Here is a 55757-nt window from a genome sequence, read left to right as displayed (position 1 = left end):
AGCAAGCTCGCTCCCACAGGGATCTTTGTCAGGCTTCAGGCCGGAGGCTTTCAGCAACGCCTGGGTATACGCATGCTGCGGCGCCGCAAAAATCTGGCGCGACGCTCCCTGTTCCACCACCTTGCCGTCCTTGATCACCATCAAGTCGTGCGCCAGCGCATGCACCACCGCCAGGTCATGGCTGATGAACAGGTACGTCAAGCCGTGACGGATCTGCAATTGCCGCAACAATTCCACCACCTGTTTCTGCACCGTGCGATCCAGCGCCGAGGTCGGTTCGTCGAGCAGAATCAGCGCCGGTTCCAGCACCAGTGCCCGGGCGATGGAAATGCGCTGGCGCTGGCCGCCGGAGAATTCGTGGGGATAGCGATGGCGGCTCTGCGGGTCGAGGCCGACTTCCTCCAGCACGCGGATCACCGCCGCCTCACGTTCCTCCGCCGTGCCGATGCCGTGGGTCAGCAGGCCTTCGGCGATGATCTGCTGCACCGACATCCGTGGGCTGAGGCTGCCGAACGGGTCCTGGAACACCACCTGGATCTGTCGCCGCAACGGGCGCATCAAGCGCTGATTGAACAGGCTCAATTGCTTGTTGCCGAACCGAATGTCGCCCTCGGATTCCACCAGCCGCAGAATCGCCTGGCCCAGCGTCGACTTGCCCGAGCCGGACTCGCCGACAATGCCCAGGGTCTTGCCCCGTTGCAGCCGGAAACTCACGCCGTCCACGGCCTTGATGTATTCCTGGGTGCGGCTGAACAACGTCTTGGGCAGCGGGAACCAGACTTTCAGATCGTCCACTTCCAGCAGGTTGTGATCGTAGCGACTCGGCACCGGTGCCCCCGACGGTTCCGCCTCGATCAGCAGGCGGCTGTAGGGATGCTGCGGGGTGCGGAACAGTGTTGCGCAGTCGGCCTGTTCGACGATTTCCCCGTGGCGCATTACGCACACCCGCTGGGCGATGCGCCGCACCAGATTGAGGTCGTGACTGATCAGCAGCAGCGACATGCCGAGGCGTTGCTGCAACTCGATCAGCAGTTCGAGAATCTTCTGTTGCACGGTTACGTCCAGCGCGGTGGTCGGCTCATCGGCGATCAGCAATTGCGGCTCGTTGGCCAGCGCCATGGCGATCATCACCCGTTGCCGCTGGCCGCCGGAGAGCTGGTGCGGATAGGCCTTCAAGCGCTGCAACGGCTGGCGAATGCCGACCAGTTCCAGCAGCTCCAGCGTGCGCTGGCGCGCGGCGCGGCCCTTGAGCCCCTTGTGGATCTCCAGCACTTCGCTGATCTGTTTTTCCACCGTGTGCAACGGGTTCAGCGAAGTCATCGGCTCCTGGAAAATCATCGCGATGCGGTTGCCGCGCAAGCCGCGCAGTTGCTGTTCGCTGGCGTGCAGCAAGTCCACGCCGTTGTAGCGGATGCTGCCCGTGCTGCTGACGGTTTTGCCTGGCAGCAAACGCAGGATCGAGTGCGCCGTCACCGACTTGCCCGAGCCGGATTCGCCGACCAGTGCCAGGCACTCGCCACGGCGGATGTCGAGATTCACACCGTGCACCACTTCGTGCCCGGCGAAGGCGACGCGCAGGTCGCGGATTTCAATCAGGTTGTCGGTCATTTCAGCTCCGGGGATCAGGATCGCGGATCGAACGCGTCACGGCAGGCTTCGCCGATGAACACCAGCAGGGACAGAATCAGCGCCAGGGCAAAAAACGCCGTCAGCCCCAGCCACGGCGCTTGCAGATTGCGCTTGGCCTGGCCGATCAGTTCACCCAGCGACGCGGTGCCGGCGGGCATGCCGAAACCGAGAAAGTCCAGCGCGGTGAGGGTGGCGATGGCGCCGGTCAGAATGAACGGCAGGTACGTGAGGGTTGAGGTCATGGCGTTGGGCAGAATGTGCCGGCGCATCAACTCGCTGTCCGTCAGGCCCAGGGCCCGCGCGGCCTTGACGTATTCCAGGCTGCGCCCGCGCAGGAACTCGGCGCGCACCACGTCCACCAGTGCCAGCCAGGAAAACAGCGCCATGATCCCCAGCAGCCACCAGAAACCGGGCGAAACGAACCCCGACAAAATAATCAGCAGGTACAGCACCGGCAGCCCCGACCAGATCTCCAGCACCCGCTGCCCGAGCAAGTCGACCCAGCCGCCGTAGTAACCCTGCAACGCCCCGGCCACGATGCCGACCAGCGCACTGACGGCGGTGAGGATCAGTGCAAACAGAATCGAAATCCGCGTGCCGAAAATCACCCGCGCCAACACGTCCCGCGCCTGATCGTCGGTGCCCAGCCAGTTGCTGGAGGACGGCGGGCTCGGCGCCGGTTCCGTGAGGTCGTAATTGACCGTGTCGTAGCTGAACGGAATCGGCGGGAACAGCATCCAGCCGCCCTGATCCTCGATCAGTTGGTGCACGTAATTGCTGGCGTAATCCGGCTGGAAGGGCAATTCGCCGCCGAAATCGGTTTCCTGATAATCGCTGAGGATCGGGAAGTAAAAAGCGTCGTGGTAGCGGATCACCAGCGGTTTGTCATTGGCGATCAGTTCGCCGCCGAGGCAGATCAGGCACAGCCCGACGAACAGCCACAGCGACCAGCGCCCGCGACGGTTGGCCTTGAATTGCGCGAGGCGCCGCCGGCCCAGAGGGGAGAGTGTGAACATCAGGCAGTCCTCGCCGAGAAGTCGATGCGCGGGTCGAGCAGGGTGTAGCAGAGGTCGCCGATCAGCTTGATCAACAGGCCGAACAGGGTGAACAGGAACAGCGTGCCGAACACCACCGGGTAGTCCCGTGACACCGCCGCTTCGTAGCTCATGCGCCCGAGGCCATCGAGGTTGAAGATGGTTTCGATCAGCAGCGAGCCGGCGAAAAACACCTCGATCAATGCCGACGGCACACCGGCCACCACCAGCAGCATCGCGTTGCGAAACACATGGCCGTAGAGCACGCGTCGTTCGGTCAGGCCCTTGGCGCGTGCGGTGATCACGTACTGACGGCTGATCTCGTTGAGGAAGCTGTTTTTGGTCAGGATCGTCAGCGTCGCAAAACCGCCGATCACCAGCGCCGTCACCGGTAATACCAGGTGCCACAGGTAGTCGCCGACCTTGCCCCACAGGCTCAGGCTGTCGAAATTGTCCGAGACCAGCCCCTGCACCGGAAACCAGTTGACGTAGCTGCCCCCGGCGAACACCACGATCAACAGGATCGCGAACAGAAACGCCGGCATCGCGTAACCGACGATGATCGCCGTGCTGCTCCAGACATCGAACGCGCTGCCGTTTTTGATCGCTTTACGGATCCCCAGCGGGATCGAAATCAGGTAGGTGATCAAGGTTGCCCACAGGCCGAGGGACAGCGACACCGGCAGCTTCTGCACGATCAGATCGGTCACCTTCGCACCGCGAAAGAAGCTGCTGCCCAGCTCCAGTTGCGCGTAGTTCTTGAGCATCAGCCACAGGCGTTCGTGCATCGGTTTGTCGAAACCGTAGTGCTGCTTGATCTCTTCGATCAGCGCCGGGTCCAGGCCGCGGCTGCTGCGTCCGGCCCCGCCGATCGCGGTCACTTCGCTGGCGCCGCCCATGCTGTGTCCGCCGAAGCCTTGCAGGCGAGCGATGGCCTGCTCCACCGGGCCGCCGGGCGCCGCCTGCACGATGACGAAGTTGACCACCAGAATGCACAGCAGCGTCGGGATGATCAGCAACAGACGTCGACTCAGATAACGCCACATGTCACTGGCCCCCCGCGAGGTGGTGCAGGGCACTCATCTGCTGGTTGGTCAGCGGCTTGGCCGAGACCTCCCACCAGGTGTCGAGGCCTTCGCTGTAAATCGGTTGCACCGACGGCCTGCCGAAGCGGTTCTGATACACCGTCGGCGTGCCTTTGGAGTAGTAGTTGGGAATCATGTAGTCACCCCATTGCAGCACTCGGTCGAGGGCGCGGGCGTAACGCACCATGGCGTCGCGGGTATTGGCCTGGACCAGGCCGTCGATCAGCCGGTCTACCGCCGGGTCCGCCAGCACCATCGAATTGGAGCTGCCGACTTGTGTGGCGCTCTGCGAGGCATACAGGCTGTACAGCTCGCGGCCCGGCGAGACGATCGGATCGCCGCTGCGGGGGAAACTGGTGACGATCATGTCGTAATCCCGGGCGTTAAGCCGGTTGATGTACTGCGCCGAATCGATGCGCCGCAGATTCAGGGTGATGCCGATCTGCGCCAGGTTGCGTTTGTAGGGCAGCAGCATGCGGTCGAAGCCGCCCTGGCCGTCGAGGAAGGTGAATTCGAAGGGCTCGCCGGCGGCGTTTACCAGGCGGTTGTTTTTCGGCGTCCATCCGGCCTCCGCCAGCAGTTTCAGGGCCTGCAACTGCTTGTCGCGGATGTAGCCGCTGCCATCGGTTTTCGGCGCCTGATAGACCCGGTTGAAAACCTCGTCCGGAATCTGTCCGCGCAGCGGTTCGAGGATCGCCAGTTCGCCAGCGTCGGGCAGGGCGGTGGCGGCCATTTCACTCTTCGGCCAGTAGCTGTTCTGGCGCACGTAGAAGCCGCGCATCATTTGCTTGTTGGTCCACTCGAAATCCCACAGCAGGCTCAGCGCCTTGCGCACCCGGTGATCCTTGAACAACGGGTTCTGCAGGTTGAACACAAACCCTTGGGCGCTGGTCGGTTTGTCCGGGGCGAGAATCGCCTGTTGCAGGCGTCCGTCACGCAGGGCCGGGCTGTCGTAGCCGACCACGTAGCCGGATGAAGAAAACTCGCGGTTGTAGTCGAACGCCCCGGCCTGCAGCAGTTGCCGGGCGACGTCGGTGTCGCCGTAGAAGTTCACGGTCAGGCTGTCGAAGTTGTACATCCCGCGACTGACCGGCAAGTCCTTGCCCCACCAATCCGGATCGCGCTGGAAACCGATGCTGCGCCCCGCATCGACCTTGCTCACCCGGTACGGGCCACTGCCCAGTGGTGGTTCGAAGCCGCCGCCGTTGGCGAAGTCGCGGGTTTTCCACCAGTGCTCGGGCACCGGTCGCAGCGATGCCAGATCCAGCGCCAGGGTGCGGTTGAGGTTGTTCTTGAAGGTGAAGCGAATCTGTCGCGGGCCTTCGACCAGTACGTCCTGCACATCGGCGTATTGCTGGCGATAACTCAGGCTGCCCTTGGTCATCAGCAACTCGAAGGTGTAGCGCACGTCCTCGGCGGTGATCGGCGTGCCGTCGGCGAAACGCGCCTCGGGATTCAGGTTGAAGCGCACCCACAGACCGCCGGGATCGCGCTCCATGGATTGCGCCACCAGGCCGTAGACGGTGTAGGGCTCGTCCAGCGAACGGAACGCCAGCGGCGAGTACACCCAGTCGTTGACCTGCACCACGGAAATGCCCTGATCGGCATACGGGGTGATGTAGTTGTACTGACCGATCTCCATTGAAGCGCGGCTGAGCGAGCCGCCCTTCGGTGCGTCGGGATTGACGAAGTCGAAGTGCTGGAAACCGGCGGGGTATTTCGGCGCCTCGCCGTACACCGTCATCGCGTAACTGTCGCCGGCCAGCGCAGATGTCGCGTTGCACAGCAGCGCACTGCCGAGCAGCAGGCCGGCCATGTTGCGCAAAAAGTTCATGAGATCACTCCTCAAACCTCTGAAAGAACAAGGAACCCCTGTGGGAGCTGGCAAGTCGGCTCCCACAGGGTTATGCAGTGCTCGATCCTTAGAAGTGGTACGTCATGCGCGCAAACAGCGTGCGACCCAGCGGATCGGTGTAGCGCGGGTCATAACCGCTCTGGAAGTTGTAGGCCTGGTTGGAGAACGGTGGATCGCGGTCGAACAGGTTCTTCACCCCGGCATCGACGTCCAGCACTTTGTCGAAGGTGTAGCCGGCCGACAGGTCCCACACCGAGTACGACGCGACCCGCGCGTTGGTCTCGCGGTCGTAGTCGTTGTAGCCGGTGGTGAAGCGGTTGGTCAGCGCCGCGCGGGCGGCGCCGAAGGTCCAGGAGCCGGTCAGGTTGTGTTTCCAGCGGGCAATCACCCCGTCACCCCTGAAGTCGCCGACCTTGTCGGTGAACGGGCCCTTGATGGTGCTCTGGAAGTCGTACTCGTCGACGTAAGTGCCTTGCAGGCCCAGACCGAACTGACCGTACGGCGTGTTCGGGAAGCGATAGTCCAGCGACACATCGACGCCATTGGTTTCGACGATGCCGAGGTTGGCGTTGCCGGTGACGATGTAGTTGAGCGTGCCGTCGGCGTTGCGCACGAAGCGGTCAGGGTAGCTGCCGGCCTGATCGAACACGGTGGATTCCGGGAACGGCTGGATCTGGTTGGAGATGTGAATCCACCAGAAATCCAGGCCCACGGACAGATTGTTGACCGGCTGATAAACGAAGCCCAAGGTCACGTTGCGAGCTTTCTCCGGTGCCAGGTCTTCGTTGCCGCCGATCTGGTTGAGGAACTGCTGACCGCAATCGCGCCCGCCGTTGCCGCCCGGTTGCACCACGCCGCCGGTACACAGCACCGGGTCGTTGTAGTAGCCCTGGGTGTAGGTGATGCTGCGCGGCGAATACAACTCATACAGCGACGGCGCGCGGAAGCCTTCACTGTAGGCGCCGCGCACCACCAGTTCCTTGAGCGGCTGATAACGGAACGAATATTTCGGGTTGGTGGTGCTGCCGAAGTCGCTGTATTTGTCGTGACGCACCGCGGCGGACAATTCCAGGCTGTCGAGCACCGGCACGTTGATTTCCGCGTAGGCGGCTTTCACGCTGCGGTCGCCCTCGACACTGCCGGCCGGGTCGATGCCCAGGCTCTGGATGTCGCCGGCAAAGGCTTCGAAATCCTGGTGGAATTTCTCTTTGCGGTACTCGCCGCCCAGCGCCAGACCCGACGGGCCGGCACCGAACCAGTCACCGATCTCGCGGCTGATCCGCCCGTCGAAACCGGCGACCCGGCCGACCGCCGTGGAATAGGCGCCGTGGTAAGCGGCCTGATCGATGTATTGCTGACCGGCGCTGGTCTGCGGGCCGAACGGGTTGAGCAGGCCGCTGGCCAGACCGTCGATCATCGCCTGATCGCTGACGTAGCCGCTGGTGACGCTGGAGACGATCTTGTTCTGGTTGTACGAGGCGCCGACGTTGTAGTCCCAGCCGCCGACCAGGCCGTCGAAGCTCAGCAAAAAGCGCTGGCTGGTGTTCTGGTCTTTCGATTCGCGCGGGCCGGCGGCGGTTTCGCGCCAGTTCACGTCCACCGGTTGCGTCGGGTCGAGGGCGAAACCGGTGGGTGCCGGGGTGATGCCGTTGCCGGGGTAGTAGGGCGAGGACGAATCCAGGCTCAGGCCGGTCAATGGTGCAGGTCCCACGGCGGTGGCGTTGTTGTTGCGCGACCAGAAGTATTCGAGGTTGACGTTGTGGTCGTCGGCCAGTTTGCCGGTGGTCTTGCCGAAGAACGAAGTCTTCTCGGTCTCTGGCACCAGGTCGATGTACTCGCGGGTGCTGAAGCGGCAGAGGCCATCGCGGGCCACCAGGTTGGGGCCGTTGCAATTGCTGTTGGCCAGCGGGTTGGTGGCGTTGCCGTTCTGGCTGTAGTTGCCGGGGAACGCGGTGCCGGAGGTCTGGTCCAGGCCACGGCCGGGCACGTAGTCGCGGGCGAACGAACGGTCGTTGGCGTCGAGGTTCTGCTGCTTGTTGTAGTTGAACACGCCGAGCACGTTGAAGCGGTCCTGCTCCAGGTCGCCGTAGCCCCAGCTGGCGCTCATGTCCTTGGTCGCACCGCCGCCGCTGTGGGTCGGGGTTTCGCCGCCGAGGGTGAGCTGGCCGTCGGTCATGGATTTTTTGGTGATGAAGTTGATCACGCCGCCGATGGCGTCGGTGCCGTACAGGGCCGAGGCGCCGTCGCGCAGCACTTCCACGCGCTCGATCGCGGCAAACGGGATCATGTTCAGATCCACCGCGCCGCCGGCCGAGTTGGTGCCCGACAGGGCGTTGTTGGCCAGCCGGCGACCGTTGAGCAGCACCAGTGTCTTGTTCGCGCCGATGCCGCGCATGTCGGCGAACGAGGCGCCGCCGGTGGCCGAGCCGACCGAGCCAGCGCTGTTGTTGATCGACTGGCTGCCGGTGATGCGCTGCACCAGTTCGGCGGTGGTGGTCACGCCCTGTTTGCGCAGCTCATCGGCCTTGAGCACGGTGATCGGCACCGCCGTTTCCGCGTCGACCCGACGGATCGCCGAACCGGTGACTTCGACCCGTTGCAGTTGCGTGGTCGGTGCGACCACCGCAGCGGCGGCCGGGGCGTTGTTGTCGTCCTCGGCCGCCTGAACCCCGGCGCCCATCCCCATGGCCACCAGGTACAACGGAACGAAACGGTGGCGGGAAATCGTCGCCACCAGAGGTTTGAGCGTGAAGCGTGGAGTGTTCATCAGCATGGTTGTTTCCGACTTTGTTAGACGTTTATCGAAATGGCCTTGTGAGCCCTCTTTGCGCGGAGCACGGTGGTGCCGCGCCGCGAAAACCACTTTCTTCAAGCAAGCCGATCCCCTCCGAAGACGCGCTGCGTTTTTCGGTCGGCCGATTGCGACGGGATTCAACGAGCGGTGCCGGGCGCGTCCCTCACTGCGCGCCCGGCACCGCCGTCAGCGGGTGGTCATCACCGATATCTTGGTAATGCCCGAGCGCTCGATGGACGCCATGGCTTTGGCCACCTGGCCGTAATTCACGGCGGAGTCGGCCTGCAGCTGCACGCGCACTTCGGCGTCCCTGGCCTTGACCTCCTTGAGGCTGGCCTCCAGTGATTCCGGCGCCAGCTCGGTCTTGGCCAGGAAGAACTTGCCGTCCTGATCCACGCTGACCACCACCGGATCTTTCTTTTCGGCGGGGGCGACGGCGTCGGTTTTCGGCAGGTTGACCTTGATCGCGTTAGTCATCAGCGGCGCGGTGACGATGAACACCACCAGCAGCACGAGCATCACGTCCACCAGCGGCGTGACGTTCATTTCGCTGAGCACTTCATCGCTGTCTTGAGTGGAAAAGGACATCAGCTGGCCTCCCGCACGGCGGCCGTGGATTTGGCGATAGCCTGGCGGCTGATGGAAAACGCGCTGCGCGAGGCGAGGGCGTCGAAGTCGTGGGCGAAGTCATCCATGTCTGCCGAGGCCAGCTTCAGGCGTCGCAGGAAGAAGTTGTAAATCAGCACCGCCGGCACCGCGACGGCAATCCCCACACCGGTGGCGATCAGCGCGTGGCCGATCGGCCCGGCCACGGTTTCCAGGCTGGCCGAACCGCTGGCGCCGATGCTTTGCAGGGCTTCCATGATTCCCCACACGGTGCCGAACAGGCCAATGAACGGCGCGGTGCTGCCGATACTGGCGAGGATCGCCTGGCCGTTTTCCAGCGAGCGGCGTTCCTTCTGGATCTGTTGGCGCAGATTGCGTTCCAGTCGGTCGGAACGGTTGATGGTGTGCGCCAGTTGCTGGGTGGTGCGCGGGGATTCTTCTACCAGCAGGGCTTCGAACCCGCTGCTGGCGATCCGCGCGAGCGAGCCCGGATATTGGCTGGCGTGTTCGGCGGCGGTGAGCAAATCCGGCGCGCCCCAGAAGGCTTTGCTGAACTGCCGGTTCTGGGTTTTCTGGCGCAGGTATTGCGCCGACTTGACCAGCAGGATCGCCCAGCTGACCACGGAAAACAGCACCAGCCCCCAGAGCACGCCGGGGACAATCATCGAAGACAGAGAATCGTTCATGGCTACACCTCGCTTGCGTTAATCGGTTGTGAGTTCGGTTGTCGCGCCGTCATTGCGGCAATTTGAAATCGATGGTCTGGGTGGCGAAGCCGTCGATCGGTGTGTCACCGCGTTTGGCCGGAATGAACTTCCAGGCCTTCACCGCCGCGACCGCCGCGTCATCCAGTTGCGGCTTGCCGCTGGACTTGGTCACCGTCACCGAGCCTGCGCGACCGTTGGCCAGCACCTGAATCCGCAGCACCACGCTGCCTTCCCAGTTGCGCCGCAGGGCCAGCGACGGGTATTCCGGCGGCGGGTTGCCGAGGCTGGCGAGGCCGGATATCGCCGCCGTCTCTTTCACCGGGCCCGGTGCCGCCGCAGGTGCCGGTGGCGCGCTCGGAGTGGCCGGGGCGGCAGGCGCAGCCGGTTGCGCAGGGGCGGGCGGCGCTTTCGGCGGCTCGACCTTTTTCACCGGTTTGGGTTTCTCGACCGGTTTCGGTTTTTCGATCGGCTTGGGTTTCTCCACCGGTTTGGGCGGCGGCTTGACCGCGTCCTCGTCTTCCACCGGTTGTTCCGGCTCGGGCGGGGGCGGTGGTGGGGGCGGCGGCTCCGGTGTCGGCGGGGCCGGAGGTGTCGGGCTGGTCAGCTCGACGGTCATTTCCGGAATTTCCGGTGGCGTGGGCAGCGGCTCGGCCCTGGCCTGCTGGAAAAACCACCAGGCGCCGCCGTGTATCAACGCCGACACCGCTACCAGCAACAGCATCTGCTGTTTGTTCAGGCCGCCGGGCTGTGAAGTGTTGGCCTTATAGACGGGCCGATCCGCCACCGACGCAAGCGCTGCGTTCGGTAATGGCCCCGGCGGCGTTCTGTGCTTTACCGCATCGTTCATTAAAGCTCCCTCGGGTGGATGAAGGGCAATAAGGTGCCGTTCGAACAACACAGGGTTGTTCGAGTGAGTGGTCGCAACTTTCATACAGGTGTGCAGAAGCCGATAGTTAAACTATCTATTGAACAGGGCTTGTGCAGCTTGTTGCTTCAGTAATGCCGACTTCGATGGTTCATTGATCCGGTCCGTGGCTGTTCTTTTATAAGTGAGTGTGCAATTGAGTGGCGAACATCATTCTTGCCCTCATGGTTGATGCAATAGCAACCGCTGTGCCAAAGAGTGACCAATTGTGTAGCGGTTATTTCACGGATGATGCCTGTGTCGCATTTATATAAGTTTCATTGAGCACGCCGGTTTTCATGGGCGCATAACCTCCCGACGGCCCTGTTTGCAGGGCTTTTTTCGGGGCGAGACAGGCTTGGCGCGGTATCGCGCTGTTCAGCGAGATAGAGCGGCTGTTCTCGTGTCGGCCAGGACGCTTGATGGTGCGTGGCGGACTGATTTGGTGCGGGTCAGTGTTTTAGCGGGTCACAGGCGATATTCCTTGTTCTTGTCTAAATAAAGTAAGGCTCGGGGTAATGATTGACAGTGCAGTTTTGGTGCGCTTTGAACATTAACGCCGAACGGCGAAAGTTGTATCGATGTGCTGTCTGGAAGTTATTGTCGAACAATGTGTTGTTGCATTCATTAATGCAGCGCGCACGCAATGACTTCTTGCGTACTATTTAAAAAATAAATAGTGCAGGCGTTCAGGTAATAAAAGGAATGCACGGACTGTTCGCAGGACGAACACGGCGCAGGTACACGGGGACGCAGAGAAGAGTGTGGCGCAGCAGATGAAGATTCACGCGGTGAACTCCTTGTTGCCAGCTCGGATACGCGAACTTTTGGTTCGGTATCGCACCTTACAAGAACGCGGATAGCGTTCGCTGATTGCTCTTGGTGCGGGATGGGCACCGCCAGCGCTGTTTTGCGAGATCAGGGATTCGCAAGCTGCCGATCAATGCGCAATCCGTGCCAAATTCGATACAACAGCTATAAATAGGCCCAGGCAGGATGCCTTTCGCAGTGGAGGAGGGGTTATGTATCAGCTCTACGGACATCGCAATTCAGGGGCGGCGGCCATCGAGGCGGCGCTCGAGCTGTGCCAGGTGGCTTACCGCTTCATCGATATCGAGGCCAGCGCGGAAGCGGCGCAGGAGCTGGCGCGGCTCAACCCGCTCAAACAGATCCCGACCCTGCAACTGCCGGACGGCAGTGTCATCACCGAAAGTGCGGCAATCCTGATTCATCTGGGGTTGAGTTTCCCGCAATCCGGTCTGCTGCCCGCCACAGGCGCTGATCGGGATCAGGCGATTCGCGGTTTGGTGTACATCGTCAGCAATTGTTACGCGGCCATCGGCGTCATTGATTACCCCGAGCGCTGGCTGGTGATGCCGGACGAGGCCTCGCGGCAGAATCTGATGGCGGGTGCGCGGGAGCGACTGCACTGGACCTGGGAGGTGTTTGCCGACCAGTTCTCCGCCGAGCTGTACCTGGACGATGAAACGCCAGGGGCGCTGGATGTGCTGGCAGCGGTGGTCACGCGCTGGGCCGGTGCCCGCGAACACCTGCGCCAGGCTCGACCCGGTTTCCATGCGTGGCTGCAGCGCATCGACCGGCACCCGGTATTGGCGCCGGTCTTTGCGCGGCATTGGCCCGGTTAAGAAATCGAATCTGATGGTGATCGTTCCCACGCTCTGCGTGGGAATGCAGCCCGGGACGCTCCGCGTCCCAAAGCGTGACGCAGAGCGTCACAGGAGGCATTCCCACGCAGAGTGTGGGAACGAACATCAGGAGCGTGGGAACGATCAGGGTGGCGGCATCACTCGCCGCGAATGTACTGCTCCAGCTGTTTGATCAGCTCGGCCTGTTCGGCGATCGCTTCCTTGACCAGGTCGCCGATCGACAGCAGTCCGATCAGTTTGCCGTCCTCCACCACGGGCAAGTGACGCAGGCGTTTGTCGGACATGATGCCCAGGCAGGTGTCGACGGTCTGGTGAGTGTCCACCGTGATCACGTTCGCCACCATGATGTCGCGCACCGGCGTGCCCACCGACGAGCGCCCGTGCAGCACCAGTTTGCGCGCGTAGTCGCGCTCGCTGATGATACCCACCACTTTTTCGTCTTCCACCACGAGCAAGGCGCCGACGTTCTTCTCGGCCATTTTCATCAGCGCTTCGAGCACCATGTGATCGGGCTTGATCTGGTGCACTTCCTGATTTTTCTGATCTTTGAGCTTGAGCAGTTGGGCGACGGTTTTCATGGCGGTTACTCAGGTGTTGTCGTTGTTCTTCAAGCATCGTAGACCGTGGCGCACAGAGCAAGGTCGCAAAACGGCAGATAACACGCAAAAAACGTCATTTGACCGGGTTTTTCATGGCGAGGCCTTTGTCACCGGTTACGGCAATGCCGCGTAGAATGCCCGTCTGAATCAATTCTTGAGGTCGCAGTGGTGGATTTACAGCAGGGTTTTGTCCTGACCCGGCATTGGCGCGACACCCCGGCCGGCACTGAAGTCGAGTTCTGGCTGGCGACTGACGCCGGCCCGCGCCGTGTGCGTCTTGCGCATCAGCCGTCGGTGGCGTTCATCCCGGCGGCGCAGCGTGAGCAGGCCGAGCGGGTGCTGGCGGACGAAAAGAACGTCGAACTGCGCCCCCTCGCTTTGCAGGATTTCGAGCATCGCCCGGTGCTTGGGCTGTATTGCCAGCAGCACGGTCAGTTGATGCGCCTGGAGACCGCGCTCAACCGCCACGGTATCGACGTCTACGAAGCCGATGTGCGACCGCCCGAGCGTTACCTGATGGAGCGCTTCATCACCGCGCCGGTGTGGTTCGGCGGCACGCCCGATGCCGACGGTATGTTGCTCGACGCCCACCTAAAGCCTGCGCCCGACTATCGTCCGCAATTGCGCCTGGTCTCGCTGGACATCGAAACCACCGAGCAGGGCGAGTTGTATTCCATCGCGCTGGAGGGCTGCGGTGAACGCCAGGTGTACATGCTCGGCGCACCGAACGGCGATCACAGCATCGTCGATTTCGACCTTGAGTATTGCGAATCGCGCACCCTGATCCTCAAGAAACTCAACGACTGGTTCGCCCGTCACGACCCCGACGCGATCATCGGCTGGAACCTCGTGCAGTTCGACCTGCGCATTCTCCATGAACACGCCCGACGCCTCGGTGTGCCGCTCAAGCTCGGGCGCGACGGTGAGGAAATGCAGTGGCGCGAACACGGCAGCCGCAATCATTACTTCGCGGCAGCGGCGGGGCGGTTGATCATCGATGGCATCGAATCCCTGCGTTCGGCGACCTGGAGTTTCCCCTCGTTCAGCCTGGAAAACGTCGCCCAGACTCTGCTCGGCGAGGGCAAGTCGATCGACAACCCGTACCAGCGCATGGACGAGATCAACCGCATGTTCGCCGAGGACAAACCGGCGCTGGCCAAGTACAACCTCAAGGACTGTGAACTGGTCACGCGGATATTTGCCAGGACCGAGCTGCTGAAGTTTTTGCTCGAGCGCGCGAGCGTCACCGGTTTGCCGGCGGATCGCAGCGGCGGCTCGGTGGCAGCGTTCACGCACTTGTATATGCCGTTGATGCACCGTCAGGGTTTTGTGGCGCCGAACCTTGGTACCAATCCGCCGCAGGCCAGCCCCGGCGGATTTGTCATGGACTCGCAACCGGGGCTGTACGAATCGGTGCTGGTGCTCGACTACAAGAGCCTTTATCCGTCGATCATCCGCACCTTTCTGATTGACCCGGTGGGCTTGATCGAAGGCTTGCAGCATCCGGATGACGCCGATTCGGTGCCGGGTTTTCGCGGTGCGCGGTTCTCTCGCACCCGGCATTGCCTGCCGTCCATCGTCGCCCGGGTCGCCGAGGGCCGCGAGACCGCCAAACGCGAGCACAACGCGCCGTTGTCCCAGGCGCTGAAGATCATCATGAACGCCTTCTACGGCGTGCTCGGCTCCAGCGGTTGCCGGTTTTTCGATACGCGACTGGCGTCCTCGATCACCCTGCGCGGCCACGAAATCATGCTGCGTACCTGGCAGTTGATCGAGGCTCAGGGCCACGCGGTGATTTATGGCGATACCGATTCGACCTTCGTCTGGCTGCGTCGCCCCCACGGTCAGGAAGAGGCGTCGAACATTGGCCGGGCGCTGGTGCAGCACGTTAACGACTGGTGGCGCGAGCATGTGCGTGAGCAGTACGGGCTGGAAAGCGCCCTCGAATTGCAGTTCGAAACCCACTACAAACGGTTCCTGATGCCGACCATTCGTGGCGCGGAAGAGGGCAGCAAAAAGCGTTACGCCGGCCTGGTGACCCGCGCCGACGGCAGTGAGGAAATGGTCTACAAAGGCCTGGAGACCGTGCGCACCGACTGGTCGCTGCTGGCCCGGCAGTTTCAGCAGGAGCTTTACGAGCGGATTTTCCAGCGCAGGCCGTATCAGGATTACGTGCGCGAGTACGTGCGCAAGACCCTGGCCGGTGAGTTCGACGAGCGACTGGTTTACCGCAAGCGCCTGCGCCGCACCCTCGACGACTACGAACGCAACGTACCGCCGCATGTTCGTGCCGCGCGGCTGGCCGACGATTACAACGCGCAACACGGTCGCCCACGGCAATACCAGAACGGTGGCTGGATCAGCTACGTCATCACCCTGGCCGGCCCCGAGCCGCTGGAAGTGCGCCGCGCGGCCATCGACTACGACCACTACATCACCCGCCAGCTGCAACCGGTGGCGGATGCGATCCTGCCGTTTGTCGACGACGATTTCTCAACCCTGATCGGGGGGCAACTGGGCCTGTTTTGAGTCCAGCAGTTGCAGGGTCCATTCGTCCTGGATGCCGTGGAAATAACGCTCGAGCGCCTGATGCCAGAGACTGTCGTCGTCCGCGAACTGGGCGAACAACGTCATCGATGAGTGGAATTTCAGATCGTCCGGGTGGCCGAAGATGTCGGCAATCGAGCGTTGCTGCACATTCAGTACAAGCTGCGTGCAGGTCCGCAGCCGGGCGCCGAGCAGTTCATGGGCCAGATAGGCTCGAGCTTCCCCGGCGGAGCTGATGGCGAACCGCCGCGACATCTCGCTGCCCCCGAGCCCGGCGAACTGCGGGAACACGAACCACATCCAGTGGCTGCGTTTGCGGCCCTCGTCGAGCTCGCGCTGGACCCGTTCGAACACCGGGTCCTGGGCGAGCACGAAGCGTTGCAGGTTGAATGGATCGTCCTGATCAGTGCTTCTCATGGCGAAGCCCTCTGTCAGTCGGCGGTGGCTCAGACCATGGCCAGCCGCTGCTTGCGTTGTGGCGCGTGAAACGCCTGGTCCAGCGCCGCCAGATCCCCGGCATCAAGTTGCAGCTGCGCCGCCTGTGCATTGAGCTGCACGTGTTCCGGGCGCACGGCCTTGGGAATCGCAATCACGCCATCCTGACGCAGAATCCACGCCAGCGAAACCTGTGCCGGGGTCACGCCGTGACGAGTGGCAATCTGTTTCAGCACCGGCTCGGCCAGCATCGCACCGCCCTGGCCGATCGGGCAGTACGCCATCAACGGCATGCGCGCTTGCTGGCACCACGGCAGCAGGTCGAATTCGATGCCGCGTTCCTCCAGGTTGTACAGCACCTGATTGGTGGCGCAGACCGAACTCGACAGTTCCTCAAGATCGTCGACATCGAAGTTCGAGACGCCCCAACGGCCGATCTTGCCGTCTTCGCGCAAACGCTCGAAGGCCTCGACGGTTTCGTCCAGCGGATACTGGCCGCGCCAATGCAGCAGATAGAGATCGATGTAATCGGTGTCGAGCCGGCGCAGACTGCGCTCGCAGGCCTGGGGAATGCCTTTGCGGCTGGCGTTGTGCGGGTAGACCTTGCTCACCAGGAACACTTGATCGCGCAGGCCGGCAATGGCCTCGCCGACCACGCTTTCGGCACCGCCCTCGGCGTACATTTCGGCGGTGTCGATCAGGGTCATGCCCAGTTCGATACCGCTGCGCAGGGCAGCCACTTCACGCTTGTGCGCCGAGCGGTCTTCGCCCATGCGCCAGGTGCCCTGGCCAATCACCGGAACCTGCACGCCAGCCAATTCGAGGGTACGCATTCAAACCTCCTTTCTGAAACGGTCGATACCTTGAGTGGGCAGCAGGATAGCCCACGGGTTCCGTCCGGTTCCAGAAAGGAGGCGGGAGTGGTTACCTGGCGGAGAACTTCAACACAACGCTTTGGGTATAGGTCTGGCCGGGATCGAGGCGGGTACTCGGGAAGTTCGGCTGGTTCGGCGAATCCGGGTAGTGCTGGGTTTCCAGGGTGAACGCGCCCCAGTGCGGATAGACCTTGCCACCCTTGCCCTTGACCGTGCCGTCGAGGAAGTTGCTGGTGTAGAACTGCACGCCAGGTTCGGTGGTGAACAGTTGCAAGTGGCGGCCCGATTGCGGGTCGCTGACTTCGGCGGCGAGTTTGCTGACGTCACCCTTGGTGTCCAGCGCCCAGTTGAAATCGAAGCCACCCTGTTTCTCTTCGGCGAATTTCAGTTGCGGATGATCGGCCTTGATGTGCTGGCCGATGGCGGTGGGTTTGGTGAAGTCCATCGGCGTGCCGGCCACGGGGGCCAGTTCGCCCGTCGGGATCAGTTTGGCGGTGACCGGGGTGTAATGGCTGGCGTGCAGGGTGGCGACTTGCTTGAGGATGTCGCCATTGCCGGCGCCGGCGAGGTTGAAGTAGCTGTGGTTGGTCAGGTTGAGCACCGTGGGTTTGTCGGTGCTGGCCTTGTAGTCGATGCGCAGCTCGTTGGAGTCGGTGAGGCGGTAGGTCACTTCGGTGGTGAGATTGCCGGGGAACCCCATTTCACCATCCGCCGACAGGTAGGTCAGGGTCACGCCCACCGAATCCTTGTCTTTGGTTTGCGTTGCCTTCCAGACTTTTTTGTCGAAACCCTGAGTGCCGCCGTGCAAGGCGTTGGTCTTGTCGTTCTGCGGCACTTGATAGCGTTTGCCGTCGAGTTCGAAGGCACCATCGGCAAGACGATTGCCGAAGCGGCCGATGGTGGCGCCGAAGTACGCGGTGCCTTTCTGGTAACCCTGCACATCGTCGAAGCCGAGGACGATGTCGTCGAGCTTGCCGTGTTTGTCCGGCACTTGCAGCGCCTGCAAGGTGGCGCCGTAGGTGATGACCGTGGCCTGCATGCCGTGGCTGTTGCGCAGAATGTATTGCTCGACGGGCGTGCCGTCATTGGTCTTGCCGAAGGCTTTGTGTTCGCTGGACAGGCCGGCGGCCTGGGCGGAGAGAGTGGCGATCATCAGGGACAGTCCGAGGCCGCAAAGTGAGTGTCGGGATTGAAGCATGGTTGACCTTCCTTTTTGTTGTTGTTTTAAAAATCTCTAAATAGTCATGCTAATTGATGTTAAAGTGAAGATTTATAGCGGATTAAACGGTTAATGCAAAAATAAAGTCGGACTAAATTCCTTGGGCAGTGTGAACCGAAGATCGGGAATCCACGCCGGCACTGCACTTTTGCGAAATCCCCGGCTCTATCCATGGCCAGGGTGCGGTGACTTCCGCCGCACAGGAACGTGTCTGTCAAAGAATTCATGCCGAGAGTTTTGCACCCCATCGCTGCATTCATTCATCGCCCGTGCCTGCTGCTGGCCTGCCTGTCGACGCTGTTGCTCGGCGGTTGCAGCCATCAGGACGGCAACAACTTCATCACCCAGATGCGCGAGGGCAGGCCGCAGGAGTTTCTTCAGACCAGCGTCGATCGCATGGCCACGCTGGCGATGCGCGACAACCTCGACAGCCTCTATCGCTTGATGGGCAAGTTGTACCTGCGCAACCCGGACGAGTTGCGCAAATCAGGTTTTCTCGACATTCGTACCGCGGTCAAACAGGTGCGGCTGGCCGTCGAACAGCAACAACCGTTGCCGACCCTCGGCGGCAAAAAAGACCTGGCCGCGCTGAGCTATGCCATGAGCCCTGAATTTCTCGGCGACCGGGTCGGCGCGTTCATCTATGCGATCGGCAGCATGCTGGTCACCGCCCACGGCAACCGCACCGAGTTCTACATGACCGATGCGATCAACCCGACCTTCGTCAACAACGCCGCGCGCAACATCGAGAAAGCCACGTGGATCCTCGCCCAGCGGCAGAACAAGGAAGGCCAGCCGCTGCTGTTCTCCAACGAGATTTCCGAGGAGGGCAGCAATCTGAGCTTCGCCACGGAGTTCGGCAAAATCGTGGCGCGTCTGGATCTGCTGACCCAGATGCTCGACGAGCGCTACCGGCGCATCGGCCTGAATTACGCCCAGAGCCTGCTGTTTTTGAATTTCTTGCCCGTGCAGTGAGCCTGGTCGGGTAGAGTGGCGGACGATTGTGTTTGTATACAATTTTCTGTCCGATTTGACTCAAAGGGAGCTGCAACCGTCATGACCGACCCCGCAAGCGCCGAATACTCGAGCCTGGAACGTGCCGCCCGCACGGACAAACTGCCTTACGCCGCGCTGCTGGCGTTTGCCATGACCGGCTTCATCGCCATCCTCACCGAAACCCTGCCCGCCGGCCTGTTGCCGCAGATCGGCGCCGGCCTGGGCGTCAGCGAAGTGCTGGCCGGGCAACTGGTGACGCTGTATGCGCTGGGCTCGATTGTCGCGGCGATTCCGCTGACGGTCGCCACCCGCGGCTGGGGGCGCAAGCGGGTGCTGCTGATGACAGTCGGCGGGTTTCTGCTGTTCAACACCATCACCACCGTTTCCAGCCATTACGGTTTGACCCTGGCCTCGCGGTTTCTGGCCGGGATGGCGGCGGGGCTGTCGTGGGGGATCATGGCCGGTTACGCGCGCGGAATCGTGCCGGTGCATCAGCAAGGTCGGGCGCTGGCGATTGCCATGCTCGGCACCCCGGTGGCCCTGTCGCTGGGTACGCCGGCCGGCACCTGGCTGGGCAATGCAATCGGCTGGCGCGCCTCGTTCGGGATCATGTCGGCACTGGCGCTGGTACTGGCGGCCTGGATCGTCATTGCCGTGCCGGATCGTCCCGGCCAGGCCCGTGCCGAACGGTTGCCGTTGATGCAGTCGCTGCGTTTGCCCGGTGTACGCCCGGTGTTGTTCGTGGTGCTGACCTGGATGCTCGGCCACAACATTCTCTACACCTACATCGCGCCGTTTCTGACGCAGGCCGGTCTTGGCGAGCGGGTTGACCTGGTACTGCTGGTCTTCGGCCTGTGTTCGTTGCTGGGGATCTGGATCATCGGCCTGCTGGTGGATCGCTGGTTGCGCGGACTGGCGCTGATCAGCCTCGCGGTGTTTGCCGTGACCGCACTGGTGCTGGCACTGGTCGCCCCATCGCCCTGGCTGATTTATGCGTGCATGGCGGTGTGGGGCCTGTCGTTCGGCGGCTCGGCGACATTGCTGCTGACGGCCGCAGCGGACTCTGCCGGGGAACATGTGGATGTGGTGCAGGCAATGCTCACCACCTCGTGGAACGTGGCGATCGCCGGCGGCGGCTTGTTTGGCGGCTTGCTGCTGGACCGGGCAGGGGCGATGTCGTTTCCGTGGGCGTTGCTGATCCTGTCGCTGATCGCACTGGCTACCGTCTGGCTCAACAGCACCCACAGTTTCAAACCGGGCCGGCGGCAGCACTGACACTCAAGAAATGGCATAACGATAGATCGGATCGATATAGGTGGTTATAAGAAAAATCGCTATGCTGCGGGCCAGATTTTTCCTGTTGTCTTCTGGATGTCTTCATGGAATTGGCAAATTTCGGCCTGGTGATTGCCGGGCTGGTGGTGGGGTTCATCGTTGGCATGACCGGTGTTGGCGGCGGTTCGTTGATGACGCCGATCCTGCTCTGGTTCGGCATCAATCCGGCCACGGCGGTGGGCACGGATCTGCTGTACGCGGCCATCACCAAATCCAGCGGCGTGCTGGTGCACAGGAAAAACAAGAATATCGACTGGGCCATTACCGGCTGGCTGACCCTGGGCAGTGTCCCGGCAGTGGCGATGACCTTGTGGTTCCTCAGCACCCTGCACACCGCGCCGGACGCGATGAACGCCATCATCAAGCAGGCACTCGGCTTCGTGCTGTTCGCCACCGCGCTGGCGATTCTGTTCAAGAAGCGCCTGCTGGAATTCGCCCACAAACGTGCCGGCGGTAACTACAACCCCAGCGGCGCGCGCCTGAATGTCATGACCGTGATCACCGGTCTGATCCTCGGCACCATGGTCGCCCTGACCTCCATCGGCGCCGGCGCCCTCGGCACCGTCGCGCTGTTCATCCTTTATCCGCTGCTGCCGACCCGCCGCCTGGTCGGCACCGAAATCGCCCACGCCGTACCGCTGACCCTGGTCGCCGGCCTCGGCCACGCGAGCATGGGCAACATGGACTGGGGTGTGCTGGGTTTCCTGCTGGTGGGCTCGTTGCCGGGCATCTGGCTCGGCAGCCACCTGACCGGCCGCGTCTCCGATGAACTTCTGCGCCCGTGCCTGGCGACGATGCTGGTGTTGATCGGTTACAAACTGGCGTTCTGATCGGCGAGCATCTATGACCCCGAAGGCTCAAGCATCCGGCTGACGCGGTCATAAAAGGTAAACAAACGGGCGACAGGATCGCGCCCGTCCGGTTGCGCAAAACCGGTGCTGACCTAAGCTTTGGGCAAGGCGAAACACTTTTGCCGGGCACCACCCGGAACAATCGCCGCGATGCGCAATCATTAGAGCGTGGATATCAAAAGGAGATGCGCATGCTCATCAGGTCACTGACCCTGACACTCTTGCTGGCGATTGCCGGCCCCCTGTTCGCCGCCGACGGCGATTCCCCTCTGGACGTCGACAAGGGCATTAACCGCCCGGTGATCGTGATCGCTTCCAGTACGGTCGATTCTTATTGGGTCAGCCTGAAAAAAGCGCTGGACGACCCGGCCAACAAACAAGGCATCGCCGACCGCAAGATCAAGGTCTACACCATCCTGAGCATGAGCGGTCAGGTCGATGGCAAAAGCATGGAGCAGCAGCAGACCATGGCGTTGCTGCGCTCGCTGAAGCTGGGCGCCGGGGCGTATCCGAAAGTGTTTCTGGTGGGCAAGGATGGTGAGACCAAACTGTCGGCTTCGGGGGAGGAAGCCGCGACGGTCGACCTGAAGAAAATTTTCGACACCATCGATGCGCTGCCTGCCGCCGAGAAAGAAACCACTTCCACCGTGGTGACGGCGCCGGCTGCTGCAGAACCGGCCCCGGCCAAAGGCGCGAAAGGGACAAAACCGACGAAGCCGACCAAACCGGCCAAGCCACCGGAAATGCCGGATGATTGATTGAGGCAGGCTCTGAATGAAAATGGCGAACGTTATAAAGCGTTCGCCATTTTTTTTGCCCGCCGGAATGACCCCGATGCTTTGAATATCAGGTCATGAGCTGACGGATGACATTGACCAGAACCGGAGAAAAAGCCGCGAGCTGGCCATTCTTGGGAGTCAACATGTCATCAAGGAGAATGCCCAGTAGCTCTTCATCTTCAAGGTCATCGGGTTGCATGCCTCCTGTAAAGATCAGCTGATCAACCAGCTGTTTCCGCGCCCCTATGAGTCCGCGATTGCTTTCTTCGGTATGACCGAGATTCAAGATTTCCAAGGCTGAATTTGCGCGTTCGGTTTTGCCGGTCACTCTACCGGACAGGTAAAACTTCAATTCCGACTCGCACTCCTCCATCAAGGGCGTCAGATCCAGTGGGCGGGTGCCTCGATGATGTCCACATTGATTCTGGCGCTGGCAACTGGCGACGATGTTGGTGAACTCCAATGTGCGATTGGGGGCCTTATCCTGGGCTTCAACGTGCTCGTTATGTGAGTTGTCGCCTGCAATGGTCTGGCAGCAATAGGCGCAAAGGCTGAACTGTTCCGCTATACAGGCCGTGCGCACGCTCACACGTTCTTCGCTGGGCAGGTCCCGGTAACGTAATGTTGTGTTGGCGCGTTTCCATCTGATGAGTTGTTCCGGCTCGGCTCCCTTGGTGATCTTACGCACGACGCAGCTCCAGCTTGCGCAGCAACAGCGCTGCTTTCGCCAGTTCGATATGACCGTCTGGAAGTTCTTCTGCCAGTTCGGCGAATAGCTTCTGTGCGGTTTCCAGATCACCGTCCTGCAAGCGTTCGAGCAACGCGTTCAAGCGTTTTTGAACGTCGCTGTTGCGGATATCGGTGTCCATGACTTCCAGCAGCACCTGATTGGCATCGAGTCCGTATAGGCCGTTGTGTTCGTGGAGTTCACCGTCATTGAGCACGTAAACCAGAACATCCTTGGCGTCACTAATGACCAGTGGCGAATGGGTGGTCAGCACGAACTGGCAGTTGGGGAAGGTTTCGCTCAGTTGGCGGATCAAGCTGCGTTGCCATTTTGGGTGCAGGTGCAGATCCACTTCGTCGATCAGCACGATGCCGTCGCCATGGAGTGGGTTGTCCAGGGACTGGTTCATCATCGCCAAACGGCGGGCGATATCACCGACCAGCGCCATCATCGACTTCTCGCCTTGAGAGAGCTGGGCGACGTTGAGGGTGACGCCATCCTTGTCGATGGCCATGTGCAGGCGCGGTTTGCGTTGCACGCGCAGGTTGGTGAAGCCGGGCATGAACGCGGCGATGGCGGAGCGCACGGCAGTCAGTTGGCGGTCGCGGGAGGAGGCTTTCAGTTTGGACAGGGTTTGCCAGACCTCGCTGTCCGAGCCGAATTTTTCGGAGATTTCAGCCAGTGCAGTGTCGGAAATACCGGTTTCGTTTTCGCTGTCTTCGCGTTCGCGGAACCACTCGAAGAAACGGCGGAAGTCGACGCCTCGGTTGAGCGAGTTGTCGTAGCCGTCGAGTTGGTCGAAGGTGTGTTTGGTTTTGATTTTTAGCGGGATTTCGAGCACGGAGCGCTCTACTGGGTAGTACGCGATCAGCGGTAGCGACGCCTTTTCATCGGTTGTGAGCTGATTCCGATAGTGGTCTGCAAGAGCGGAAGCATCGGTCAACGAACTAAAGAATGTTGCTTTTCGCCCTTGTCGCGTACGCGCTACACCCCATGCAAAGAGGTGAGAGTTTTTCTCTGCATCGGGAGCATGAGTCCGTGGATGCGTTAAATCTGCAACTTCAATGACCACAAGCGCGCTGGACGCCCCGTTACGAATAGCTTCATCCGTAATGTGGTTGCCATTGCCCTTCTCGTTGCGAACTCTAGCTACAAACCAACTGAGTGAAACGGCTAATGATGTTAAGAGAGTAGTTTTACCTGCGCCGTTATTGCCTACAAGCACCGTGACATTTGAGGTGTGGCTTTTTGTTGGCGCCAACTGAATCTCAAGATCGGTGAACCGACTGATATTTTCGACAAAGAATTTGTTGATTTCCATTGCAACGCCCTTTGAGGGTCAGCCGGATTAGAGAATTTGACGAGCATTATGTCATCCCCTGCCCAAGATTGATCTGGTGCAGTTTAGATACATCCATTCCAATCGCTCATCTTTGAAAAATAGTTACCGCACATGTCACGTAATCTAGCTGCGCAAAGGCCTTCAATGCCGTCGGAGATTTCCTTCAAAACGCGGCGGCGTTGGTGAACTGGTGGCTCGAGTCGTACGCCGATAACCTTTCCGGGCCGCTGCAAAATCAGCGGTCGGATGTGGAAGTCCGGTTTTAGATTCATTCACCAAGCCTCATAAAGCGCATGGCGACATCTTTTATGTCAACATCGCGGCCTTTTGGTGGCTGTACGCGGGAGCGCTTTCGAGTGCGCCGGGTTCGGGTGATTGGCTCGGTCTTCCACACCTGCGTACAGCTGCCACCCTCATGTGGAAGTGAGATGGGTAGCGTTCTCAGCAATCCCCATTGGAGTTACACCCATGAAGAAAACGGATTTCGAATCACCTGAAATTTGCACCGAATCAACCAAGCCCCGCTACATCCCCATCACCGGCATCGACTGCCAGATCCCCTGTCTACTGATCGACCGCGAAGCCCCGGTTGACGTACTCCACGGCACCGCTGCCTACCGCTTGCGCAGCGTGACGCAACTGCTAGAAACCCTTTCGCTCAGCGACGGTACAGGCCACGACGCATTACTGCTGCAGGACTTCGCCCGGGTGCTGGCAATCCCGCTGCGCGACAGCTGCGATCTGATGGATGTACTGGGCTGGAAGCTACAGGCGTAGTTTTCAACCTCCCAGACAAAAACGGGCGATCTTCTCAGACCGCCTGTTTTTTTATGGCGTGCTTATCGGGTCAATTCCCCGAGAATCCTGTGCGCAATCTTCACCCGTTCTCCATTCGGATAGTTGCGGTTCGCCAGAATCACGATCCCGACTTTCTTCGATGGCACGAACGCGACATACGCGCCGTAGCCAGCGGTGGAACCCGTCTTGTTCAGCAGCACGTTCGCCGGTTCAGGCTGTGGCGGATTCAGCCATTTGACCTTGTGCGGTTCCATGGCCATTGGCGTCGAGTTGCCGTCCAGCAGGCGTTCGAGGCTGATCGGGTAGGCGTAGCGTTCCCAGCCCAGGCCCTGGGTCATGTCACCAACGGTGTAGTAGCCGGAGTGGGTGAGGGCGATGGCTTTTTGCAGCGGTGTTTCGAGTCTGGTGGTGTCGAGGTTGGCCTCGACGTATTGCAGCAGGTCGGCGGCACTGGTTTTTACGCCGTAGGCTTCGGAATCCAGTGCGCCGGGGCTGACGCGAACCGGTTTGTTGGTCTTGTCATAGCCCTGGGCATAGAGCTTTTGTTCAGACGCGGGCACCGACAGGTAGGTGTGCTTGATTCCGAGTTTCGGCAGCAGGGTTTCAGTCATGACTTGATTGAATGGCTGGCCCAGGCTTTTCGCCGCCAGGTAACCGAACAAGCCAATGCTCGGGTTGGAATACAGACGCTGGCTACCGGCCGGAAACGTCGGTTTCCAGTGTTGGTAATAGCCGAGCATCTTGTCGGCAGAATCCGCGGCATCCGGAAATTGCAGTGGCAGGCCACCGGCGCTGTAGGTGCCCAGTTGCAGCAGGCTGATGTGGTCGAAGGCGCTGCCTTTCAGCTCGGGCCAGTGCTGGCTGGCCTTGTCGGAGAATTGCAGTTTGCCGCTGGCCTGGGCGTAGGCGGCGAGGGTTGCGGTGAAGGTTTTGCTCACCGAGCCGATTTCGAACAGGGTGTTTTCATTCACCGCTTGCCCGGTGCTCTTGTCGGCGACCCCGTAGTTAAAGTAATGCGCCTTGCCATCGACGGTCACGGCCACGGCCAGCCCCGCGATGTCCTGTTGCTGCATGACTGGCGTCACAGTGGCCTTGACCAGCGCTTGCAACTGGTCGTCGGTTTGCGGGGCGGCCAGGCAAGTGGCTGCGCCGAAGAGGAGTCCAAAAGCGCTGAAGGACTTGAGTTTGTTCAGGTTGATCGAAGACATGCTTGAACCACTCTCCATGAGTGTTGATGGTGTTATCCCGCTACACTGCGAGCGTTTTTCATCGGGTTGCTGATCAGCGCCGCAAATCTAGGCAGTCCCGCGTCTTTCGACAAACGATGAAATCTCGGACGAGCCATTAGAAAAATTTGGGATTTGGCATGATTCGACCTCAATTGCCATTAAATGCATTACGCGCTTTTGAAGCTTCCGCGCGCCACCTCAGTTTCACCCGTGCCGCCGTGGAGTTGTGTGTGACTCAGGCGGCCGTCAGCCATCAGGTCAAAAGCCTGGAGGCGCAACTCGGCGTGATCCTGTTCAAACGCCTGCCCCGTGGGCTGATGCTGACCGGTGAGGGCGAAACCCTGCTGCCGGTGCTGACCACATCGTTCGATCATATTGCGCAAATGCTCGAGCGTCTGGCGGGCGGGCAATATCGGGAAATGCTTACGGTCGGTGCGGTGGGCACCTTCGCGGTGGGCTGGTTGTTGCCGAGGCTGGCGGACTTTCAGGCGAAACATCCGCTCATAGATTTGCGGCTGTCGACCAACAACAATCGGGTGGACGTCGCCGCCGAAGGCCTGGATTACGCGATCCGGTTCGGCGCCGGGGCGTGGCACGGCATCGAGGCGACCCGTTTGCTTGAGGCGCCATTGTCGGTGCTCTGCGTGCCGGAAATTGCCCGACAGTTGCACACGCCGGGGGACCTTTTGCAGCAACGTTTGTTGCGTTCTTATCGCACCGATGAGTGGCCGGAATGGTTTCACGCGGCGGGTCTGGCGACGCATGCCGCGCCGCCCCAGAGCATTGTGTTCGACTCGTCGCTGGCGATGATGGAAGCGGCGCTGCAGGGCGGCGGGGTAGCGTTGGCGCCGCCGTTGATGTTTGCCCGGCAACTGGCGGCGGATTTGATCCGCCAACCCTTTGCCATCGAAATCACCACCGGCAGCTATTGGCTGACGCGCTTGCAGTCACGGCCGGAGACTTCGGCGATGGCAGCGTTCAAGCATTGGTTGCTGGAAATTTCAGACTAGTGAACGTCCTTGTGGGAGCGAGCTTGCTCGCGAAGACGGCCTCAAATTCGAAAAATTTATCGACTGACGCTCCGCCATCGTCGGATCGCCGCCCGGAGCAAGCTCGACCCCACAGGGTATTGCGGTGAATCCGGCTTAGCGCACCAGACACGGCTTCTTGTTATCGAACGTCCAGCCCGGAATCAGAAACTGCATCGCCACGCTGTCATCCCGCGCACCCAGCCCCATGCCTTTATAGAGCTCGTGGGCCTTGGCCACCTGGTCCATGTCCAGTTCCACGCCCAGCCCCGGCTTCTTCGGCACCTGTACGCAGCCGTCAACGATTTGCAGCGGCGCTTTGGTCAGGCGCTGGCCGTCCTGCCAGATCCAGTGAGTGTCGATGGCGGTGATGTCACCCGGTGCGGCGGCCGCGACGTGGGTGAACATCGCCAGGGAAATGTCGAAGTGGTTGTTGGAGTGCGAGCCCCAGGTCAGGCCCCACTCGTGGCACATCTGCGCCACGCGCACCGAACCCTGCATGGTCCAGAAGTGTGGGTCGGCCAGCGGGATGTCCACCGACTGCAACTGAATCGCATGGCCCATCTCGCGCCAGTCGGTGGCGATCATGTTGGTGGCGGTTTTCAGGCCGGTGGCGCGGCGAAATTCGGCCATCACTTCACGGCCCGAATAGCCGTTTTCCGCACCACACGGATCTTCGGCATACGCCAGCACATGATGCTGGTCGCGACACAGACGAATCGCTTCTTTCAGTGACCACGCGCCGTTTGGATCAAGCGTAATTCGCGCATCGGGGAAGCGCTCGGCCAGTGCTGTCACCGCTTCAATTTCGGCATCGCCGCTGAGCACACCGCCCTTGAGCTTGAAGTCCTTGAAGCCATAGCGCGCATGAGCAGCTTCGGCCAGGCGCACCACGGCGTCAGCGGTCATGGCTTGCTCGTGACGCACGCGGAACCAGTCGTTGTCGGCATCCGGTTCGCTGCGGTAAGCGAGGTCGGTTGCCCGGCGATCGCCCACGTAGAACAGATAGCCGAGCATCTTCACTTCATCACGCTGCTGGCCTTCGCCAAGCAGTGCGGCGACCGGCACATCGAGGTGCTGGCCGAGCAGGTCGAGCAGGGCGGCTTCGAGCCCGGTGACCGCGTGAATGGTGATGCGCAGGTCGAAGGTTTGCAGGCCACGGCCGCCGGCATCGCGGTCGGCGAAGGTCTGGCGCACCTGGTTGAGGATCTTCTGATACGTGCCGATCGGGTTGCCGACCACCAGGCTGCGGGCGTCTTCGAGGGTCTGGCGAATGCGTTCGCCGCCGGGCACTTCACCGACGCCGGTGTGGCCGGCGTTGTCCTTGAGGATGACGATGTTGCGGGTGAAGAACGGCCCGTGGGCACCGCTCAGATTGAGCAGCATGCCGTCGTGGCCAGCCACCGGAATGACTTGCATCTCGGTGATGATCGGAGCTTTGGCGATGTCGTGTGCGGTCATGTCGGGTTGTCCTTTCAAGCGTGTTTCGGCGCGGTATCGGCCACGGAGACGTCAGGTGCGGATTTGGGTGTCATGCGGGCGGCGAACACGATGATGGCGGCGATGATCGAGGTCGCGGCCAGACCATAGAGGCCGCCCTGGATCGAGCCGGTGTGTTGTTCCAGCAAGCCGAAAGTGGTGGGGGCGACGAAGCCGCCGAGATTGCCCACCGAGTTGATCAGCGCGATCACGGCGGCGGCAATCCGCGCATCGAGATAGGCCTGCGGAATCGGCCAGAACAGCGACGATGCGGATTTGAAACCCAGCGCGGCAAAGCAGATCGCAACGAAGGCAAAAATCGGCCCGCCGGTGGTGGACATGAACATCCCCGCAGCGGCGATCAGCAACGCCGTGGCGACCCACGCCTGCTGGTGTTTCCACTTCGCCGAGAACGAGGCGAACGCGTACATGCCGATGATCGACAGCAACCACGGAATCGAGTTGAACAGGCCGACCTGGAAGTCACTCATCTCGCCCATTTTCTTGATGATGCTCGGCAGCCAGAAGGTCGCCGCGTAGATGGTCAATTGAATGAAGAAGTAGATCAGGCAGAACAGGATGATCTGGCGATCCTTGAGCAGTTTGCCCAGCGACGGCCGGATTGGCGTCGCGGCTTCGCGGGCCTTCTGTTCATCGTCGATGGCCTTGACCAGGGCGTCCTGTTCGGCGCGGGTCAGCCACTTGGCGTCGTGGGGTTTGGCGTCGAGCCAGAACCACACGAATACGCACAGGCAGACCGAGAACATCCCCTCAATGAAGTACATCCACTGCCAGCCGTGCATGCCCAGACCTTCGATCTGTAACAGCAAGCCGGACAACGGGCCGGAAATCAGCGAGGCCACCGCCGAACCGCTCAAGAAAATCGCAATTGCCTTGCCGCGCTCGGCTCCCGGCAACCAACGAGTGAAGTAGTAGATCACTCCGGGAAAGAATCCGGCCTCGGCCACGCCGAGCAGAAATCGCAGGATGTAGAAGTGGGCTTCGTTCTGGATGAACGCCATGCCGGCGGCCACCAGGCCCCAGGTGAGCATGATGCGGGTCAGCCAGATTCGTGCGCCGACCTTTTGCAGCAGCATGTTGGAAGGGACTTCGAACAGCGCGTAACCGATGAAGAACAGACCGGCACCGAAACCATAGGCCGCGGCACCGATGCCGAGGTCGTGTTCCATGTGGGTGCGGACGAAGCCGATGTTCACCCGGTCAATGTAATTGACGATGAACATGATGACGAACAGCGGCAGGACGTGGCGTTTGACTTTGGCAATGGTGGAGGACAGCGCGGAATTGGCGCCCTCGTTCATCCCGGCAATGGATGATTTCACTTGGTTTTCTCCCACTCGTTATTTTTATGCGGGGTTTGGCTGGATGTTGCGTTGTTGATAGACATCATACAACTGCGTTTTTTTGTCCTACAAGTGGGGGCGCTCAATCAAATTTATCTACGGCGAAGGTTTTTTATGCTTTTCTGGATTCGAAGTGCCGTATTTATTGGGCTTTAAAGGGTGGTTGCGGGGTTGAACTGTGGAGTGCCAACCCAGCGAATGTGGAGTGATGGCGTGAAGGTATTGAAAGTTCTTAAACGAAAAATGGTTGTTGTCATACAAGTTGAGCGCTTGAAATCATAGGAGCTCATACAAGTCATCGTCTGCAGTGCTACGATCGGAATGCCCCGTTCACCGGATCCGACCATGCAAGAAGACCTCGACGCCCCCGCCCGTAAACGCGCCCACAACCTGGCCCATGACCTGGTGGAGAAACTGACCCAGAGCATCCTGCTCGGCCAGATGCTGCCCGGTGACAAGTTGCCGTCGGAAAACTCGATCGTTCAGGAGCACGGCGTCAGCCGCACCGTGGTGCGTGAGGCGATTTCCAAATTGCAGGCGTCGGGGTTGGTGGAGACGCGGCACGGCATCGGCACCTTCGTGATCGAACGCGTGCCGGAGCAGGGGTTGCGGCTGAATGTCGACACCGCGCTGGGGGTGCGCAGTATTCTTGAATTGCGCATGGGGCTGGAGACGCAAGCAGCAGCACTGGCCGCGCAGCGTCGTTCCGAACAGCAACTGTTGCAGATGCGTCAGGCGCTGGACGACTACCAGCGTCTATTGGCCAACAACGACAGTTGCGTCGAGGCCGATCGGCGCTTCCACCTGTTGATTGCCGAAGCCACCGGCAATGTCTGCTTCACCGAAATCATGCAGCATCTGGGCAGCGCGATGATCCCGCGCACTCGGGTCAATGCGGCCGAGCGAGGGGCGGTGGATTTGAGCAAGCTCGGGCAACTGGCGAATCTCGAACATGAAGCGATCCTCAACGCGATCAAGCGTCAGGACCCCGACGCGGCGCGCGCGGCGATGTGGCTGCACCTGACCAACAGTCGTGATCGGTTTTCAGCCACGAATTGAAGCCGCCGGTTCGATAGCTGCGACTAAACAGCGCCGAGATCGCGCATCAACAAGCCGAAGCGCAGATCCACCGCATCCGGAATCGGCAGATACACGGTGTGCCCATCCCCCGGGGCTACGTCGATGGTTTCGCCCTTGAGGTTCTGCAACTCATGCAGATCAAAATGGAAATTGCCCTTGGGTGTCATCAGTTCCAGGTGATCGCCCAGTGCAAAGCGGTTCTTCACTTTGACCTCGGCCAGACGATCCCGGCGCTCGCCGGTCAGTTCGCCGACAAACTGCTGACGCTCCGACACTGAGCTGCCGTTCTGGTAGTTCTGGTATTCGTCATGCACATGGCGGCGCAGGAAACCTTCGGTGTAGCCGCGCTGGGCGAGGGATTCAAGATCGGTCATCAGGCTGCGGTCGAACTCGCGGCCGGCCACCGCGTCGTCGATGGCCCGGCGATAGACCTGGGTGGTGCGTGCGCAATAGAAGTGCGATTTGGTCCGGCCTTCGATCTTCAGTGAGTGCACGCCCATGCGGGTCAGGCGCTCGACGTGCTGCACCGCGCGCAGGTCCTTGGCGTTCATGATGTAGGTGCCGTGCTCGTCTTCGAAGGCCGGCATCATCTCGCCGGGACGGTTGGCTTCCTGCAACAGGAACACCTGATCGGTGGGGGTGCCGAGGCCGAGGGTCGGTTGCGGTTCGAAGGTCTGCACGATTTCGCCGAGCTGGTTTTCCGTGGCTTCCTGCGCCGAATATTTCCAGCGGCAGGCGTTGGTGCAGGTGCCCTGATTGGCGTCACGCTTGTTCATGTAGCCCGAGAGCAGGCAGCGGCCGGAATAGGCCATGCACAGTGCGCCGTGCACGAACACTTCCAGCTCCATGCCCGGCACCTGTTCGCGGATTTCGCCGATCTCTTCCAGCGACAGTTCACGGGACAGGATGATCCGGCTCAGCCCCTGTTGCTGCCAGAACTCGACGCTCGCCCAGTTCACCGTGTTGGCCTGCACCGACAGGTGGATCGGCATCTGCGGAAAGTGTCGGCGCACCAGCATGATCAGGCCGGGGTCGGACATGATCAGCGCGTCCGGCGCCATCTCGATCACTGGCGCCAGATCCTTGAGGAAGGTCTTCAGTTTGGCGTTGTGCGGCGCGATATTGACCACCACGTAGAAGCGTTTGCCCTGGGTCTGGGCTTCGCGAATGCCGAGCGCCAGATTGGCGTGATCGAACTCGTTGTTGCGCACCCGCAGGCTGTAGCGCGGCTGGCCGGCATACACCGCATCAGCCCCATAGGCAAAGGCGTAACGCATGGTTTTCAGGGTGCCGGCGGGGGCGAGCAGTTCGGGAGTGAAAGAGGTCGTCATGGCGGCGTCGGTCGCAAAAGCGCGGCAGGGTAGAGCAGTTGCACCGAGGGTTTATTGATCTGGATCTATGCTCCATGAAGAAACAGGGCACTCGCGCCGACGCTGGCTGACTAAACGGGACGGGCGCGGGTGGCGCCTGACTGACCTGGACCGGACATGAACCAAAAGAGTCTGCAATTCAAATCCCTCACCGTGCTGCTATTGCTGGTGACGGTCGCCTTTATCTGGATCCTGTTGCCGTTCTACGGCGCGGTGTTCTGGGCGGTGATACTTGGCATCCTGTTTGCGCCGATGCAACGCCGGTTGCAATTGAAATTCGGCTGGCAACGCAACCTGACGTCGCTGTGTACTTTGAGCATCTGCCTGGTGATCGCGATCCTGCCGGTGATCGTCATCGGCGTACTGCTGGTGCAGGAAGGCGCGACGCTCTACGACAACATCGAAAGCGGCAAGCTCGATATCGGCGCGTATCTGGCGCAGTTCAAGCACAGTCTGCCGCCGTACTTTCAGCACCTTCTCGACCGCTTCGGATTGGGCGAACTCAATGCCTTGCGCGAGAAGATCGTCAAGGCTTCGATGCAGGGCAGCCAAGTACTGGCAACTCAGGCATTCAGTTTCGGCCAGGGCACTTTCGAGTTCGTGGTGAGTTTCTTCATCATGCTGTACCTGTTGTTTTTCTTTCTGCGCGATGGTGCCGATCTGGCGCGCAAGGTGCGCACGGCGATACCGCTGGAAGAACATCACAAGCGTCGTTTGCAGCTGAAGTTCAACCGCGTGGTGCGCGCGACGGTAAAGGGCAACCTCGTGGTCGCGATTACTCAAGGGGCTTTGGGCGGGGCGATATTCTGGTTTCTCGACATTCCCAGTGCGTTGCTCTGGGCGGTGCTGATGGCATTTCTGTCGCTGTTGCCGGCGGTGGGTGCGGGGATCGTCTGGGCGCCGGTGGCCGTTTACTTCCTGCTCAGCGGGATGATCTGGCAGGGCGTGGTGCTGGGATTGTTCGGGGTGTTCGTGATCGGTCTGGTGGATAACCTGTTGCGCCCGATCCTGGTGGGCAAGGATACCCGGATGCCGGACTACATGATCCTGATTTCGACGTTGGGCGGAATGGCGGTCTTTGGCCTCAATGGTTTCGTGATCGGGCCGCTGATCGCTGCATTGTTCATGTCGAGTTGGGCGCTGTTCATCGAAACCAGACCAAAAGTGCAGTTGCCTTAAGCCTTGAACGGGTCGTTGAGCAGTTGTTGCGACAGCGCCTGCGCCGCTGGCAAGGACGTGAGCGGGCCGCTGACGGGCTCGCCGTCGCGCACCAGATACCAGCAGGCGAGCAGGCCCAACTCTCTGAGCGATGCGGGAACGGCGCTACCGATAACGGACATGATTTGAACCTGGGCCATGAAAAGTACCTCCATCAATCTGTGGAGCTACCTTAGGGAATTGGCCGTTTCAGGGACAATCAACGCTTTCGATAGTGGTCATTGATGCCAGTGAGGGCTGGCTCAATCCACCACTTGATCGAGCATGTGAATGATCTCGTGTTCGTTGAGAAAGCCCTTGCGGACCAGGTTTTCCGCCAGCAGCGAGAGAAATTTCGCCGTGCGGTGGCCTTCCAGGTGCTTGAGTTCGGTCAGGGTGTTGTAGACCTTGCTCGAAGTGCATAAGCCGACGATACGGTGAGGATTCTGTGTAGGCATTCAAGTCGTCCTTGTTGTTATCAACCTGTTGTATGCGGACGGATTCAGAGTGCAGTTCCGTCATGATAAATAGATGACCGTTGTGTTTTGCCCCTTACGGTCGAGTCCATCATGCCGACTTTAGCGGTTCAAACTGTCCCCACAACGACCTTGGCGAAATTTTTTCAGACCTTGGCCGACGGACGGTCAGCTTTCCCGGAGGCAATAAAAAGCCCCGCTATCAAGCGGGGCCTTGTGTACCGGTTACCAACGCGGACCACCGTAGTAGTGTGGCCGACCGTAGTAACCACGCGGCGGACCGTAATACACCGGGGCCGGTTGGACGTAGACCGGTTGCTGCACATAAACCGGGGCCGGCTGATAGTAGACCGGTGGCGGCGGTTGCTGCACGTAGACCGGTGCCGGTTGAGCGTAAACAGGCTGTTGGACGTACACCGGCCGATCCTGGTTGATGAGCGCCGAGCCGATGATGGCCGAGCCGACGATCGCACCAAATACCGCCGGGCCCTGCCAGCCACCGCCGTGGGCTTCTGCCTGACCCGTGATCGCGAATGCACCAATCAACAAGGCCACGATGGGGAGTTTACGAATCATGATAATTCCTCGGTTCTTCGACCCGGCGTCCGAGCCTGCAACAGGCTCGGGATGGCGCGGGGATACTTCTAAGACAGCAACATTTTGAAAAACAGCACGGCCGCTAGGTAAATTTTGTGTAAGGTCTGTACCGGTTTGTTTACCGGATTTCCGGCATCGACTGTGATGCCCGGAACAGACCGCCTTATGATCGTTCAGAACCCGATGGTCTGGCTAATCCCGTCCATCCGAAAGTGCATTCGAAGGAGCCTCCCATGCAGATGAACCCCAACAAAGACACCCAACTGTGCATGTCCCTGTCTGGGCGTCCCGGGAATTTCGGTCTGCGGTTTCATAACCATTTGTATGAACAACTGGGACTGAATTTCTACTACAAGGCGTTCAGCAGTCAGGACCTGCCCGGTGCGGTCGGCGGAATTCGAGCGCTGGGGATTCGCGGTTGCGGCGTGTCGATGCCGTTCAAGGAAGCGAGCATTGCGTTGGTCGATGAACTGGATGCCTCGGCGGCAGCGATCCAGTCGATCAATACCATCGTCAACACCAACGGCCATCTGAAGGCCTACAACACCGATTACATCGCCATTGCTCAATTGCTGGAAACCCACGCGGTGCCGAAGGACACGACGTTCGCCCTTCGCGGTAGCGGCGGCATGGCCAAGGCTGTGGCCAGTGCCTTGCGCGATGGCGGTTACAAAAACGGTTTGATCGTGGCCCGCAACGAGCGCGCCGGTCGGGCGCTGGCGGATTCCCTGGGCTATCGCTGGCAGGCAGAACTGGGCGACGAGCGTCCGCAGATGCTGGTCAACGTCACCCCGGTGGGCATGGACGGCGGCCCGGAGGCGGGTCAGCTTTCTTTTGACGTGGATGTGATCAAGTCTGCAGATACTGTGTTCGATGTAGTGGCGATTCCCTCGGAAACCCCGCTGATCGTGCGTGGCCGTGCCGAAGGTAAAAAGGTGATCACCGGGCTGGAAGTGATCGCGATCCAGGCGCTGGAGCAGTTCGTGCTGTACACCGGCGTGCGGCCGACGGTCGAGCAGTTCGATGCAGCGGTGGCGTTCGCGCGCAGTTGATGAAGCCTGTTCAACGGTAAATCCGCCCGGATTTGCCGTTGCCTATACTGCCGGATCAGCAGGCGCAGACTTGCCCATCACAAAAAGCCGAGGTTTGCATGCATCCGCCGATTCTCAACCTGAATGATGTCGAACTCGAACCACTGCCCGCAGCCCTGTCTCCCGAAGGCGAAACCGCCGGGCGTTATCAGCAGCGTCTGGCCCGGATCGGCCAGCAACTGGGCGCGCAGAAACTTGGTTATCGACTGTATGCGCTGCCGCCGGGCATGCGCGGCAGCCCGTTTCACAGTCATCGTGTGAATGAGGAAATGTTTTACGTGGTGGCCGGGGAAGGGGAAATGCGCCTGGGCGCCGAACGTTTCCCGATTCGCGCCGGGGACGTGATCGCCTGCCCGCCGGGCGGCCCTGAAGCAGCGCATCAGATCATTAACACCAGTGCTGCGGAGCTGCGCTATCTGGCGGTCAGTACCCAGCAGCAACCGGAAATCTGCGAGTACCCGGATTCGAACAAATACGCGGTAATGGATAACTTCAACGTCGATGCCGAAGGCAATGCCTCGGGATTTGTCGCGGTGGCGCGGCAAGCGGACGGGGTGGATTACTGGGACGGCGAATAACGCCGCCCCGGTGTGCTTATTCTTCGAGGCGGGCCAGACGTTCTTCCAGCGCCGCAATCCGCGCTTCCAGTTCTTCGATTCGCTCCACTGACACACCGCTGGCAGCCCCGCGTTCACTTGGATTCTGCCGGGCCGCGATAATCGCCTCGATGTCCGCCGGATCGCCCAGTGCGTGGGTGTAGCGATCCTCTCGTTGGCCGGCCTGGCGCGGAATCAGCACCGCCAGCTCCCGGGCGATCAGGCGTTCCAGCTGATGCACCACTTGTTCGGTGTCTTCGAATTCATGCATGCGACCGCTGCGGGTCAGCAGTTCGTTGACCGTCTGCGGGCCGCGCAGGAACATCAAGCCGGTCAGGATCAATTGCGCCGGCACCAGTTCCAGCGCCTTGTCGACCTTGTGCTCCCAGCGGTCGGCGCGGCTGCCCATCACCAGTTTGGCGAAACCGCGGCTTTCGAGGGCGCGCAGGCTTTGGCCGACCTGGCCCTGGGTCAGGTTCATCACCGGTTCCCGGCTGGTTTTCTGGTTGCAGGCCAGTACCAGCGCGTTGAGGGTCAACGGGTAGGTTTCCGGGCTGGTGGCCTGTTTCTCGATCAACGAGCCCAGAATGCGGATTTCCGTGGCGTTGAGCCGTGGTTCGTCGGAGCGGGTTTCAAATTCTGTGGTCATCGCGCGTTCCCTCTGCAGTCGAAGGCGCCTAGCCTAATCCTTGCTGGATAAAAGACAAGCCGCGCCGCCATGCGAGCATGGCTATAATCGCCCCCACGATTCACCCAGCCACCACGTGAGACTGCCATGACCATTTCCCTGTACGCCGCATCCGTTCCGGTTTTCCAACAAATGCTCAACGCCGTGAGCGATGTGCTGAAAAAGGCTGAAGCCCACGCCACCGAGAAAAACATCGATCCGAACGCCTTCCTGCAAGCGCGTCTGTACCCGGACATGTTTCCGCTGGTACGTCAGGTGCAGATCGCCGTGGACTTCGCCAAAGGCGTGTCCTCGCGTCTGGCCGAAATCGAAATCCCGAAATATGACGACACCGAAACCACCTTCGCCGAGCTGCAAGCGCTGATCGCCAAGGTTCTGGCCTTCATCGGCGAGATCAAGCCAGAGCAGATCAATGGCAAGGAAGGCATCGAGATCGTGACCCGTCCGGGCACCCCGAAAGAGAAGCGCTTCAGTGGCCAGGCTTACCTGCTGAGCTACGGTCTGCCGCAGTTCTTCTTCCACGTCACCACCACCTACGCGCTGCTGCGTCACAACGGTGTGGAAGTGGGCAAGCGCGATTACATGGGCGCGTTCTAAAACGCTCTGCAACAAAAAGCCCGCCAAGGTTTACGCCTTGGCGGGCTTTTTGTTGCGCCGGGTTTTTACGCCGGGCGCTGGGCTTTCTGTTCTTCGCCCAAGCAAGCGGCAGCGGTGAACAGTACGTCGGTGGAGGAGTTCAGTGCTGTCTCGGCGGAATCCTGCAGCACGCCGATGATGAAGCCGACTGCCACCACCTGCATGGCGATTTCGCTCGGGATGCCAAACAGGCTGCACGCCAGCGGAATCAGCAGCAGCGAGCCCCCGGCCACGCCCGAGGCGCCACAGGCGCAGATTGCGGCGACGACGCTGAGCAGGATCGCGGTCGGGATGTCCACGGCGATGCCCAGGGTGTGCACGGCAGCGAGGGACAGCACGGTGATGGTGATCGCCGCGCCGGCCATGTTGATGGTGGCGCCGAGCGGGATCGATACCGAGTAGGTGTCTTCATGCAGACCCAGGCGCTTGCTCAGTTCCAGGTTGACCGGAATGTTCGCCGCCGAGCTGCGGGTGAAGAATGCGGTGATGCCGCTTTCGCGCAGGCACTGGAGTGTCAGTGGGTAAGGGTTGCGACGCAGCTTCCAGAACACGATCATCGGATTCATCACCAGCGCCACGAACAGCATGCAGCCGAGCAGCACTGCCAGCAGATGCGCATAACCGATCAATGCTCCAAACCCGGAGGTGGCCAGGGTCGATGCCACCAGGCCAAAAATACCCAGCGGTGCGAAACGGATGACCACCCGAACAATCACCGTCACGCCGTTGGACAGATCCCCCAGCACTTCGCGGGTGGTGTCACCGGCGTGCCGAATCGCCACGCCCATGCCGATGGCCCAGGCCAGAATGCCGATGAAGTTGGCGTTCATCAGTGCGCTCACCGGGTTATCGACCACGCTCAGCAAAAGGCTTTGCAGCACTTCACTGATGCCGCCCGGCGCGCTCACCGCGATGTTGTCGGTGGACAGCACCAGATGCGACGGGAACATCATGCTGGCAATCACCGCGACCACGGCGGCCGCAAAGGTGCCCAGTAGATACAGGAACAGAATCGGCCGGATGTGGGTTTCCTGGCCGTGCTTGTGGTTGGCGATCGAGGCCATGACCAGCACGAACACCAGGATCGGTGCCACGGCCTTCAACGCCGAGACGAACACCTTGCCGATGAAGGCCGTGGCTTTGGCCGCTTCCGGCGCGAACAGCGCGAGCGCGATGCCGGCAATCAGGCCGATCAGGATCTGGGTCACCAGGCTGAGGCTTTTAAGACGTTGCAATAGAGAAGGGGATGAAGCGGTCATGAACGGCATCTCTGTTTTTTATAGGGTGCAAGGTTGCGCAATCCGGGCGTTGAATCGGGGCAGGCCACAGACACGAACCAAAAGGACTGACGCGCCAGCCACGCCGTTAAACGGGTGGTTGAACAGGGTGTACGTTTCGCAGGGCGCGGACTTTATCACAGCGTCGTCCGATTCCTTCAGGCATGTGACGATCTGCCACCGGAACCCTCTGCAACTTAGACAGGTTTGTGCAAGTCACTCGGGAAACACTCTGTTAAGATTGCGCATCCTTATTTTCAAATTCTGCCAGCGGGCCTTCGGGTCAGCGCTGGTGTCGTCGTTTTGCTGGAGTTCCTCATGCTGTTGCCCATCCTTCTGTTGTCCGCCGCCGGATTCACGGTGCTGACGACGGAGTTCGTCATTGTCGGCCTGCTGCCGGCGATTGCCCGCGACCTGGCCGTCACCATCCCGCAGGCCGGGTTGCTGGTGACTCTATTCGCTTTCACCGTGGCCATGTTCGGTCCTTTCTTGACGGCATATTTCGCCCGCTTCGAGCGCCGCAAACTGTTCATCACCATTCTGATCATGTTTGGGCTGGCCAATACCGTTGCGGCGCTGGCGCCGAACATCTGGGTCATGGCCATTGCCCGGCTGATCCCGGCGCTGGGGCTGCCGGTGTTCTGGGCGTTGGCCAGTGAAACGGCGGTGGATATCGTCGGCCCGGACTTCGCCGGTCGCGCGATCGCCAAGATCGGCTTCGGCATCGTCTGCGCCACCGTGTTCGGGATTCCGGTCGGCACGCTGATTTCCGATGCGTTCGGCTGGCGCAGTGCGTTCGCCATTCTGGCGGTGATCGCGTTCGCCAAGGCGTTGCTGCTGTTTGTCTATCTGCCGAAAACCAGCCTGCACCAGCATCAGGTCAGCTTCGCTTCCCAGTTCAAGATACTGCGCAGCCCACTGATGCTGGGCCATGTGCTGTTGTCGATTCTGGTGTTCAGCGGCATGTTCACCGCCTACACCTATCTGGCGGATATCCTTGAGCGTCTGGCCGGCTTCAATGGCACCGTGGTCGGCTGGTGCCTGATGGGCTTTGGTGCGGTTGGCTTGATCGGTAACTCGCTGGGCGGTCGTGCGGTGGATCGCCATCCGCTGATGGCTTCGGTGATGTTCTGTGCGTTCATGATCCCGGGGATGGTGGCGCTGGTGCCGAACATCAATTCGTCGCTGGGTCTGGCGGCGGCGATGGGCATCTGGGGCGTGACCCAGGCGGCCCTGTTTCTGGTCAGCCACGTGCGTTTGATGAAAGCGGCACCGGAAGCGCCGGCCTTCGCCGCGTCGCTGAACATTGCCGGGGCCAACCTCGGGATCGGTCTGGGCGCGATCATTGGCGGTCGAGTGATCGACAGCGCTGGTCTGGGTTTTGTGGGCTTTGCCGCTGCCGGATTCATTCTGCTGTCGATTTTCCTCGCCATGGTGCTGATGGTGCTCAAGCCGCGCGACGTCTGCGCGCCGGCTTAAAACGCTGTAAACAGTTCGCGTCGGGCACCTTCGGTAATCGCTTTGATGCCGGGGTGCTTGACCTTGCGCTCCACCGAGATCGCGTAGAACGACTCGCTCACCGCATCGGTCTGGCCGATCAACTCGACGCCGTACTGGCGCTTCACCTCATCGGCAATCACGCTCGGGCCGATGAAAATCCCGCTGCCGGACTGACCAAACGCCTGCATCAAGGCGCTGTCATCGAATTCCCCGACAATCCTTGGCTGAATCTGCTGCTCGGCGAACCAGCGCTGCAAACGGCTGCGCACTACTGTTTCCGCGCCGGGGATCAACAGCGGCGCGCCGTGCAGACTGCGCGGGAAATCCTGACCGTATTGCGCTGCCAGTTCGGCGGTGGCGAAAAAACTGATCCCGCATTCCCCGAGTTTCTGACTGTAGCCCTTGATGTCCAGGTGCGAGGGCATGGGGCTGTCGGAGATCACCAGGTCCAGGCGCTGGATCGCCAGATCCGCCAGCAGGCGCTCGAGTTTGTCTTCGCGGCAGGTGATGCGCAGCGGTTCGCTCAATTCCATGGTCGGCGCGATCAGGCGATAGACGATGGATTTGGGCACCACGTCCGCCACGCCGACCCGGAACAGAATCTGCTGTTCGTTGGGCTGGGCGCGCAGCATCAGTTCCAGTTCGCCACCGAGCTGGAACATCTGTTCGGCGTAAGGCAGGGCCTGACGCCCGGCTTCGGTCAGCTCGAGCTGCCGGCCGACCCGTTGAAACAACTCGATGCCGTAGGTCTGTTCAAGCAGGGATATCTGCCCGCTGATGGTTTGCGGCGTCAGGTTCAGTTGCTCGCAGGCGCGCACGATGCTGCCGGTCTTGGCCACCACCCAGAAGTAATGCAGTTGTCGGTAATTGAGCATGGGATTCGGTCCGTCAAATACAGTTCGTATAAATCGAAGTATAGCCGCTAAAAATACGAATTTTCCTGAAGTGTTTGTCTCCCTAGAATGCCCAGCCATCGACGGCCGGTCTGTATGGCGCTGTCTGTTCTATCGAGGGAGGCATCATGAAACTAAAAACTACAGCGTTACTGTTCGCGTCTTTACTGGTACTGGCCGGTTGCGACCAGGCCGAAAAGAGCGCCCAGCAACTGATGGGGCAGGCGGCCGAGGCGGCGAAACAAGCCATCGACGACACGCATAAAGCCGCCGAAGAGGCACTCAGCGATGCCACCGGCAATCTGATCAGCAAGAAAGAACCGAAAGACGACGAAGAAAAATCCGAATCGTCCTCCCAGGAAATCTAAACCGTCTTACACAGAGTCAGGACTGACCCATGGAATACCTGTTAGAACTCGCTTCCAGCCCGACGGCCTGGATTGCCTTGGCCACACTGGTGGTGATGGAAATCGTGCTCGGCATCGATAACCTGATCTTTATCTCGATCCTGACCAACAAGCTGCCCGAGCAGTACCGGCAGAAGGCTCGTCGCCTGGGCATCGGCATGGCGCTGATCATGCGACTGGCGCTGTTGAGCACCATCGCCTTCATCGTCCAGTTGACCGAGCCGGTCATCGAGATCCTGGGCCAGGCGTTCTCCTGGAAGGACATGATCCTGATCGCCGGTGGTCTGTTCCTGGTGTGGAAAGCGACGACCGAGATCCATCACAGCATGGATCCTGCGCCGGAAGATCCGAAGAGCGCCACCTCGACGGTGACTCTGGGCTTCGCCGCCGCGATCGGGCAGATCCTGATGCTGGACATGGTGTTCTCGATCGACAGCATCATTACCGCTGTCGGCATGACCGAACACTTGCCGATCATGGTGATTGCGGTGGTGGTTTCAGTGCTGGTGATGCTGTTTGCAGCTGATCCGCTGGCCAAGTTCATCAACGACAACCCGACGGTGGTGATGCTGGCTCTGGGCTTCCTGATCATGATCGGCATGACGCTGATCGCCGAAGGCTTCGGCGCCCACGTACCGAAAGGTTATGTGTATGCCGCCATGGCGTTCTCGGCTGCGATTGAAGTGCTGAACATGATGTCGCGCCGCGCCAAGCAGAAGAAATTGACTGCCGAAGCGTAATTGCTGGAAAACCAAAGGCCGCCTGAACTCGCGAGAGTCCAGGCGGCCTTTTTGTTTGTGTCGGCTACAGAAAATCAGTGCGCGGTGGCGTGACGGGCGTTGTGTTTCTCGATCTTCCTGGTCGGTGCAGGTTGTACCGGGTGGTGATGGCGGCGGGAAATCCGCAACACGCCCCACAGCATGGCGGCCGCAACGGCCAGCCAGCCGGCAATCAGCATTACGATGGTCATGGTCAGGCTCATCTGTGCCTCCTCTTGCCCTGCGTCGGGCGCTCGCTCTTTGGCTCTTATCTGAGTGACAGTCTAGTCGCTGGTGTGTTTCAAGCTATTGACCAAAGGTCGGTGGTGACCAATCAGTTCGCTCTATACAGCCGATGGATCTGTCGCTTTGGGCTATACCGCAGCGTGGCGCCGTCCTATGATCCTCGACCAAGCCGGAACACGATGACCGGTAACTGATCAAGAGAGTGACGATGGTGCAGCTATTTTCCCGGATTCGCGCGGCGCTGCTGGTGGCCGGTTGCGTGACAGCTTTGGTGGGGTGTGCGGGCAGTGTGGCGCCGGAGGTCAAGCGCCTGCCGGAGCGGGTCGAACTCAGCGGCACCTTCTATCGTGGCGAGGCCTATCAAAGCGGGCCGCAGGTGCTGGCCAGTCTGCTGTCGCAGCAGGGCATCGTGATCACGCCGGGTCTGCTGGAAAAGCCGCTGCACTTACCGGGCGCTGAGGACAAGTTGCAACAGAATCTGCAGAGCCTGGCGCGTGAATACGGCATGGTCGTGTATCCGCTGGACAGCAATCTGCCGGCGCTGCTGACTCAGGTGGCGGCCGGGTATCCGGTGATGGTGCGTTTCAGCGAGGGTTCGGCGTTTTGGGCCGAGCCGCGTTACGCGATCCTGTCGGGCTACGACCGTCTGAAGCAGAAGGTGCTGCTGCGCGCGGGGATGAATCGCCGTGAATTGATGAGCTTCAGTTCGTTCGAGTCGGCTCTCGAAAAATCCGGCGGCTGGGCAGTGTTGATCCAGAAACCGACGCAGATTCCGGCAGCGGTCGATCAGCAGCGCTGGCTCAAGGCCGCCGACGCGCTGGCTCAGGCCGGGCAGGAACGGGAAGCGGCGCAGGCAAGGAAGGCACTGGCAGCGCATTGAGGCTCCGTTCGTCGCCTGTCGGGCACCCTGGCGGAGCATGTGCTTCTGAACTGTAGCGTCCCGTGTTTTACGGGCCAGTATCAGGAGGCGAGCATGGCAATTCCAAATTCACCCAGCGGTCCGCATTCTTCCGAGCATGGCAATGGCGACGATCTGGGCTTCGATCCGGACTCGCCGGATCTGGACGATCCGCAAGTCGATCCCATCGGCCCTGCAAAGGCGCCGAAGGATGTGCAGCCGGGCGATGATCCCAAGCGTCCGGCCAAGCCTTACGATCCCTTGGCTGATCTCAAGCCTTGAAGCGAGGTGCGTATGAGTACCGATTCGAGTTTCGACGACCACAAACCTGACAGTGTGCCTGCCACACCTGAGCCGGAGGTTGATCCGGTGCTGGATCCGGACAGCCCTCTACGCGATCCGTTGGCGCGTCCGGCAGTGGTCACGCCAGAGCATTCGCGCGACCCGAGCGCCGGTGACGGCATTCCCGATGACGACAAGATGCCGTTGCCCAACGACTGAGTGCATGAAGGAAAAAGCCCCGACGATTCGGGGCTTTTTCATGGGGGGCGGATTACTTTGAGGCTTCGATCACGCCGCTCTGGCGACTCTTGAGGTTCTTGTCAGCCTTGTATTGCTGGGCCACGGCCGGGACGTTGGCGCTCTTGCCGGTTTCCACCCAGCTGCGGATGCGGCTGGCATCGGCGAAGTGAGTGTATTTGCCGAACGCGTCGAGAATCACCAGCGCGACGGGACGGTTGGCCATGCGGGTCACCAGCACCAGGCAATGACCGGCGGGGTTGGTGAAACCGGTCTTGGTGATGCGGATATCCCAGTCGGCCTTGTTGACCAAGTGATCGGTGTTACGGAAACCCAGGGTGTAATTGGGTTTGCGGAACGAGACGGTCTTTTCCTTGGTGGTGGTCAGCTCGATCAGAAGCGGCTGTTTGTGCGCGGCTACCAGCAACTTGCTCAGGTCGCGGGCGGTGGAGACGTTGCGCTCCGAGAGACCGGTGGGTTCCACAAAGTGCGTGCTGGTCATGCCCAGCGCCTTGGCCTTGGCGTTCATCGCTGCGATGAATGCCGCGTAACCGCCCGGATAGTGGTGAGCCAGGCTAGCGGCGGCGCGGTTTTCCGAGGACATCAGGGCAATCAGTAACATCTCTCGGCGGGGCAGTTCGCTTCGCAGTTTGACGCGAGAAAACACACCTTTCATTTCAGGTGTATGGCTGATGTCAACGTCAATCCATTCGTCCATGTTCTGGTGCGCTTCGACCACTACCAGGCCAGTCATCAACTTGCTCACGGAAGCGATGGGCACCACCACGTCCGGGTTGCTGGAATAAATGACTTTGTTGGTCTGCAGATCCATCAGCAGGGCGCTGCCGGAGGCAATTTTCAACTGCGAAGCGTCTCGAGGGGCAGCGGTGGTTTCGGCGGCGTTGACCGTTGGCGTGAGGAGCGTGCCTGAAAATGCAAAAACCAGGCTCAGGATGGACAGGCGAATATTCACGCGGGCGAACTCATGAAGGTTGGAAATGCCGTAATTTGTAACGGCCTGTGTCGTAAAAACGACGCATTTTAGGAGTATGGCTGAAGAACTGTCGATGGTTGTTTGAGGCGCATGAAAAAGTCGTGAAAAGCCCTGTAAAAATAGGGGTTTCCGGCGAACGGTAAAGGTTTTTTCGAGGGCATGAAAAACCCCGCACGAGGCGGGGTTACAGGCAAGCTGAAAACACGACTCAGGCGTGCAGGGTTTCTGCTGCGTAGAGGGTATTTTCCAGCAGGCAGGCGCGGGTCATCGGACCGACGCCGCCCGGTACCGGGGTGATCCAGCCTGCGCGCGGCAGGGCGGTTTCGTACACGACATCACCGACCAGTTTGCCGTCTTCCTGACGGTTGATGCCGACGTCGATGACGATCGCGCCTTCCTTGATCCACTCGCCCTTGACCAGACCCGGCTTGCCGGCGGCCACGACCACCAGATCGGCGCGGCCGACGTGGCCGGCCAGATCCTTGGTGAAGCGGTGGGTGACGGTCACGGTGCAACCGGCCAGCAACAGTTCCATCGCCATCGGGCGACCGACGATGTTGGACGCGCCAACAACAACGGCGTCCATCCCGTACAGATCGGCGCCGGTGCTTTCCAGCAGGGTCATGATGCCCTTCGGGGTGCACGGGCGCAGGAGCGGAATGCGCTGGGCCAGGCGGCCGACGTTATAAGGATGGAAACCGTCGACATCCTTGTCCGGGCGGATGCGCTCCAGCAGTTTGGAAGCGTCCAGGTGCTCTGGCAGAGGGAGTTGAAGCAGAACGCCGTCGATTGCCGGGTCATCGTTCAGTCGATCGATCAGATCGGTCAGCGCTTCTTGAGTGGTTTCGGAAGGCAGGTCGTAGGCTTGAGAGAGGAAGCCGACCTCTTCACAGTCTTTACGCTTGTGCGAGACATAAACCTGAGAGGCAGGATCGCTGCCAACCAGGATCACCGCGAGGCCTGGCGTGCGCAGACCTTGCTGGCGACGTTCGGCAACCCGTTGGGCGATCTGCTGGCGCAGGCTGGCGGCGATCGATTTGCCGTCGATTAGTTGTGCAGTCATTGCGCGTGATTAACCATCGAGAGGGGAAAAAAAGAGAACGCATTCTCGCATGTCAAACGGTGAGGGCAAAGGCGCTTGGTCAGCAAATTCCCCTAAGCCCTTTAATTAAATGAATTTTTTTTAAAAAGGATTTGACGACCTTCGGGTCGCTCTATACTATTCGTCGCACTTGTCGGGCACAGCCTAGCACTGGTTAAGAAGGTCGAACGAAATTACGGTTTCGAATGACTGGAAAGCACTTAGTTTGTAGTCCTCCAAGGGTACAGCTAACAAGGCGCCCGTAGCTCAGCTGGATAGAGCATCCGCCTTCTAAGCGGATGGTCGCAGGTTCGAGTCCTGCCGGGTGCGCCATTAGGCAGCATTGGCACAAGTAGCGCGATATGGTGGGCGTAGCTCAGTTGGTAGAGCACGGGATTGTGACTCCCGTTGTCGTGGGTTCGATCCCCATCGTCCACCCCATATTTCGAAAGGCGCCAGATGTAACAGTCTGGCGCCTTTGCTTTAAAAAGCTTCATCCGCGGATGTGGTGGAATTGGTAGACACACTGGATTTAGGTTCCAGCGCCGCGAGGCGTAAGAGTTCGAGTCTCTTCATCCGCACCAATCAAAGCTTCATTCATGCCGTTGGCCGGATGAAGTTTTACAAAGAAGTTGTTTGGCTTCTTTGGCACGCAATATGGTGGGCGTAGCTCAGTTGGTAGAGCACGGGATTGTGACTCCCGTTGTCGTGGGTTCGATCCCCATCGTCCACCCCATATTCCGAAAGGCGCCAGATTTAACAGTCTGGCGCCTTTTTTGTTTTACGGTTTCGGATTTTCGCGGCTGCAGGTTTCGGGTCGCAGGGCAGGGTGCTTCGTCGTATTAATGTTGCTCGATGATGCGCGCTGCCTGCCGACCATGCTTGCGCGGTCGGCTGTCAGGGAGATGATTCAACCGCCTCTATATATAGAAGAGGTTGGTGCAGAGCCCTGGCTTGAATTGGCTGTATTTGCTAACAGGGCGAGGTGCAACCGTTTGTCCCCGCCTTCAAATGGCCTGCTGTTTTTTTACCCGTTTTCAGTAGGGTGACTTCTTGAGTTTGACCTACTAGAATGCTTGCCCTTGATTCTTGGGTCGGAAACGGCCGGCTAACGTCTGTGCAACGAGGAATATCCATGCAAGTTTCTGTTGAAAATACTACTGCTCTTGAGCGCCGCATGAGCATCACCGTGCCGGCTGAGCGCATCGAGACTCAGGTCAACAAGCGTCTGCAGCAGACTGCCCAGAAGGCCAAGATTGCTGGCTTCCGTCCAGGCAAAGTGCCAATGAGCGAAATCAAGCGCCGCTTCGGTGCTGATGCGCGCCAGGAAGCGATCGGTGACGTGATCCAGTCCTCCTTCTACGAAGCTGTGGTCGAGCAGAAGCTGAATCCGGCCGGTTCGCCGTCGATCGAGCCAAAGTCGCTCGAAGCTGGCAAGGACCTGGAATACGTAGCCGTATTCGAAGTTTTCCCTGAGTTCACCGTTGCCGGTTTCGAAAGCATCAACGTTGAGCGTCTGAGCGCTGAAGTGGCTGACGCCGATCTGGACAAGATGCTGGACATCCTGCGCAAGCAGAACACCCGTTTCGAAGTGGCTGAGCGTGCTGCCCAGAACGAAGACCAACTGAACATCGATTTCGTTGGCAAGGTCGACGGCGAAGTGTTCGCTGGCGGTTCCGCCAAGGGCACTCAGCTGGTGCTGGGTTCCGGTCGCATGATCCCTGGCTTCGAGGAAGGCCTCGTTGGCGCCAAGGCCGGTGAAGAGCGCGTTCTGAACCTGACCTTCCCAGAGGACTATCAGAACCTGGACCTGGCTGGCAAAACCGCCGAGTTCACCGTGACTGTCAACACCGTTTCCGAGCCAAAACTGCCAGAGCTGAACGAAGAGTTCTTCGCTCAATTCGGTATCAAGGAAAGCGGCATCGACGGTTTCCGCTCCGAAGTTCGCAAGAACATGGAGCGTGAACTGCGTCAGGCGATCAAATCCAAGGTCAAGAATCAGGTAATGGACGGTCTGCTGGCCACCAACCCGATCGAGGTGCCCAAGGCTCTGTTGTCCAACGAAGTTGACCGTCTGCGCGTGCAGGCTGTTCAGCAGTTCGGTGGCAACATCAAGCCTGACCAACTGCCTGCCGAGCTGTTCGAAGAACAAGCCAAGCGTCGCGTTGTACTGGGTCTGATCGTGGCTGAAGTGGTCAAGCAGTTCGAGCTGAAGCCAGACGAAGCCCGCGTTCGCGAAATGATTCAGGAAATGGCTTCGGCTTACCAGGAGCCTGAGCAGGTCGTGTCCTGGTACTACAAGAACGAGCAGCAACTGAACGAAGTCCGTTCGGTTGTGCTGGAAGAACAAGTTGTGGATACTGTTCTGCAGAAAGCTAGCGTGACCGACAAAGCGGTCTCTTACGAAGAAGCGGTCAAGCCGGTAGAAGCTCCAAAAGCCGACTGATTGTTTTTGCGTTAGAAGCACACACCATAAGCCAGCCTTCGAGCTGGCTTATGCGTATTCAAGACATGACTATTTGGGAGTGACTGCAGAGCATGTTCCGTAATTCCTATATTCAGCAGAACTCTGATATCCAGGCCGCCGGCGGCCTGGTCCCGATGGTTGTCGAGCAATCTGCTCGTGGCGAGCGCGCCTATGACATCTACTCGCGTCTTCTCAAGGAGCGAGTAATCTTTCTGGTGGGCCCTGTAGAGGACTACATGGCCAACCTGATTTGCGCGCAATTGCTGTTCCTTGAAGCGGAAAACCCGGACAAGGACATCCATCTTTATATCAACTCCCCGGGCGGTTCGGTGACAGCGGGCATGTCGATCTACGACACCATGCAGTTCATCAAGCCAAACGTATCGACTACCTGTATCGGTCAGGCGTGCAGCATGGGCGCGTTCCTGCTGACGGCCGGTGCACCTGGCAAGCGTTTCTGCCTGCCTAACTCGCGCGTGATGATTCACCAGCCACTGGGCGGTTTCCAGGGCCAGGCATCGGACATTGAAATCCATGCCAAGGAAATCCTCTTCATTCGCGAGCGTCTCAACACGCTGATGGCCAAGCACAGCGGCCGTACGCTTGAAGAAATCGAGCGCGACACCAACCGCGACAACTTCATGAGTGCAGAAGCTGCGAAGGAATACGGTCTGATCGACGAAGTGATCAACCAGCGCCCAGCTTAAAAACAAGCAGCTCAAAATAGGCTTGGTCGGCGCGTCTGATCAGCGGCGGGCTTGAAAAAGCCCGCAATAGCCTTCATCTTGTGTTGCAAGCCTATCGGATTTGGATCGAACGAATGACTGACACCCGCAACGGCGAGGACAACGGCAAGCTGCTCTATTGCTCCTTCTGTGGCAAAAGCCAGCATGAAGTGCGCAAATTGATTGCCGGCCCCTCGGTCTTTATCTGCGACGAGTGCGTCGACCTGTGCAATGACATCATCCGCGAGGAGGTGCAGGAAGCACAGGCCGAAAGCAGCGCGCATAAATTGCCTTCGCCTAAAGAAATCAGCGGCATCCTTGATCAGTATGTAATTGGTCAGGAGCGTGCCAAGAAGGTTCTGGCAGTAGCGGTGTACAACCACTACAAGCGTCTGAACCAGCGTGACAAAAAGGCTGACGACGTCGAACTCGGCAAGAGCAACATCCTGCTGATCGGCCCGACCGGCTCCGGTAAAACCCTGCTGGCCGAAACCCTGGCCCGCTTGCTGAACGTTCCGTTCACCATCGCCGACGCAACCACCCTCACCGAGGCGGGTTACGTGGGTGAAGACGTCGAGAACATCATTCAGAAGCTGCTGCAGAAGTGCGATTACGACGTAGAGAAAGCCCAGATGGGCATTGTCTACATCGACGAAATCGACAAGATTTCGCGCAAGTCCGACAACCCGTCGATCACCCGGGACGTTTCCGGTGAAGGCGTGCAGCAGGCCTTGCTCAAACTGATCGAAGGCACGGTCGCTTCGGTTCCGCCGCAAGGTGGCCGCAAGCATCCGCAGCAGGAATTCCTTCAGGTTGATACCCGCAACATCCTGTTCATCTGCGGTGGCGCATTCTCCGGTCTGGAGAAGGTCATTCAGAACCGTTCTACAAAGGGTGGCATCGGTTTCAACGCAGAAGTGCGCAGCAAGGAAGAAGGCAAGAAGGTGGGCGAGTCCCTGCGTGAAGTCGAGCCTGACGATCTGGTCAAGTTCGGTCTGATCCCGGAATTCGTCGGTCGTCTGCCGGTCCTGGCGACGCTGGACGAGCTGGATGAGGCTGCTTTGATGCAGATCCTCACCGAGCCGAAAAATGCCCTGACCAAACAGTATGCCAAGCTGTTCGAGATGGAAGGCGTGGATCTGGAATTCCGTTCCGACGCGCTGAAAGCAGTTGCCAAACGTGCCCTGGAACGTAAAACCGGTGCCCGTGGCCTGCGTTCGATTCTCGAAGGTGTACTGCTCGACACGATGTATGAAATCCCCTCGCAGTCCGAGGTGAGCAAAGTCGTGATCGATGAAAGCGTGATCGAAGGCAAGTCCAAACCACTGTATATCTACGAAAACAGTGAGCCGGCTGCCAAGGCTGCACCGGACGCGTAAGCGTCCGGTCTGCCGGAACAAAGAAGGGGCCTTCGGGCCTCTTTTTTTTTATGTCGTTTTTTACACCCCCTTTACGCTTGTTTTTTTTCAAGTCAGCCCCCATCTTGGTTTCAAGTTCAATTCCATCTGATTACGGCCATATGGCCGCCGTAGAGGCGAAATCATGAAGACCACCATCGAATTGCCTCTCCTGCCATTGCGTGATGTCGTTGTGTATCCGCACATGGTTATCCCGCTGTTCGTGGGGCGCGAGAAATCCATCGAAGCCCTCGAGGCCGCGATGACGGGCGACAAGCAGATCCTGCTGCTGGCCCAGAGAAACCCGGCTGACGACGATCCCGGTGAAGAAGCTCTCTATCGCGTAGGTACCATCGCCACAGTTCTGCAACTGCTGAAGCTGCCGGACGGCACCGTCAAGGTTCTGGTCGAAGGCGAGCAACGTGGCGCTGTCGAGCGCTTCAGCGAAGTCGATGGCCACTGTCGTGCCGAAGTCTCGTTGATCGACGAAGTCGACGCCGCCGAGCGTGAGTCCGAAGTGTTCGTGCGCAGCCTGCTGTCGCAGTTCGAACAATACGTGCAGCTGGGCAAGAAGGTCCCGGCTGAAGTCCTGTCGTCGCTCAACAGCATCGACGAGCCTGGCCGCCTGGTAGACACCATGGCCGCGCATATGGCACTGAAGATCGAGCAGAAGCAGGAAATCCTCGAAATCATCGATTTGTCGGCCCGGGTTGAGCACGTTCTGGCCCTGCTGGACGCCGAGATCGACCTGCTGCAAGTCGAAAAACGCATTCGTGGCCGCGTCAAAAAGCAAATGGAGCGCAGTCAGCGCGAGTACTACCTGAACGAGCAGATGAAGGCCATTCAGAAAGAGCTCGGCGACAGCGACGAAGGCCACAACGAAATCGAAGACCTGAAAAAGCGTATTGATGCTGCCGGTCTGCCGAAAGATGCCCTGGCCAAGGCCACTGCCGAGCTGAACAAGCTCAAGCAGATGTCGCCGATGTCTGCTGAAGCCACCGTGGTGCGCTCCTACATCGACTGGCTGGTTCAGGTGCCTTGGAAGGCTCAGAGCAAGGTGCGTCTGGACCTGGCCCGTGCCGAAGACATTCTCGACGCCGATCACTACGGCCTCGAAGAGGTCAAGGAACGCATCCTTGAATACCTCGCCGTGCAAAAACGCGTGAAGAAAATTCGCGGCCCGGTGTTGTGCCTGGTCGGTCCTCCAGGCGTGGGTAAAACCTCGCTGGCGGAGTCGATCGCTCATGCCACCAACCGCAAATTCGTGCGCATGGCTCTCGGTGGTGTGCGTGACGAAGCGGAAATCCGTGGTCACCGTCGGACTTATATCGGTTCGATGCCAGGAAGATTGATTCAAAAGATGACAAAAGTGGGTGTGCGCAACCCGCTGTTCCTGCTCGATGAAATCGACAAAATGGGCAGCGACATGCGTGGCGACCCGGCGTCGGCGCTGCTTGAGGTGCTCGATCCGGAACAGAACCACAACTTCAACGACCACTATCTGGAAGTCGATTACGACCTTTCGGACGTGATGTTCCTGTGCACCTCGAACTCGATGAACATCCCGCCAGCGCTGCTGGACCGGATGGAAGTGATCCGCCTGCCGGGTTACACCGAAGACGAGAAGATCAACATTGCGGTCAAGTACCTCTCGCCAAAGCAGATTGCAGCCAACGGCATGAAGAAGGGCGAGCTGGAATTCGACGAAGAAGCGATCCGCGACATCATCCGTTATTACACCCGCGAAGCCGGTGTGCGTGGCCTCGAGCGGCAGATTGCCAAGGTTTGCCGCAAGGCGGTCAAAGAGCACGCGCTGGAAAAACGCTTCTCGGTAAAAGTGACAGCTGACTTGCTGGAGCATTTCCTCGGTGTCCGCAAGTTCCGCTACGGTCTGGCCGAGCAGCAGGATCAGATCGGTCAAGTGACCGGCCTGGCCTGGACTCAGGTGGGTGGCGAACTGCTGACCATCGAAGCGGCTGTGGTGCCGGGTAAAGGTCAACTGATCAAGACCGGTTCGCTGGGTGACGTAATGGTCGAATCGATCACTGCGGCCCAGACCGTGGTGCGCAGCCGTGCCAAGAGCCTGGGCATTCCTCTGGACTTCCACGAGAAGCGCGACACTCACATTCACATGCCGGAAGGCGCTACGCCGAAAGACGGCCCGAGCGCCGGTGTAGGCATGTGTACTGCGCTGGTGTCGGCTTTGACGGGTATTCCTGTGCGAGCGGATGTCGCCATGACCGGCGAGATCACCCTGCGTGGTCAAGTTCTCGCCATCGGCGGTTTGAAAGAAAAACTGCTGGCCGCTCACCGTGGCGGAATCAAGACAGTGATTATTCCGGAAGAGAACGTGCGCGATCTGAAGGAGATTCCTGACAATATCAAGCAGGATCTGCAGATCAAACCAGTTAAATGGATTGACGAGGTCCTGCAAATTGCGCTGCAATACGCGCCGGAGCCCTTGCCGGATGTGGCTCCGGAGATAGTTGCCAAGGATGAAAAACGTGAGTCTGACTCTAAGGAAAGAATTAGCACGCATTAATACGCTTTTGCCTGGGGGGCTTCCTTGACAGCTTTTTAGAGCCCTTGTTATAAAGCGGCTCTTAAGTGTCTGTAGGCCATTCAGCACTCGTTTTTGCTTTCACCAAAAAACTTAGAATCATCTCAAAATAGATATAAGGGGACTTAGAGTGAACAAGTCGGAACTGATTGATGCTATCGCTGCATCCGCTGATATCCCGAAAGCTGCTGCTGGCCGTGCGCTGGACGCTGTAATCGAATCCGTCACTGGCGCTCTCAAGGCTGGCGACTCCGTTGTTCTGGTTGGCTTCGGTACTTTCTCCGTGACTGATCGTCCAGCTCGCATCGGTCGTAACCCACAGACCGGCAAGACTCTGGAAATCGCGGCAGCCAAGAAGCCAGGTTTCAAAGCCGGTAAAGCCCTGAAAGAAGCCGTCAACTAAGTTTGATTCAGGTTTTTACCCATCCGGGTCGGGGTCATGCCTGACTTGGCAGCGGAGCGGTAGAGCAGGCGGTTGGAATAGCCGCCTGTCACACCGGGATCGAGGGTTCGAGCCCTGTCCGCTCCGCCAGTTACGAGAAGGCGCATCCTCGGATGCGCCTTTCTTCTATCCGGATTCTACCCACGCTCCACGGTTGCCTAATTTGAAGTTCAACCGTTTCTGGGGGACGCATGCTGCAGAATATCAGGGACAATTCACAAGGCTGGATTGCCAAGACCATTATCGGAGTCATCGTTGCACTGATGGCTCTGACCGGTTTCGACGCCATTTTCCAGGCCACGACTCACAAGAATGAGGCGGCCAAGGTCAACGGTGAAGAAATCAGCCAGAACGAGCTGAGCCAGGCGGTGGATATGCAACGCCGTCAGCTGATGCAACAACTGGGCAAGGACTTCGACGCCTCCTTGCTGGACGAAAAAATGCTGCGCGAATCAGCCCTCAAGGGTTTGATCGATCGCAAGCTGCTGCTGCAAGGCGCGGAACAATCGAAATTCGCTTTCTCCGAAGCGGCCCTGGATCAAGTGATCCTGCAGACGCCTGAATTCCAGGTCGACGGCAAGTTCAGCTCCGACCGTTTCGATCAGGTGATCCGTCAACTGGGCTACACCCGCATGCAGTTCCGCCAGATGCTGGCTCAGGAAATGCTGATCGGCCAGTTGCGCGCCGGTGTGGCGGGCAGCGGTTTCGTGACCGACGCTCAAGTGCTGGCCTTCGCCCGTCTGGAAAAACAGACCCGCGATTTCGCCACGTTGAACATCAAGGCTGATCCTTCGGCCGTGAAGCTGACCGATGACGAGGTCAAGGCTTACTACGACGAGCACGCCAAGGAATTCATGACCCCGGATCAAGTGGTCATCGATTATCTGGAGCTGAAAAAGGCTTCGTTCTTCGATCAGGTCACCGTCAAGGACGAAGACCTGCAGGCGGCGTATCAGAAAGAGATCGCCAACCTGTCGGAACAGCGTCGTGCGGCGCACATTCTGATCGAAGTCAACGACAAGACCACCGAAGCTCAGGCCAAGGCGAAGATCGAAGAAATCCAGGCGCGTCTGGCCAAGGGCGAGAAATTCGAAGCGCTGGCCAAGGAGTTCTCGCAGGATCCGGGTTCGGCCAACAACGGTGGTGACCTCGGTTATGCCGGTCCTGGCGTTTACGATCCAGCCTTCGAGAAAGCCCTGTACTCGCTGAACAAGGATCAGGTTTCCGAGCCGGTTCGCACCGACTTCGGTTACCACCTGATCAAGCTGCTGGGTGTCGAGGCGCCTGAAGTGCCGACCCTGGCCAGCCTGAAAGACAAGCTGACCCGCGAGCTGAAAACCCAGCAAGTGGAGCAGCGTTTCGTCGAGGCGACCAAGCAACTGGAAGACTCTTCGTTCGAAGCATCCGACCTGGCCCAGCCAGCGCAGGAGCTGAAACTGACCGTGCACACCTCCAAGCCGTTCGGCCGTGAAGGTGGAGAAGGCGTTACAGCCAACCGTGCCGTCGTGACCGCCGCGTTCAGCACCGAAGTGCTGGAAGAGGGTGCCAACAGCACTGCCATTGAGCTGGATCCGGAAACCGTGATCGTGCTGCGTGCCAAGGAGCATCTGAAGCCTGCTCAATTGCCGCTGGAAAGCGTAGCCGCTGCCATTCGCACCCAGTTGACCAAAGAGCACGCCAGCGCGGCTGCCAAGACCAAGGCGGAGCAACTGATCGCCAGTCTGCGTGATGGCAAGACGCCGCTGGACAAGGCGGTGGACGGTCAGAACTGGAAGGTCACTGAAGCGGCGAACCGCGCTCAGGAAGGCGTTGATCCGGCGGTGCTGCAAGCGTTGTTCCGCATGCCGAAACCGTCCGCCAAGGACAAGCCGACCTTCACCAGCGTGACGCTGGCGGATGGCAGCCTGACCATCGTGCGTCTGAACGGCGTGAACGAAGCAGCGGCTCCGACCGATGAAGAGAAAGCGCAATACCGTCG

At 59.9% G+C, this 55757-nt stretch carries 52 protein-coding genes and 4 tRNA genes (2 of these 56 only partly in view); 29 read left to right on the top strand and 27 right to left on the bottom strand.

What is annotated here, in order from left to right:
* From CAF73_RS16825 to CAF73_RS16790, 8 genes are all read right to left on the bottom strand, one after another.
* Window positions 1–1608 carry the 5' portion of an ABC transporter ATP-binding protein gene (locus CAF73_RS16825; RefSeq protein WP_085703298.1) on the bottom strand. It extends 90 nt beyond the left edge of the window, so the window shows 1608 of its 1698 coding nt (coding positions 1–1608); the start codon lies at window positions 1606–1608; its stop codon lies beyond the left edge, outside the window.
* Window positions 1609–1622: 14 nt separating this feature from the next.
* The gene (locus CAF73_RS16820; RefSeq protein ID WP_085703297.1) at window positions 1623–2645 is read right to left on the bottom strand and encodes an ABC transporter permease; all 1023 of its coding nucleotides are present in this window, start codon (window positions 2643–2645) and stop codon (window positions 1623–1625) included.
* Complete coding sequence (locus CAF73_RS16815; protein ID WP_085703296.1) at window positions 2645–3709, bottom strand: microcin C ABC transporter permease YejB; 1065 nt, start codon at window positions 3707–3709, stop codon at window positions 2645–2647. Before CAF73_RS16815 ends, CAF73_RS16820 begins: the two co-directional genes overlap by 1 nt.
* Window position 3710: 1 nt before the next feature.
* Window positions 3711–5582 carry an extracellular solute-binding protein gene (locus CAF73_RS16810; protein WP_085703295.1) on the bottom strand — a complete coding sequence of 624 codons (1872 nt, stop codon included), beginning with the start codon at window positions 5580–5582 and terminating at the stop codon, window positions 3711–3713.
* An 88-nt stretch (window positions 5583–5670) separates the two neighbouring features.
* A complete protein-coding gene (locus CAF73_RS16805; RefSeq protein ID WP_085703294.1) occupies window positions 5671–8376 on the bottom strand; it encodes a TonB-dependent receptor in 2706 nt (901 codons plus the stop codon).
* 207 nt (window positions 8377–8583) lie between these two features.
* On the bottom strand, window positions 8584–8985 hold the full coding sequence (locus tag CAF73_RS16800; RefSeq protein ID WP_085703293.1) for a biopolymer transporter ExbD: 402 nt from the start codon (window positions 8983–8985) through the stop codon (window positions 8584–8586).
* Window positions 8985–9689 (bottom strand): MotA/TolQ/ExbB proton channel family protein, encoded by a 705-nt coding sequence (locus CAF73_RS16795; protein ID WP_007959058.1) that lies wholly within the window; start codon window positions 9687–9689, stop codon window positions 8985–8987. The genes CAF73_RS16800 and CAF73_RS16795 overlap by 1 nt, the downstream gene beginning before the upstream one ends.
* Before the next feature lie 49 nt (window positions 9690–9738).
* Window positions 9739–10557 carry a TonB family protein gene (locus CAF73_RS16790; RefSeq protein ID WP_085703292.1) on the bottom strand — a complete coding sequence of 273 codons (819 nt, stop codon included), beginning with the start codon at window positions 10555–10557 and terminating at the stop codon, window positions 9739–9741.
* A 1079-nt stretch (window positions 10558–11636) separates the two neighbouring features.
* Between CAF73_RS16790 and CAF73_RS16785 the strand changes: the two genes are divergently transcribed.
* On the top strand, window positions 11637–12260 hold the full coding sequence (locus tag CAF73_RS16785) for a glutathione S-transferase (protein ID WP_085698949.1): 624 nt from the start codon (window positions 11637–11639) through the stop codon (window positions 12258–12260).
* A 158-nt stretch (window positions 12261–12418) separates the two neighbouring features.
* Here the strand turns inward: CAF73_RS16785 and CAF73_RS16780 are convergent, their stop codons facing one another.
* Entirely contained in the window at window positions 12419–12859 is a 441-nt protein-coding gene (locus CAF73_RS16780; protein ID WP_085698951.1) for a CBS domain-containing protein, read from the bottom strand.
* Between the two features lie 189 nt (window positions 12860–13048).
* Between CAF73_RS16780 and CAF73_RS16775 the strand changes: the two genes are divergently transcribed.
* The gene (locus CAF73_RS16775) at window positions 13049–15409 is read left to right on the top strand and encodes a DNA polymerase II (RefSeq protein WP_176247741.1); all 2361 of its coding nucleotides are present in this window, start codon (window positions 13049–13051) and stop codon (window positions 15407–15409) included.
* Here the strand turns inward: CAF73_RS16775 and CAF73_RS16770 are convergent.
* The 3 genes from CAF73_RS16770 to CAF73_RS16760 form a co-directional block, all read right to left on the bottom strand.
* A complete protein-coding gene (locus tag CAF73_RS16770; RefSeq protein ID WP_085698955.1) occupies window positions 15374–15844 on the bottom strand; it encodes a DUF1810 domain-containing protein in 471 nt (156 codons plus the stop codon). The two genes, CAF73_RS16775 and CAF73_RS16770, sit on opposite strands and share 36 nt — an antisense overlap.
* Window positions 15845–15873: 29 nt before the next feature.
* The gene (locus CAF73_RS16765) at window positions 15874–16695 is read right to left on the bottom strand and encodes an aldo/keto reductase (protein ID WP_085698957.1); all 822 of its coding nucleotides are present in this window, start codon (window positions 16693–16695) and stop codon (window positions 15874–15876) included.
* A gap of 91 nt (window positions 16696–16786) precedes the next feature.
* The gene (locus CAF73_RS16760; RefSeq protein ID WP_085703290.1) at window positions 16787–17935 is read right to left on the bottom strand and encodes an aldose epimerase family protein; all 1149 of its coding nucleotides are present in this window, start codon (window positions 17933–17935) and stop codon (window positions 16787–16789) included.
* Window positions 17936–18181: 246 nt separating this feature from the next.
* Here CAF73_RS16760 and CAF73_RS16755 point away from each other — a divergent pair, with 246 nt between their 5' ends.
* The 4 genes from CAF73_RS16755 to CAF73_RS16740 all read left to right on the top strand — a co-directional run bounded on the left by CAF73_RS16755 (window position 18182) and on the right by CAF73_RS16740 (window position 21896).
* Window positions 18182–18931, top strand: coding sequence for a hypothetical protein (locus tag CAF73_RS16755; protein WP_085686885.1), 750 nt, complete (start codon window positions 18182–18184; stop codon window positions 18929–18931).
* Between the two features lie 81 nt (window positions 18932–19012).
* The gene (locus tag CAF73_RS16750) at window positions 19013–20227 is read left to right on the top strand and encodes an MFS transporter (protein ID WP_085703289.1); all 1215 of its coding nucleotides are present in this window, start codon (window positions 19013–19015) and stop codon (window positions 20225–20227) included.
* Window positions 20228–20331: 104 nt separating this feature from the next.
* A complete protein-coding gene (locus CAF73_RS16745; RefSeq protein ID WP_011335062.1) occupies window positions 20332–21117 on the top strand; it encodes a sulfite exporter TauE/SafE family protein in 786 nt (261 codons plus the stop codon).
* A 212-nt stretch (window positions 21118–21329) separates the two neighbouring features.
* The gene (locus CAF73_RS16740; RefSeq protein WP_085698964.1) at window positions 21330–21896 is read left to right on the top strand and encodes a DUF4174 domain-containing protein; all 567 of its coding nucleotides are present in this window, start codon (window positions 21330–21332) and stop codon (window positions 21894–21896) included.
* Window positions 21897–21984: 88 nt separating this feature from the next.
* Here the strand turns inward: CAF73_RS16740 and CAF73_RS16735 are convergent, their stop codons facing one another.
* A complete protein-coding gene (locus CAF73_RS16735) occupies window positions 21985–22605 on the bottom strand; it encodes a retron system putative HNH endonuclease (protein WP_085703288.1) in 621 nt (206 codons plus the stop codon).
* A complete protein-coding gene (locus tag CAF73_RS16730; protein WP_085703287.1) occupies window positions 22598–23965 on the bottom strand; it encodes an AAA family ATPase in 1368 nt (455 codons plus the stop codon). Before CAF73_RS16730 ends, CAF73_RS16735 begins: the two co-directional genes overlap by 8 nt.
* A 489-nt stretch (window positions 23966–24454) precedes the next feature.
* Here CAF73_RS16730 and CAF73_RS16725 point away from each other — a divergent pair, with 489 nt between their 5' ends.
* On the top strand, window positions 24455–24763 hold the full coding sequence (locus tag CAF73_RS16725; protein ID WP_085703286.1) for a hypothetical protein: 309 nt from the start codon (window positions 24455–24457) through the stop codon (window positions 24761–24763).
* A 62-nt stretch (window positions 24764–24825) separates the two neighbouring features.
* Here CAF73_RS16725 and ampC read toward each other — a convergent pair whose 3' ends face one another.
* A complete protein-coding gene (gene ampC / locus CAF73_RS16720; RefSeq protein ID WP_085703285.1) occupies window positions 24826–25992 on the bottom strand; it encodes a class C beta-lactamase in 1167 nt (388 codons plus the stop codon).
* A gap of 158 nt (window positions 25993–26150) precedes the next feature.
* Here ampC and CAF73_RS16715 point away from each other — a divergent pair, with 158 nt between their 5' ends.
* The gene (locus tag CAF73_RS16715) at window positions 26151–27023 is read left to right on the top strand and encodes a LysR family transcriptional regulator (protein WP_085698968.1); all 873 of its coding nucleotides are present in this window, start codon (window positions 26151–26153) and stop codon (window positions 27021–27023) included.
* Between the two features lie 135 nt (window positions 27024–27158).
* Here the strand turns inward: CAF73_RS16715 and gudD are convergent, their stop codons facing one another.
* Entirely contained in the window at window positions 27159–28502 is a 1344-nt protein-coding gene (gene gudD / locus CAF73_RS16710; RefSeq protein ID WP_085698970.1) for a glucarate dehydratase, read from the bottom strand.
* A gap of 14 nt (window positions 28503–28516) precedes the next feature.
* Complete coding sequence (locus CAF73_RS16705) at window positions 28517–29863, bottom strand: MFS transporter (RefSeq protein WP_085703284.1); 1347 nt, start codon at window positions 29861–29863, stop codon at window positions 28517–28519.
* Window positions 29864–30229: 366 nt separating this feature from the next.
* Between CAF73_RS16705 and CAF73_RS16700 the strand changes: the two genes are divergently transcribed.
* Window positions 30230–30943: a FadR/GntR family transcriptional regulator gene (locus CAF73_RS16700; RefSeq protein WP_085703283.1), complete on the top strand. Its 714-nt coding sequence runs from the start codon at window positions 30230–30232 to the stop codon at window positions 30941–30943.
* A gap of 23 nt (window positions 30944–30966) precedes the next feature.
* Here CAF73_RS16700 and yegQ read toward each other — a convergent pair whose 3' ends face one another.
* On the bottom strand, window positions 30967–32295 hold the full coding sequence (gene yegQ, locus CAF73_RS16695) for a tRNA 5-hydroxyuridine modification protein YegQ (protein ID WP_085703282.1): 1329 nt from the start codon (window positions 32293–32295) through the stop codon (window positions 30967–30969).
* 156 nt (window positions 32296–32451) lie between these two features.
* On the opposite strand from yegQ, the gene CAF73_RS16690 reads away from it, so the two are divergent.
* Window positions 32452–33513 (top strand): AI-2E family transporter, encoded by a 1062-nt coding sequence (locus tag CAF73_RS16690; protein WP_085698978.1) that lies wholly within the window; start codon window positions 32452–32454, stop codon window positions 33511–33513.
* On the opposite strand, the gene CAF73_RS16685 is transcribed toward CAF73_RS16690, so the two are convergent.
* The 3 genes from CAF73_RS16685 to CAF73_RS16675 form a co-directional block, all read right to left on the bottom strand.
* Complete coding sequence (locus CAF73_RS16685; protein WP_085686588.1) at window positions 33510–33692, bottom strand: hypothetical protein; 183 nt, start codon at window positions 33690–33692, stop codon at window positions 33510–33512. The two genes, CAF73_RS16690 and CAF73_RS16685, sit on opposite strands and share 4 nt — an antisense overlap.
* A gap of 102 nt (window positions 33693–33794) precedes the next feature.
* A complete protein-coding gene (locus CAF73_RS16680) occupies window positions 33795–33989 on the bottom strand; it encodes a hypothetical protein (RefSeq protein WP_085698980.1) in 195 nt (64 codons plus the stop codon).
* Window positions 33990–34232: 243 nt separating this feature from the next.
* The gene (locus tag CAF73_RS16675; protein ID WP_007951578.1) at window positions 34233–34583 is read right to left on the bottom strand and encodes a hypothetical protein; all 351 of its coding nucleotides are present in this window, start codon (window positions 34581–34583) and stop codon (window positions 34233–34235) included.
* Window positions 34584–34837: 254 nt separating this feature from the next.
* Here CAF73_RS16675 and CAF73_RS16670 point away from each other — a divergent pair, with 254 nt between their 5' ends.
* Both CAF73_RS16670 and CAF73_RS16665 read left to right on the top strand, forming a co-directional pair.
* Entirely contained in the window at window positions 34838–35656 is an 819-nt protein-coding gene (locus CAF73_RS16670) for a shikimate 5-dehydrogenase (RefSeq protein WP_085703281.1), read from the top strand.
* 98 nt (window positions 35657–35754) lie between these two features.
* Window positions 35755–36273, top strand: coding sequence for a cupin domain-containing protein (locus CAF73_RS16665; protein WP_085703280.1), 519 nt, complete (start codon window positions 35755–35757; stop codon window positions 36271–36273).
* A gap of 16 nt (window positions 36274–36289) precedes the next feature.
* Here CAF73_RS16665 and CAF73_RS16660 read toward each other — a convergent pair whose 3' ends face one another.
* Entirely contained in the window at window positions 36290–36940 is a 651-nt protein-coding gene (locus CAF73_RS16660) for a YceH family protein (protein WP_085703279.1), read from the bottom strand.
* Window positions 36941–37066: 126 nt separating this feature from the next.
* Here CAF73_RS16660 and CAF73_RS16655 point away from each other — a divergent pair, with 126 nt between their 5' ends.
* Window positions 37067–37576, top strand: coding sequence for a DUF1993 family protein (locus CAF73_RS16655; RefSeq protein WP_007951572.1), 510 nt, complete (start codon window positions 37067–37069; stop codon window positions 37574–37576).
* A gap of 65 nt (window positions 37577–37641) precedes the next feature.
* Here the strand turns inward: CAF73_RS16655 and sstT are convergent, their stop codons facing one another.
* Window positions 37642–38874 carry a serine/threonine transporter SstT gene (gene sstT / locus CAF73_RS16650; protein ID WP_085703313.1) on the bottom strand — a complete coding sequence of 411 codons (1233 nt, stop codon included), beginning with the start codon at window positions 38872–38874 and terminating at the stop codon, window positions 37642–37644.
* Between the two features lie 336 nt (window positions 38875–39210).
* On the opposite strand from sstT, the gene CAF73_RS16645 reads away from it, so the two are divergent.
* Complete coding sequence (locus CAF73_RS16645; RefSeq protein WP_007951570.1) at window positions 39211–40371, top strand: MFS transporter; 1161 nt, start codon at window positions 39211–39213, stop codon at window positions 40369–40371.
* On the opposite strand, the gene nhaR is transcribed toward CAF73_RS16645, so the two are convergent.
* Complete coding sequence (nhaR, locus tag CAF73_RS16640) at window positions 40368–41267, bottom strand: transcriptional activator NhaR (RefSeq protein WP_007951569.1); 900 nt, start codon at window positions 41265–41267, stop codon at window positions 40368–40370. The genes CAF73_RS16645 and nhaR overlap by 4 nt on opposite strands.
* A 146-nt stretch (window positions 41268–41413) precedes the next feature.
* Between nhaR and CAF73_RS16635 the strand changes: the two genes are divergently transcribed.
* Together CAF73_RS16635 and CAF73_RS16630 are read left to right on the top strand one after the other, a co-directional pair.
* Complete coding sequence (locus CAF73_RS16635; protein WP_085698988.1) at window positions 41414–41653, top strand: hypothetical protein; 240 nt, start codon at window positions 41414–41416, stop codon at window positions 41651–41653.
* 29 nt (window positions 41654–41682) lie between these two features.
* Entirely contained in the window at window positions 41683–42432 is a 750-nt protein-coding gene (locus CAF73_RS16630; protein ID WP_085686574.1) for a TerC family protein, read from the top strand.
* Between the two features lie 74 nt (window positions 42433–42506).
* Here CAF73_RS16630 and CAF73_RS30200 read toward each other — a convergent pair whose 3' ends face one another.
* The gene (locus tag CAF73_RS30200) at window positions 42507–42674 is read right to left on the bottom strand and encodes a hypothetical protein (protein WP_169431021.1); all 168 of its coding nucleotides are present in this window, start codon (window positions 42672–42674) and stop codon (window positions 42507–42509) included.
* A 230-nt stretch (window positions 42675–42904) separates the two neighbouring features.
* Here CAF73_RS30200 and CAF73_RS16625 point away from each other — a divergent pair, with 230 nt between their 5' ends.
* From CAF73_RS16625 to CAF73_RS16615, 3 genes are all read left to right on the top strand, one after another.
* Window positions 42905–43576, top strand: coding sequence for a peptidase C39 family protein (locus CAF73_RS16625; protein ID WP_039767624.1), 672 nt, complete (start codon window positions 42905–42907; stop codon window positions 43574–43576).
* Window positions 43577–43669: 93 nt separating this feature from the next.
* The gene (locus CAF73_RS16620) at window positions 43670–43876 is read left to right on the top strand and encodes a DUF6021 family protein (RefSeq protein ID WP_085703278.1); all 207 of its coding nucleotides are present in this window, start codon (window positions 43670–43672) and stop codon (window positions 43874–43876) included.
* 12 nt (window positions 43877–43888) lie between these two features.
* The gene (locus CAF73_RS16615; RefSeq protein ID WP_085698995.1) at window positions 43889–44095 is read left to right on the top strand and encodes a hypothetical protein; all 207 of its coding nucleotides are present in this window, start codon (window positions 43889–43891) and stop codon (window positions 44093–44095) included.
* Window positions 44096–44147: 52 nt separating this feature from the next.
* Here the strand turns inward: CAF73_RS16615 and pbpG are convergent, their stop codons facing one another.
* Both pbpG and folD read right to left on the bottom strand, forming a co-directional pair.
* Entirely contained in the window at window positions 44148–45086 is a 939-nt protein-coding gene (gene pbpG, locus CAF73_RS16610) for a D-alanyl-D-alanine endopeptidase (RefSeq protein ID WP_011335039.1), read from the bottom strand.
* Between the two features lie 229 nt (window positions 45087–45315).
* The gene (folD, locus tag CAF73_RS16605; protein ID WP_011335038.1) at window positions 45316–46170 is read right to left on the bottom strand and encodes a bifunctional methylenetetrahydrofolate dehydrogenase/methenyltetrahydrofolate cyclohydrolase FolD; all 855 of its coding nucleotides are present in this window, start codon (window positions 46168–46170) and stop codon (window positions 45316–45318) included.
* 274 nt (window positions 46171–46444) lie between these two features.
* Here folD and CAF73_RS16600 point away from each other — a divergent pair.
* The 10 genes from CAF73_RS16600 to CAF73_RS16555 all read left to right on the top strand — a co-directional run.
* A tRNA-Arg gene (locus tag CAF73_RS16600) sits at window positions 46445–46521 on the top strand.
* A gap of 32 nt (window positions 46522–46553) precedes the next feature.
* Window positions 46554–46629: transfer RNA gene (locus CAF73_RS16595), tRNA-His, on the top strand.
* 58 nt (window positions 46630–46687) lie between these two features.
* A tRNA-Leu gene (locus CAF73_RS16590) sits at window positions 46688–46772 on the top strand.
* 76 nt (window positions 46773–46848) lie between these two features.
* Window positions 46849–46924 (top strand) — tRNA-His (locus CAF73_RS16585).
* A gap of 399 nt (window positions 46925–47323) precedes the next feature.
* Window positions 47324–48634 carry a trigger factor gene (gene tig, locus CAF73_RS16580; protein WP_085703277.1) on the top strand — a complete coding sequence of 437 codons (1311 nt, stop codon included), beginning with the start codon at window positions 47324–47326 and terminating at the stop codon, window positions 48632–48634.
* A 92-nt stretch (window positions 48635–48726) separates the two neighbouring features.
* Complete coding sequence (gene clpP, locus CAF73_RS16575; protein WP_007951559.1) at window positions 48727–49362, top strand: ATP-dependent Clp endopeptidase proteolytic subunit ClpP; 636 nt, start codon at window positions 48727–48729, stop codon at window positions 49360–49362.
* Between the two features lie 113 nt (window positions 49363–49475).
* Window positions 49476–50759 carry an ATP-dependent Clp protease ATP-binding subunit ClpX gene (clpX, locus tag CAF73_RS16570; protein ID WP_085699001.1) on the top strand — a complete coding sequence of 428 codons (1284 nt, stop codon included), beginning with the start codon at window positions 49476–49478 and terminating at the stop codon, window positions 50757–50759.
* Between the two features lie 163 nt (window positions 50760–50922).
* A complete protein-coding gene (gene lon, locus CAF73_RS16565; protein WP_085690114.1) occupies window positions 50923–53319 on the top strand; it encodes an endopeptidase La in 2397 nt (798 codons plus the stop codon).
* A gap of 148 nt (window positions 53320–53467) precedes the next feature.
* Window positions 53468–53740, top strand: a complete 273-nt coding sequence (locus tag CAF73_RS16560) for an HU family DNA-binding protein (protein ID WP_002552737.1) — start codon at window positions 53468–53470, stop codon at window positions 53738–53740.
* Window positions 53741–53970: 230 nt separating this feature from the next.
* Window positions 53971–55757 carry the 5' portion of a SurA N-terminal domain-containing protein gene (locus CAF73_RS16555; protein WP_085703276.1) on the top strand. Its footprint extends 85 nt past the window's final position, so only the first 1787 of its 1872 coding nucleotides appear in the window; the start codon lies at window positions 53971–53973; its stop codon lies off the right edge, out of view.

Origin of the sequence: Pseudomonas sp. B15(2017), assembly GCF_002113215.1 — a bacterium.
Classification (GTDB): Bacteria; Pseudomonadota; Gammaproteobacteria; order Pseudomonadales; family Pseudomonadaceae; genus Aquipseudomonas.
The sequence above is the reverse complement of the archived record's forward strand: the minus strand, read 5'-3'. Positions and strand labels throughout refer to the sequence as shown.

What these genes read in the sequence shown, in the direction of transcription:
- CAF73_RS16820 (WP_085703297.1), bottom strand. Translation starts at nt 2,645, where the DNA reads ATGTTCACACTCTCCCCTCTGGGCCGGCGGCGCCTCGCGCAATTCAAG.
- CAF73_RS16815 (WP_085703296.1), bottom strand. Translation starts at nt 3,709, where the DNA reads ATGTGGCGTTATCTGAGTCGACGTCTGTTGCTGATCATCCCGACGCTG.
- CAF73_RS16810 (WP_085703295.1), bottom strand. Translation starts at nt 5,582, where the DNA reads ATGAACTTTTTGCGCAACATGGCCGGCCTGCTGCTCGGCAGTGCGCTG.
- CAF73_RS16805 (WP_085703294.1), bottom strand. Translation starts at nt 8,376, where the DNA reads ATGCTGATGAACACTCCACGCTTCACGCTCAAACCTCTGGTGGCGACG.
- CAF73_RS16800 (WP_085703293.1), bottom strand. Translation starts at nt 8,985, where the DNA reads ATGTCCTTTTCCACTCAAGACAGCGATGAAGTGCTCAGCGAAATGAAC.
- CAF73_RS16795 (WP_007959058.1), bottom strand. Translation starts at nt 9,689, where the DNA reads ATGAACGATTCTCTGTCTTCGATGATTGTCCCCGGCGTGCTCTGGGGG.
- CAF73_RS16790 (WP_085703292.1), bottom strand. Translation starts at nt 10,557, where the DNA reads ATGAACGATGCGGTAAAGCACAGAACGCCGCCGGGGCCATTACCGAAC.
- CAF73_RS16785 (WP_085698949.1), top strand. Translation starts at nt 11,637, where the DNA reads ATGTATCAGCTCTACGGACATCGCAATTCAGGGGCGGCGGCCATCGAG.
- CAF73_RS16780 (WP_085698951.1), bottom strand. Translation starts at nt 12,859, where the DNA reads ATGAAAACCGTCGCCCAACTGCTCAAGCTCAAAGATCAGAAAAATCAG.
- CAF73_RS16770 (WP_085698955.1), bottom strand. Translation starts at nt 15,844, where the DNA reads ATGAGAAGCACTGATCAGGACGATCCATTCAACCTGCAACGCTTCGTG.
- CAF73_RS16765 (WP_085698957.1), bottom strand. Translation starts at nt 16,695, where the DNA reads ATGCGTACCCTCGAATTGGCTGGCGTGCAGGTTCCGGTGATTGGCCAG.
- CAF73_RS16760 (WP_085703290.1), bottom strand. Translation starts at nt 17,935, where the DNA reads ATGCTTCAATCCCGACACTCACTTTGCGGCCTCGGACTGTCCCTGATG.
- CAF73_RS16755 (WP_085686885.1), top strand. Translation starts at nt 18,182, where the DNA reads ATGCCGAGAGTTTTGCACCCCATCGCTGCATTCATTCATCGCCCGTGC.
- CAF73_RS16750 (WP_085703289.1), top strand. Translation starts at nt 19,013, where the DNA reads ATGACCGACCCCGCAAGCGCCGAATACTCGAGCCTGGAACGTGCCGCC.
- CAF73_RS16745 (WP_011335062.1), top strand. Translation starts at nt 20,332, where the DNA reads ATGGAATTGGCAAATTTCGGCCTGGTGATTGCCGGGCTGGTGGTGGGG.
- CAF73_RS16740 (WP_085698964.1), top strand. Translation starts at nt 21,330, where the DNA reads ATGCTCATCAGGTCACTGACCCTGACACTCTTGCTGGCGATTGCCGGC.
- CAF73_RS16730 (WP_085703287.1), bottom strand. Translation starts at nt 23,965, where the DNA reads ATGGAAATCAACAAATTCTTTGTCGAAAATATCAGTCGGTTCACCGAT.
- CAF73_RS16725 (WP_085703286.1), top strand. Translation starts at nt 24,455, where the DNA reads ATGAAGAAAACGGATTTCGAATCACCTGAAATTTGCACCGAATCAACC.
- ampC (WP_085703285.1), bottom strand. Translation starts at nt 25,992, where the DNA reads ATGTCTTCGATCAACCTGAACAAACTCAAGTCCTTCAGCGCTTTTGGA.
- CAF73_RS16715 (WP_085698968.1), top strand. Translation starts at nt 26,151, where the DNA reads ATGATTCGACCTCAATTGCCATTAAATGCATTACGCGCTTTTGAAGCT.
- gudD (WP_085698970.1), bottom strand. Translation starts at nt 28,502, where the DNA reads ATGACCGCACACGACATCGCCAAAGCTCCGATCATCACCGAGATGCAA.
- CAF73_RS16700 (WP_085703283.1), top strand. Translation starts at nt 30,230, where the DNA reads ATGCAAGAAGACCTCGACGCCCCCGCCCGTAAACGCGCCCACAACCTG.
- yegQ (WP_085703282.1), bottom strand. Translation starts at nt 32,295, where the DNA reads ATGACGACCTCTTTCACTCCCGAACTGCTCGCCCCCGCCGGCACCCTG.
- CAF73_RS16690 (WP_085698978.1), top strand. Translation starts at nt 32,452, where the DNA reads ATGAACCAAAAGAGTCTGCAATTCAAATCCCTCACCGTGCTGCTATTG.
- CAF73_RS16685 (WP_085686588.1), bottom strand. Translation starts at nt 33,692, where the DNA reads ATGGCCCAGGTTCAAATCATGTCCGTTATCGGTAGCGCCGTTCCCGCA.
- CAF73_RS16680 (WP_085698980.1), bottom strand. Translation starts at nt 33,989, where the DNA reads ATGCCTACACAGAATCCTCACCGTATCGTCGGCTTATGCACTTCGAGC.
- CAF73_RS16675 (WP_007951578.1), bottom strand. Translation starts at nt 34,583, where the DNA reads ATGATTCGTAAACTCCCCATCGTGGCCTTGTTGATTGGTGCATTCGCG.
- CAF73_RS16670 (WP_085703281.1), top strand. Translation starts at nt 34,838, where the DNA reads ATGCAGATGAACCCCAACAAAGACACCCAACTGTGCATGTCCCTGTCT.
- CAF73_RS16665 (WP_085703280.1), top strand. Translation starts at nt 35,755, where the DNA reads ATGCATCCGCCGATTCTCAACCTGAATGATGTCGAACTCGAACCACTG.
- CAF73_RS16660 (WP_085703279.1), bottom strand. Translation starts at nt 36,940, where the DNA reads ATGACCACAGAATTTGAAACCCGCTCCGACGAACCACGGCTCAACGCC.
- CAF73_RS16655 (WP_007951572.1), top strand. Translation starts at nt 37,067, where the DNA reads ATGACCATTTCCCTGTACGCCGCATCCGTTCCGGTTTTCCAACAAATG.
- sstT (WP_085703313.1), bottom strand. Translation starts at nt 38,874, where the DNA reads ATGACCGCTTCATCCCCTTCTCTATTGCAACGTCTTAAAAGCCTCAGC.
- CAF73_RS16645 (WP_007951570.1), top strand. Translation starts at nt 39,211, where the DNA reads ATGCTGTTGCCCATCCTTCTGTTGTCCGCCGCCGGATTCACGGTGCTG.
- nhaR (WP_007951569.1), bottom strand. Translation starts at nt 41,267, where the DNA reads ATGCTCAATTACCGACAACTGCATTACTTCTGGGTGGTGGCCAAGACC.
- CAF73_RS16635 (WP_085698988.1), top strand. Translation starts at nt 41,414, where the DNA reads ATGAAACTAAAAACTACAGCGTTACTGTTCGCGTCTTTACTGGTACTG.
- CAF73_RS16630 (WP_085686574.1), top strand. Translation starts at nt 41,683, where the DNA reads ATGGAATACCTGTTAGAACTCGCTTCCAGCCCGACGGCCTGGATTGCC.
- CAF73_RS30200 (WP_169431021.1), bottom strand. Translation starts at nt 42,674, where the DNA reads ATGAGCCTGACCATGACCATCGTAATGCTGATTGCCGGCTGGCTGGCC.
- CAF73_RS16625 (WP_039767624.1), top strand. Translation starts at nt 42,905, where the DNA reads ATGGTGCAGCTATTTTCCCGGATTCGCGCGGCGCTGCTGGTGGCCGGT.
- CAF73_RS16620 (WP_085703278.1), top strand. Translation starts at nt 43,670, where the DNA reads ATGGCAATTCCAAATTCACCCAGCGGTCCGCATTCTTCCGAGCATGGC.
- CAF73_RS16615 (WP_085698995.1), top strand. Translation starts at nt 43,889, where the DNA reads ATGAGTACCGATTCGAGTTTCGACGACCACAAACCTGACAGTGTGCCT.
- folD (WP_011335038.1), bottom strand. Translation starts at nt 46,170, where the DNA reads ATGACTGCACAACTAATCGACGGCAAATCGATCGCCGCCAGCCTGCGC.
- tig (WP_085703277.1), top strand. Translation starts at nt 47,324, where the DNA reads ATGCAAGTTTCTGTTGAAAATACTACTGCTCTTGAGCGCCGCATGAGC.
- clpP (WP_007951559.1), top strand. Translation starts at nt 48,727, where the DNA reads ATGTTCCGTAATTCCTATATTCAGCAGAACTCTGATATCCAGGCCGCC.
- clpX (WP_085699001.1), top strand. Translation starts at nt 49,476, where the DNA reads ATGACTGACACCCGCAACGGCGAGGACAACGGCAAGCTGCTCTATTGC.
- lon (WP_085690114.1), top strand. Translation starts at nt 50,923, where the DNA reads ATGAAGACCACCATCGAATTGCCTCTCCTGCCATTGCGTGATGTCGTT.